Source organism: Streptomyces phaeolivaceus (genome assembly GCF_009184865.1).
Taxonomy (GTDB): Bacteria; Actinomycetota; Actinomycetes; order Streptomycetales; family Streptomycetaceae; genus Streptomyces; species Streptomyces phaeolivaceus.
Genome location: NZ_CP045096.1, coordinates 8,086,256 through 8,143,926, shown reverse-complemented (window position 1 = coordinate 8,143,926; position 57,671 = coordinate 8,086,256). Strand labels below are relative to the sequence as shown.

The window sequence follows — 57,671 nt, the reverse complement described above, 5'->3', positions numbered from 1 at the left end:
CCGGACGAGGAGCATGTGGTCCTCGCCGACCCCGAGGGCAACGAGTTCTGTGTGATCGAGCCGGGCAACAACTTCCTCGCCGACTGCGGATTCATCGGCGCGCTCGCGAGCGACGGTTCACAGGCGGCCGGGTACTTCTGGAGTCGGGCGCTGGGCTGGCCGCTGGTCTGGGACCAGGACGAGGAGACCGCGATCCGCTCGCCGCACGGCGGCCCGAAGATCACCTGGGGCGGTCCGCCGGTGGCCCCGAAGACCGGGAAGAACCGGCTGCACTTCGACCTCGCACCACCCGCCGACGGCGACCGGCGCGCGGAGATCGACCGCCTCGTCTCCCTCGGCGCGACCCGTGTCGACATCGGCCAGGCCGAGTCCGACCCGGGCAAGTCCGGCCAGGGCGAGGGCGACTGGGCGGTGATGGCCGATCCCGACGGCAACGAGTTCTGCGTACTGCCGTCGCGCTGACGCGACCGGCTCCTCCGGGCCCGGGGAGCCAATTCCCGGCCCGGAAACCGCGGTTGCCGACGCCCGACAGGGATGCGAACCGCCGAGCGGGGTACCCGGCGTACATCGGGAAGGAGGCAGACATGCCGCTCACGTTCCGCAAGAGTTTCCGCATCCTGCCGGGTGTGCGACTAAACATCAACAAGCGCTCCTGGTCCCTCACCACCGGCGCCCGCAACGGCCCGCGCCACACCCACAGCAGCACCGGACGCCGTACGACCTCGATGGACCTGCCCGGCCCCTTCGGCTGGCGCCGCACCCGCAACGCCAAGCGCCACTGAGCACGCACCGAGCAGGAACCGAGCACGCACCCGGCACGACTGACACCCCGTCACCCGAACGGCCCCGTGCCGCCACTCCAACAGACCCTCCAAGAGGTGCCATCTCATATCTGAGATAACCTCGCCCCCATGGCAGACGACTACCTCGAACGCATCGGCAAGCTCATCCGTGACGCAAGGCAGCACCGTGGCTGGACACAATCACAGTTGGCGGAGGCGCTTGGCACGAGTCAGAGCGCGGTGAATCGTATCGAGCGCGGTAATCAAAACATCAGCCTTGAGATGATCGCTCGAATCGGTGAAGCCCTGGACAGTGAGATCGTCTCGCTCGGCTACGCGGGTCCGATGCATCTGCGGGTGGTCGGCGGACGCCGGCTGTCCGGTGCGATCGATGTGAAGACCAGCAAGAACGCGTGTGTCGCGCTGCTGTGCGCCACCTTGCTGAACAAGGGGCGCACAGTGCTGCGCCGGGTGGCCCGCATCGAGGAGGTGTACCGCCTTCTGGAGGTGCTCGGCTCCATCGGCGTACGCACCCGCTGGATCAACGGCGGGGTCGACCTGGAGATCGTGCCGCCTGCCCAACTGGACCTCGACGCGATCGACGCGGAGGCGGCCCGCCGCACCCGCTCGATCATCATGTTCCTCGGCCCGCTGCTGCACCGCATGGACCACTTCAAGCTGCCGTACGCGGGCGGTTGCGACCTCGGGACGCGGACGATCGAGCCGCACATGATCGCGCTGCGCCGGTTCGGCCTCGACATCACGGCCACCGAGGGGCTGTACCACGCCGAGGTGGACCGGTCCGTGACCCCCGGCCGCCCGATCGTGCTGACCGAGCGCGGCGACACGGTGACCGAGAACGCGCTGCTGGCCGCCGCCCGCCACGACGGTGTGACCGTCATCCGCAACGCCTCGTCCAACTACATGGTCCAGGACCTCTGCTTCTTCCTGGAGGCGCTCGGCGTACGGGTGGAGGGCATCGGCACCACCACGCTCACCGTGCACGGGGTGCCCCGCCTCGATGTCGACGTCGACTACTCGCCCTCCGAGGACCCGGTCGAGGCGATGAGCCTGCTCGCCGCCGCGGTCGTCACCGAGTCCGAACTGACCGTGCGCCGGGTGCCGATCGAGTTCCTGGAGATCGAACTGGCGGTCCTGGAGGAGATGGGCCTCGACCACGACCGCTCGGCGGAGTACTTCGCCGACAACGGCCGTACCCGCCTGGTGGACCTCACCGTCCGCCCCTCCAAGCTCCAGGCCCCGATCGACAAGATCCACCCGATGCCGTTCCCCGGCCTGAACATCGACAACGTCCCGTTCTTCGCGGCCATCGCCGCCGCCGCGCAGGGCCAGACCCTCATCCACGACTGGGTCTACGACAACCGCGCGATCTACCTCACCGACCTCAACCGCCTCGGCGGCCGTCTCCAGCTCCTCGACCCCCACCGGGTCCTGGTCGAGGGCCCGACCCGCTGGCGCGCCGCCGAGATGATGTGCCCACCCGCCCTGCGCCCCGCCGTAGTCGTCCTCCTGGCGATGATGGCCGCCGACGGCACGTCCGTCCTGCGCAACGTCTATGTCATCAACCGCGGTTACGAGGACCTCGCGGAACGCCTCAACACGGTGGGGGCGCAGATCGAGATCTTCCGGGACATCTGAGGGTCCTCAGAAAAGGCGCCGTCACACCCCTACTGACCTGCATAAATGCGATGCGGGAGGGGAGGTGGCGGCACCTCTGGGACTTTTCTGGGACTTTTGGTCGGGACCGAGAACTTCCGGTTGCTGCGCACTCGGCACGAGGCGTCATCGGAAAGATGTCAGCCTGAACGAGTCACGTAAAAGACCAGGTCAGGACCTGCATCTCGGCTCGCTGCCCCGCGTGCCACGACCAGTCCCCCTCCACGAGCCCGCTCCCAGCTCACTCCGGACGCAGGCTCGCACATCATGGCCCTCACCACTGCTGGGACCGCCATAATGGAGTCATGCCCTCCAGCACACAGCATCCCGCACCCACGCCGAGCGACGTCTCGGGCGCGGTCGCCGAGGACCTGGCGCTGTACCGGGAGAAGTTCCGGCGGCGTCTGCCGGAGTCGCTGGACGAGTTGCACGGCCCGACCCAGGGGATCGTGGAGCTGCCGCTACACATGGCTTGGTCGGGAATGACCTCGTACGACATGAGCAAGCCGCGCCAGCGCATGGGCCTGTACCGCACCGTCCTGCACGAGGGCCTGCGTGATGACCTGCCCCACTATCTCAACCGGGATCTGCTCCTCCAGCTGTGGCCAGTGCTGCGCACGCTCGTCGGTCGCACCGTGCGCTCCGTATGGGAAGACGCCTTCCCCCAGCTCGCCTCCCGCAACCGGGCAGCCGCGTGACGGACATGCCGGATCTGCACACGCGGCTCCTGGCGGATGTGCTCGCGCTCGGCTCCCCGTATCCCTTGGTTCTCACCGGCGGGTATGCCGTGCGGGCGCACCGCCTCGTGAACCGCCCCAGCCAGGATCTCGATGTCGCCACCGAGAACCCGGCGCCCATGGCCGACATCGCCGCCACGCTCCGCGTCGGCCTGGAGGCCCGCGGCTGGGAGGTGCACGCGCTGGAGACCGCCCCGCTGTCCGCCCGCTTCACCGTGACTGACCCAGCCACAGGGCAGGACTGCGAAGTCGACATCCTCAAGGAGATCTTCTGGCGGCCTGTCACCCAGAGCCCGTACGGGCCGGTCCTCGCGGAAGAGGACGTGATTGGGACCAAGGTCCGTGCCCTGGCCGACCGTGGAGCACCACGCGACCTCATCGACGTGTTCGCAGCATCCCGCCGCTGGACCAATGCCGAGCTTGAGGAGTTCGGCCGCCGCCATGCCCGTGGCCGCTTCGAGCGCGAGGATCTGCAGTCAAACCTCACGGGCGCCGAGTGGACCGACGACGAAGCCTTCGCGGCCTATGGGCTCGAGGACGCCACGATCACCGCTCTCCGCGCCTGGGCCGTGAAATGGGCCGATGACCTCGCCATCCGGCTCCTCGAAGAGGCCGGTGATCCGGACATCGGCTGAGCGCGTCCGGATGCGAGCACAGCTGCAAACAATTTGAGCAAGAGTCAAGAATGATCAGGTAGGAAAAGAGTCGGTCGCGAGCTTGTCGCGCCAAGCGCGCCAGGCAAGCTGCCGCCCCCTCGGCGCGGGTGATCAGCTGGGGGTCGTCCCTCGTGTGTCCCTATGAGCCTGGACTCCAGGACCTCGACCGTAGGCAAGTAGGCGTGAACAGGGCAGCGCGCCGGCGGATATGTGCAACCTCTCTGGTCGCTATCGGCAAAGTGAACGTGAAAGGCCACCGGCCGCCCGGACATGCGGGCGGCCGGACCGGTGTCGCGCACTGTCACACGCGGAGCGCCACGCACTGGCGCAACAGCGGTTCCAAGCGCAATTGGATGTCCTCGCGATCGAATACCTGAAGACAGTCGAGGCAGTTGACGATCCACCGCGCCTCCTCCTCGTCCTCGATCTTGAGCGCAACAGCGGTCACCGCGCCCTCCATGTCGAACGGACCATCCTTGAACTCGTCGTCGAGGGCCCGGTAGCCAGCGGCAAGCAGCGAGTCCGCGTACACTCCGGTCGCCTCGGCGAAGACGCCGGCCTCGGCTCGGTCCGCGCGGAGGCCTGCCAGGTGGCGCAACACCTTGTCGGGGTCGTCCAGTTCGCCGTGCAGGCGATGTGCTCGGCCGACCAGGAGCGGCCAGCCACCGGTCAGCTCGTGGAGACGGTCCAAGCGGTCCTCCGTGTGGAACATGTTGACACGCTGAGCCCAGTTGCGCAGGCTGCGACGGTCATGGCGGCGCAGCACCACCGGGGCGGCCGAGGTGGGTTCGAATCCCGTCAGCAGGGTGCGCCACAGGGCCAGCTGAGTGGTGTCGGTGACGAGGACCACCGCGCGGGTGACCCCCGGAGTGGTGGGCAGCAGCGTCTCGGCCAGGTCGACGGCCTCCCGGCAGGTCTCAGGCCGCACCGGGTCCCGGTAGTTGACGAAGTCACTGATGACGACACGTCGTTCACGAGGGCGTCCGCCGATGAGCTCCTGCTTGTAAACGCTGGGCTTACCGACGGGCGGCAGCGTCCAGCCGTCGATCGGTCCGGCGATAGTACGCAAGGTCCGGGCGACGTCGGTAACTCCGGTGGCGGATGTACCAAGGACGATCCTGGTTCGGCTGGACCGCTCGCCCAGAAGGTCGTCGAGCTGGGTGTTGGTCAGCGGAGCCGGCTGGCCGTCGGGCAGCTCGGGGCGGCCCTCCTGCACGATGCTCTCCTGGAGTTCACAGTCCTGCTCGGCCCTGAGCAGGCGGGCCTCCACCTCGTGGGAGGTACCAATCATGCGCAGGGCGTTGGGGCCGCGCAGATGCCAGCCCAGGCCGTCGTGGTTGGGCGCGAGGATACCGAGGCCGACCATCTCGGAGAGGTAGGCGCGGAAACCCTCGGTGTCGAGCTGCGCGAACCCCTTGCGCCAGTACGTCTCGCACTCCTCGCGCAGCTCGGTGTCGCTCAGCCGCACCTCCAGGCCGCGATGGCGGGCGTGGTACGCCAGCACGTTGGCAATCACGTCGTATCGGTGGTCGAGGCTCAGCGTGTCCTTGAAGGCCGCCGAGATGCCATCTCTGAGCGCGGCGTCCGTCTCCACGACCTCGATGTCGGTCACCTCCACCTCATAAGGGGGTCCCTCGGCTCCACGCCGCGCCCGCTTGCGGTGCATCAGCTCGACCAGCCGGTGCCCGAACATTTGGAGCAGGAAGGGCTGGTAGGAGCAGTAGCCCAGCACCCGGTTGACGAGATCCAGGTCCTTGAACTCGAACCCAAGCGCCCTCATCGGCTCGACCAACAGCTCGGCCGCGGACTGGGGAGCCAGCGGACCGATCACCTTCGGGGTCTGCGCGAGGTGGCCGAACGGTCCGTTGCTCGCGAGCTTGGAGAAACGCTGCACGGAGTGCAGTCCGGCGAAGACGACCTTGGCACGGTCCTTGGTGTCGGACCCGAGACCCTTGAGCTTCTTGGTCTGGTCGAAGCGCGGGGCGTCCGCCTCGAAGAACTGGTCGCACTCGTCGAGCAGGATCAGAAGACGGCGGCGTGAGTCCCCGTCCAGCCAGGTCCGGATGCCGACACGCACCCGCTCGGAGATCTCCTGCCGTTTCCTGCGTCCCTGCGGCCGGTCGTCGAGTACCTGCGCCTCCGTCAGCTCCCGCTCCAGGACGCTCCACAACGTCTCCGGCCCGAACGAGCTGCCCTTGCCGATGTTTTCCTGGTCGAGGTTGACGTACACCACCTGGTGGTAGCCAGGGCGTTGCTCCGTGAAACGTTCCCCGGCGTCGGCGAGCAATGCCGACTTGCCGAGTCCCCTGCCACCATAGATGACCTGGGTGCCGCGCGGGTCGAGAATGCTCTTGCGCTCGGCGTCACGGCCGTAGAACATCTCGCCGCCGATCCGGCCGCGCTTCTCCCTGATGTACGGGTTGACGCCGGAGAAGGGCAGCAGTGTCTGCGTGGCGGTGCTGACCTGGCGATTGCCGCAGGCAGCGAGATAGGCGAGGGCGGCGTCGTCCACGACCAGCAGCGGCTGCAACCGGCCGGAGCCGACGGCGAGTTCGACACGGGCCTCACGGCTCAGCGTGCCGAAGTAGACGACGAGGAGGCTCGCATCGCTGGTGTCGCGCTCTGCCCAGCTCATGACGACCTTGGCGGGCGGTCTGCCCCAGACCATCATCACCCGCAGGTTACCGCCCTGCTCCCTGATCTGCGAGCCAAACGCGGGCGCCTTCGCCCTGCCGTTGATCTCCACCCCGGTTGCTTCGAAGAGACGGTATTCCCGCCGGTGCTGGGACCGGTCGTCGAGCGGCCTGGCGCTTTTGGCGTCATAGCCGAGGAGCTTGAGGAGCGGAGGCACCTGTCTCGTCGGAGCCACTTGGAGCCGGTCCTTCCGCTCGGTGGCAGCCAGCGCGCGCCACTCGTCGAGGGCGTCGGCCGCGAGTGCCGCCTCGTCGGTGGAGAGGCCCCCGTAGTCCAGGACGGGAAGCATCGGATGCTTGCCGCCGGACCGGACCAGGTCGACGAGGTCGTGGCCGATGCCTCCCGGCAGGCCGTCGGGCACGGCTGGGAAGAAGTCGGGCAGGTGGGACTCGCCTCCTTCGATCTCCGGGACGGGCTCGCCGATCTCCAGGAAGTAGACGAGGTCGGCGGCGGTGGCCAGGTCGTTCGTCTCCAGGCGCCGCAGGACCTGGGTCCGCTCCTCCGCCGTGGGGTCCAGGGCGTCGAGCCGGGCGCGGATGCGGTCGGCCGCCTGCTGCCGGAATGCGGGCAGGTCACTCCGTACCGTGTCGAGCGCCCGACGCACATTCAGCAAGTCGTGCCGGTCGGGGCCTTCGAGGCGGTCATGGGCGTCGGCCAGCAGCTCCTGAAGACCCAGGTCCTGGTCCTCGGTCACTGCACCATCCGCCTGCGCACGGTGCAGCTCGGCGACGAGTTCGCCGTGTGCCTTGCGCAGCTGCTTGCGCCGAACGGCCTCCCGTTCGTCGATCTCAGTGTCCGTGGGCGGGACGAACTCCCCAGTTCGGGCGGGAAGCAGCCCTCGTCCGGCCAGTTCGACGATGGTACGGGCCGCGGTGAAGGCATCGTGGGAGAGCCGCTCGTCGAAGGCGTCCCGCCAGCTCCGGTCGACCGCGATGAGAAGCTCGTCGAGCGACGGCCGCTCGTCAGGGGCGTCGCACACCTTCAGCAGTTCCGCGTTCAGCACGAGTTCCGGGTCGACCGGACCGCCGGGACGCGTGGTCACGGTGTCACCGGCCAGCAGAGCGAACAGGCCCTCCATCGAAGCGCGTGCCGCCCAGGCCATCGCGGACGAGACGGCGTCCGAGCGCTGGGCCAGCTGCTCCAGATCGCCCAGCGCGGCCTCCCTGCCGTCCAGCAGAGACTGGCGCAGGGAGGAGATCTCCTTGGCCGCACGGTTGCCGTCGGAACGGTCCCCGCGGCGGGTGCCGTCGACCGCCAGGCACCACTCCTTGACGAGGCCGACGGCTCGCTCCACGAGATGCACCAGATCCTGCCGCCCGGAGCCTTGCAGCGGCTTGCCGCTGGACGAGCGATGCTTGCGGTCCATGCGGTCGATCTCGCTGTTGACCTCGGCCAGTTTCGACAGCCGCTCGGCCTGCTCGCGCACCTGCTGCATCGCGTCGCGGTTGTCGCCGACGACGGTCATGAGCAGCGATCCGAGCATCCCGTCGTCGGGGGTCAGCCAGCGCTTGGCGATCTCCGTCGCCCGCGCGAACCGCAGCCTCTGCGGCGCGAGCAGAGCACGGCTCTGCTCGCGCAACTCCCGCAACCGGATCTCGCTTTCGGAGGCGTCGGCAACCAGCGGGGAAGCGATCATCAGGGCACCGCTGAGAGCACGGTCGGCGACGTTGGTCGCCGCCTCCCCGAGCCGGTCCGGGAGCCGGGGCACCAGCGCCTTGAGCTGAGCGCCTGCGGAGTGGTCGCCCGTGATCAGTGCAGTACGCAACAAGGCAGGTAGCAGCAGGAGTTCGCTGACCTCGGTGTCCCGGCCCACGTATCCGCCGTACTCCCGGAGCAGGTCCGCCGTCAGGCGGGCGCCCTGGCTGTCACCGGAGGTGAGCAGCGCGGCAGCACCTGCCAGGCGGAACGCCGACACCTGGGGCTCGGAGTGGCCTGCAGCCCTCGCCAGATGGTGGGCAAGTCCGAAGCGCCGGTCAACGACCAACTGTGCCAAGGCCCGCTCGGCTGCGGCCTCGTCGATGTCGTTACCTGCCGACGGGACTGATTCTCGGACGGGTGCGTCCTCGGTGGGACGGATCGTGGGTGCGGCGGGCACCTGGACAGGCACGTCCGGGCCCGTGCGGGGTGCCGGGGCGCTGTCGGCAGGGGCCGCGGCCTGTGCGTCGGTGGCGCGGACCGGCTCGGGGACCGTCGTCAGCGCGGGCTCGGCGACTTCCGGTTCGGAGGCAGGGTGAGGCGCGGCCTCCTCTGTCCGGTCGGCTGGTTGTAAGACCCCGTACTCCACGGTCGTCTCGGCAGCGGCAGGCTCGGCGATGCCGTCCGCCTCGGCCCCAGCGGGTTCGCGGCCAGCGTCCTCCGGCTGGGCCAACGTCAGTTCAGGGGCCATGACCACGGCCATGGCACACGTGGGCAGTACCCGCACGACTTGCTCCTGCAGAGCCAGGATCTCCGCCGCGGCATCCGCCTGCCGCCCCAGCCTGATGAGCCGGGCCAAGGCGGCCAGCGCGGCGCTCTCCTCTCGTTGCTGCTCCTCCCACACCGGTGTGTCCAGCAGGCGGCGGGCCACGCCGCGCACGGCCTCGACGGCGATGCCGGCAGTGGCGGAGCTGTTTGGACGGGAGGCGACATCCAGCAGCTCCCGCAGCGACTCCCGTGCCTGGTGCTCACGTTCTTGCGCCGCACGGTGCGCGCGTGCGGCGCGCGTCAAGTCCTCAAGGCGGCTGGGCACCCCCTCGATCCCCGCGGCGCGGAGCACCGCGTCGACGCTGTCGAAGACGGCACCCAGCGCGGCCAGCGGAGCCAGGTCCTCGTCCTGCGGAGGGCAGCCCTCCGCGACCGCGCTGGTCACCTTCTCCGCGGCTTGCCGGGCTTGCGCGAGGGCCGACTCCAGCTGTCGGCAGGTCGCCTCCGGATCCGTCCCCTTGTCGGTTCGGGCACTGTCGGAAGCCGTAGCGGTCATCTCGTAGGAGGTGTCGGGGTCGGGTACCACGGTCTCGGGGGCGGGGGTATTCGTGCCCGGCCGGTCGGCGACGGCAGCACGCACAGGCTTTCCGTCGCCCGCGAGCGGCGACTTGTCGTCTTCCACCGCTCCGGGGGCGAAGTCCGGGTTCGCCTCCACGATGGAGCACGCCGCGGCACCGACAGCGGCGAGCTGAGCCGTCTCCATGTCGTCGGCCGTCGCTACGAACCAGTCTTGGTCCGCCGCCCAGGCAAGGATGTGGGCGTCGGTGACGGAGGCATTGCACCACGCGAACACCGTGGCCCGGACGAGCGTCGCGCCCCACCGAGTAACGGGGTCGGGAACCGTCTCGCCGTCCTGCGTAAAGACGTGCCTCTCGACCTGGTTCATCACGCTGACCGTAAGTCTCTTCATCCCGCATGTGCAGGTGTGCTGCAGCGCCTCACGCCGCAACCTCGCGAGAACATCCCGGCACAGGGCACTGCTCACCCGTCGAGGGGCCGCCATACGGATGCCCAGGCTACCGAGCAGCTCCTGCCGGTCCTTTGGCCGCAGGGAGTTGAAGGCCAGTTCCACCATGTCGACCGTTAGGTCGTTCAGGGCGGCGACGGCCGGGTGCTCCAAAGCGTTGAGCGCGGCGGCCAGGCTTTCGAGGTCCTGGGCCGAGACGCTTGACGGGGACCACGGCGGCCCCGTGACGACGCGGTAGCGGTCCTGCATGTACGCGTACTCCGTTTCTGTGGGCACCAAGAAGAAGGGAGGGGCTGGCGCCGGACCCATGAACACGAAAGTGCCGTGACGGATCAGCGACCGCGCGTGTGCTCGGTGACGAACGTGTATCCGTAGGGCAGTTCCCAGCCGTCCGCCTTGCCGAGCCTGCGGCAGTACTCCCGAAAGGCCACGCGCTGAACGTCGCTGGGCGAGCAACCCGGCCGCAGGCGGCGCAGATGACCGGGGACGAACTGGACGGCTTGCAGCCCATCACTACCCGGTTCGATGCCGCCCCAAGGACGTATCACCCGCGGCCGGGCGGGGCGGTAGCCGATGAGAGGAATGGTCCGCTCTCCGTCGTGCGGCGGGAAATGCGGCTGGTCCCAGGCGTCTCGGCTGCCGAGGGCGGGTTCCAGGAGCCGTTCCGCGAGTAGTTCCGCGACGGCCAATTCCAGGGCGGTGACCTGTGACCGGGTCGGTCGACGCCCGTAGACCGCGCTCGGCAGGACTGAACGGTCCATCAGGGCATGGCCGTCGAGGGTGAGCAGACCGCAACGGCGCACGGTGCGTAGCACCAGCTGCCGGGGACCGAGCCCGACCGCGCTGTCACCGTGGCGGTCACTTCCCGGGGCGTCCTCCCTGGTAAGCACACGAGGGTCGTAACAGTGCCCGGTCTCACGGTCGCCGACCTGCACCCGTTCCTTGAGCCGCGTCGTGGCCAGGCGAATCACCGAACCGCCGCGGAGGCAGCGCAGCTCAAGCATGAGGCCGGGGAAGAAGTCGCGGGGCCAGGCGATCCCGGTCAACCGGCCAGAGTCGTGCCCGAGTTCGGCGGTGACGACGTCCTGCACCGCTTCCTTCTCGTCCAATAACTCGCCGGCGTGGTCGAGTTCGAGCCGAACCGTTGGGCACGCACCGTGAGACCTGCGGAGTTCCTCGACGATGTACGGGTGCAGAGGGAACCAGCCGTCGATGAGCTGGGCCAGCCTCAGGGGTGCCCGCCAAACGATCTCCTGCGCATCGCTCCGCAGGAGTTCGCCGGTGCCGAGAGAGGCGTCGTCGGCCAGGGCCAGATCGACCGGGTCCAACTCTGTTGCCGACTCCGGCTCCGCTGGTGCCGGCAACGTGGACGTCCAGCCGCGTCCGGCCGGGGCCAGGGGATCTCCGGGCGCTTCTGCGTCACCGGGATGATGGGACCGCCACACGCCTCCACCCTCGAAGGCGTCGTCGAGCGTGATCCGGGAGCCGTTCTCGAACAGGCCGTGGTCACTGTCCCCTTGGACGACGTCGGTGAGCGCCACGTTCGCCCGGCACACCGCTGCGGCGTACCCCACTCCCCTGAGCAGTTCCGCCGCGCCCGGGAACCCGCGAAGCCGCGGTCCGACCGCCGTGTACACGGTGACCGGCATGGTGAGACCGTAGCGCCGTCTCCCCGGGGTGGCCGCGCGTTCGACCGCCGCGGCGAGCGACCTGAGGTCATCGCCACCCAGCGGTCCGGTGTCCCGCCAGCAGTCTGCGAGGGAGGTCCGGGTCATGGCGTAGTCACCCCATGTACGCAAGGCGGCACTGGAGTTGAGCACACCCCGCACCGTGTCGAGGAGACCGAGCAACCCTGCCCGCAGGTCGTCGTCGTGCGTGCCGCCCACCAGTGCGGCGAGGGACACGGGGACGAAGGGGCTGAGCAACTGCTCCCGTGCCGTCGTCAGGAGATGGTCCGCATAGGCCGTCAGGTCGTCGCGCCGGGCCGCCTCCGGAGACGGATAACGGACGTCGACGACGACATGTCCGTCCTCGTTGATCCAGCGTCGGCGCGTGCGTAAGCGGTGGAGCTGAGCCGATGACAGGCTCAGAGCCGGGCCGAAGGCATGGAGATCCGGGACCAGGAGCTCTCTTCGCCGTGGCGCGGCGACGTCTCCCGGCCGCCCCGGGCCGTCGGCGCCTGCGGGCGCCCCCGACACCCAGGCTGGTATGTCACCAAGGGCACCCACCTCTGGGTGGGCACCCTCCCGGTAGACGATCTCGGCGTACAACGGGTCCGACCCGGTGGCGACACACACCATTGCACCGACGGGGAGCACAGGGACGCACTCGCCGAAGGTGATCACAGGGAAGTCGTCGAGGCGGAGTGGGCTGCCGCCGTAGCCGTCGCCGCCGAGGTTGTACCCGAAGTACACCGCGTTGAAGGCGACGGTGGTGTGCACGGGCGCCGGGCGGGCCGCGACAACCGCTTCGAGATAGCGCTGTAACCGATCCCGTTCTTCGTCGGGTACGGCGTCGTAGCCGTTCGTCATGGCAGAGGTCAGCAGGGCCCGGTCACCGTAGGGATCAGGCACCTGCGCTCTGTCGCCAGGCATCGATGACGCCTCCGGCCCCCCACATTCGTCAACCGTTGCTGATACATACGGGTCCCCACCCATGACACCTCCGCCGCGCTTCAGGCCGTTGCGGTCTGACGTGCGGTAATCTCCGCAGGGTATGTCGACTCGGAACATTCCGGAAGCACTTTCGTCACTTTGCGATGGCCAGCAGTGACTCTTATCGAACACACTCGCGCGCCGAGATCGGACCGAGCTCACATCGCGGGACCATGCGCACGAGCCCGGCCTCGCCACAGCGCGCCGCGGTGGACGAACTGTCCCGCCGCCTCGGACTCACCGGGACGTGACGCGCTTCGGCCGAGCGCCGGTCGCTCGGCATCCTGGTTCTCTGGCCTTCGTCGACAACGGGGCGTTCAAGGAGCCCGTGCTGCTGGCCGATCAGGGCGGACCACCGATGCACACGATCCAGCTCACACCGCGCCACGTCACCCTGAATCAAGCCGGAAAGGCGTCCGTCAGCGGTGAGAGCTCTCTGGGACTCTTCTGGGACTTCCAGCTGCATTGACGGGCACGAGCGTGAAACAGCCGAAAGGCCATTCTTGCTGGTCAGCGCGCCGTGACGGCCCATCGGTGCAGGTCACAGCGCTGGCGCGTCCCTTCCGGGACATCTGATCGGCGAGGTGCCGTGCCCCTTGGAGGCAAGGGGCACGGCACCTCGAAATGCCTGCTGACCTGTGGATACTCATCTTCACGACCCTCCAGTGATCACTGTTGTTTTTCAACACCTTGTGCAACACACGTGCAAGATGATCTTGAATGGCTGACGGCACGTCAGCGGTACCTGAGTACCTGTCAGCCTTCACGGAGGGTTGCCCCCGAAGCAGCCTCGCAACGTCCGATGTCGGTCGCGTCACGCCGACCGCGTCTGGCCGACGCCCACCCGGCTCGCGCCCACTTCCCGGGGATCACCCGGCTATAGGACGCGCAGCTTCCGGCAGCACCTGTCCGCAGGCCGCCGGGCCGGGGAGGGCCTCCCCAGTTCCCGCTGTCACCGTCGCAACGTTCCATGCCCCATACGCCGGGGAGTCCCTCACGGCTGCATCTCCAGGATCTTCGCCGCTTCCATGGCCTTCGCCCTGATTTCGGGGGCTCGGCACTCCCTGTCCCCGCCTCAAAAGGGCGGGCCGCTAGTACTGCAACCGCATCTGCGGGTTGTGGCCTCGGCGTTTGTAGTGGGAGCGGCGGGCACGGGCCTGGCTGCGTCGTCGGAAGCGTGACCAGTGCAGATGATGGTCGTTGCTGTGGTGGCGGGGCGTGACGATGATGTGGCCGATCAGTCGGCGGATCTCCGGGACGCTGAGGGGTATGAGGTCTTGCTCGTCGTCCGCTCCGCCCCTTTTGCGGCTTCTGCGGCGCGGACGGCGGTCAGGTAGGCGAGGGCGGCCATGGCCAGGGTGATGTGGCGGTACCAGGCCCGGTAGAGCCTCACCTGGTAGTGGTCCAGGCCGCACTCGCCCTTGGCGGTCTGGAAGCACTCCTCCACCGCCCACCTCGCGGCGGCTACCTTGACCAGGTCTTTCAGCCGGGAGGCCACCGATCCGTAGCAGACGTAGTAGGCGATCTCGGTGGGGTCGCTGATGCTGCGGCGGGCCAGAACCCAGTGCCCGAAGCCGTTCTCCCAGTACGGGCGGATGGCGACGCGGGCCCAGTCGTAGATCCGTTCGCCGTGCGCGCCCTGGCCCCCGGAAACCCGCTTCCACGCTTGCCTGGGCAGGGCGGCGACCAACTGGTCCACCCTGGCGTCGCCGCCGTCCGCCGTGGTCACGGTGTCGTTGACCTTGGTGGCCAGTACGTGCGCGATCCTGCGTTCCTCCAGCCATACCCGCAGGTGCTTGACCTGCCCGTATGCCTCGTCAGCGGTGACCCACGCGAACGGGATGCCTGCGTCGACGGCACGTTGCAGCATCCACTTGCAGTGCTCATTCTTGGTCGCGAAGGGGATCTCGTCGTCGATCCCGGCTGCGCGGCAGCGCTCACGGTCATCCGTCCAGGAAACGGGGATGTAGAGCTCACGGTCGATCAATGCCCGCCCCCTGGCGGAGGCGTAGGCCAGGAAGGTCCCGATCTGGCAGTTCTCCGTGCGGCCGGCGGTACCTGTGTACTGCCGCTGGACTCCGGCGGACTTGGTGCCCTTCTTCAGGAAACCGGTGTCGTCGCAGATCAGGACCGCGTTCTTGGCTCCGATGGTCTCCACGACGAAGTCGCGCACATCGTCGCGGACCGCGTTCTCGTCCCAGTCGGAGTGGTTGAGCAGGCGCTGGACGCCGTCCGGGCGGAGCTGCCCGACCTGCTCGGACAGCGTCCACCCGTTCTTCTTCTCCAGCGGCGCGACGAGTCCGTTCAGGTAGTCCAGCGCCCGCTCGCGGGGCTCCGACCTGCCGAAACGGTGGGCGAACCGGGCATGGAGCCCGGCCACCCCCTCGGACCACGACTCGACCTGCTCAACCGTCAGCGCATCAGCACACAGTCATACCAACGAGACCGCCGACCATCCGTCACGCCAGATGCGGTTGCAGTACTAACGACGCCGCAGACTTCGCGTGATGCTACGGACCGCTGCTTTGCTCCCCCTTGCAGGGCTTTCGACACTGGGCTTCGACGCCGGGCGTTTCCTCCCGACGCCGCCAGTCTGCTACCGGGCCTCCTGGCAGCTACCCGGACCGGACTCCCACCGGCAGGCGACAACGAGCTTACGACTCAAGATCAGCTACATCACGAAGACCTCCGAGTCTGCTGGGCGTGCGAACGATCGAGGTTAGCCGGTGGTTGGTGGCGGCGTTTCGGTGCGGGAGCGATGTGCCCGAACGTCCACGGGGCGTCCATCGGGATCACCAGCTGTCATCGTCCACTGCGTGGGCAGCGTCTCGATCTGCCCGACCGGCCACCCGGCATCCAGGATCTGTTCGCGAACCTCACACAGTTGCTTATATGTTCCCACGCGCAATTCCCATCCCGCCCGCCTCAGGGGGTCGAGATCAGCGGTGGGGGTGGTAGCGGTTTCGACGATCATCAGGTGGTCGTCCCCGCCGACATCGATGATTGCAATTCGAGGATCAGAAGGGGTTGCAGCGCGCTCGAATGCGAGCACCGCTCCGAGTAACTCCGTGTAGTACGTCACGAGCCGGTCGAGGTCGGTCGTGGAAAGCGTCAGATGGTTGATTCCCAGGAGATCAGGCATAGTCGACCAACTGTAGTGCAGCCTACGGACGAGGCCTGGGTTTTGTCTGAAATTCACAGTGCCTGGCGTATCAAGGCGAGTTGGACGTTGGCTTCGTAGCGGACGACAAGTTCTCGTAACGCGTCGCGACGCCCCGGACCTCTGCAAGGAGCCCGATCCGGCACTCGACCTTGTGCCTGGCCTTGTATCGGTCACGGAGCTTTTTCAGCGGTACTACTCCAGGGCGAGGAGGGCCTTGGCGATTGACGTCATTCGATTCGGACTGCTTCGTGATCTTCGGAAGCTGCGCCGGGTCTTGAGCCGTGCCATCCCGCGTTCGACGAATGCCCGGGCCTGGGCCAGGGCTCGGTCGCGGTGCGCTTGCAAAGCACGCCACCTGATCCCGTAGTAGCCCTGCGGGGGCGTGTACTGCGGCTGGTTGGCGTACGTCGAGGCAGCGGGCGCCTGCGGCTCGCGCCGATCGGACGCGACGAGGAGCCCCACGCCGACCAGCGAGATCGTGATGCCGGTGTTCTCTACGCCGTTGGACCAAGTGTAGTTGGCCGGGCCCCAGGTCTGGCAGCGCTGCTTGGTCGTCGAGCCGCCGGAGTCGGGGCCGCAGACCCATTCCAGGTTGTGTTCCTTGCGCGCCGGCTCGCCGTCCTCCTCAATGAAGCCGTACAGGAAAAGGCCCAACCCGACCACCACGAAATGGACTTGAAAGGGTTCTCGCAACTGGACGCATGAAGTGCACTCGCCTCATCGGGGCCGTTCACGGACAGGGCGAGGTCGCCGCGCCCGGCGGCGAGCTTGCCCCGGCTGGTGATGCCCAGGCGTGGATAGATCCGGTACAGGTGTGCTCCGACGGTGCGGTGCGAGATGAACAGGCGCCTGCCGATCTCCCGGTTGCTCAGCCCCTGTGACGCCAGTACGGCTATCTGCATCTCCTGGGCCGACAACTGCTCGGCGGTGTTCGCGTGCCGCCGCCGGCTCGACCCACCGGCGGCACGCAGTTGTTCGCGGGCCGGCTCGGCCCAGGGCTGGGCGCCGATCTGGTCGAACGCGTCGCGGGCCGCGCGCAACGGGTTCCGGGCGTCCACGTTGCGGCGCCGACGGCGCAGCCGGCGGCCGTGGTGCAGCCGCAGCCGGGCCCGCGACAGCGTCCAGCCGACGGGCAGCGCGGCGAGTGCGGCGGCGTAGCGCTCCTCCGCCGTGTCGTCCGGGGCCAGTACGGCGTCGGTGTAGGCGTGCGCGACCACCATCATCTCCGAGGGCAGTCGGCGGGCCAGTGCCGGAAGTTCCGCGAACAGCTCCCGGGCCTCCGGGACGGCGTCGGCGGCCACCGCGGCGTCCGCCAGGTCCGGTGCGAGCAGCCAGCGGCTCACCGAGTGGTAGTGCGGGTCGGCCGGATCGAACGCGCGCGCGAGAAGGTCGTACGCCTCGGTCGTGCGGCCGTCGAAGAGGGCGAGCAGGCCGTCGACCTGTTGTGCCATCACCGTGGCGAACGGCATGCCGGGGAACAGCGGGTGGGCGCGCAGTTCGCGGATCGTGCGCGCCGCGGCCTCGGTCTCGCCGCGCAGCGCCGCCACCAGTCCCCCGGTCGCCTTCAGGCCCAGCCAGACGATCCGTTCCCCGGTCTCCTCGGCCAGGGCGAGCCCTTCGCCGGACTCCTCGCGAGCCCGGTCGAGCTGACCGAGGTAGGCCCGTGGCCAGCTGCCGGCCAGTGAGCGTGCCAGCAGTCCGAGCCTGCCCTGCGACCGCCGCACACCGGCCGCCGCCGACAGGTGGCGGACGGCGCGGCCGGTGTCGCCCAGGACCATCGCGCCGCTGCCGAGGAAGTGCAGGATCCGGCCGTCCCTGGCGTCCGGTTCGATGGCGTCGAGCCGGGCGAGCACCTCGGCACCCTGTCGGTACGGTTCGGTGTACGCCCGTACCGTCAGCACATGCGGGTCGTCCGGATCGGGGTTCCAACGAGCCAGTTCGGCCGCGGTCTCGGCGCGCACGGTCGCGTCGCCGTCCTGGAAGAAGCATCGTGCGGCCGCCCACCACAGCAGGCTCTCGGCGGTGTCCGCGCCTCCCGCGTCGAACGCCCCGGCCGCCGTGGTGACCATCTCCCGGATACGTCGATGCGGTTCGCCCGGGTCGAACGCGGCCTTGTCGGACACGACCATGAGGCGGGCCCGCTCCAGGGGGCCCAGCTCGCGCGGGTCGGCGCGGTCCAGCAGCAGCTGGGTGTGGACGCGGTCGTTGATCTCGCTGGCCAGCTCCACCGCCCGGATCAGGATGCCGGTCCTGCGCTGTGTGTCGTGGACGAGATCGGCCGCCCGGCGCAGGGCCGGGACGGCGGCGGCCACCTTGCCCCGGGCCTGCGACACATCGGCGAAACGCTCCAGCCGGGCGGCCAGTTCCTCGTCCGGGCCGAGCGTGGCGGCGGCCGGATGAACGAGCTGACGCTCGGGCATGTCGTCCATCACCTCCGCGAGGGCCCGGTGCACGCCCAGGCGATCGGCCACGGTGGCGCGGGTGTGGATCGCCGAGCGCATCAGCGGATGCCGGAATTCGAGGGTTCGGCCGATCAGGGTCACCAGGCCCGCGTCGACCGCCTCCTGCAAGGTGTCCACGGAAGCCGTCGAGCCGGAGAGGCGACTCGACGCCCTCAGCAGCCGGTCCAGCGGGGCGTTCGGCTCGGCGGCCAGAGCCAGGAGGAACGTACGGCACTGCCTGCTCACCGTGTCGGTGCGCGCGGCGAACGCCTCCTCCAGCCGCTGCGGCAGCGGCAGATCGTCCGGCTCCATGGGCAGGCCCTTCACCGCCTTGGGCAGCTCGACGAGGGCCAGGGGGTTGCCCGCCGCGCGCTCCAGGACGAGTGCCCGTACCGGCGCCGGCAGTCCGGGGGCGCCGAGGTCGAGCAGTTCGGCGGCGGCCGTCCGGCCGAGCGGTTCCAGAAGGAGGTCCGGGTACGCGCTCAGGCTGTTCGACTCGGGGTAGTGGATCCGGGAGGCGACGATGATCGCTATCGGAAGGTCGCGGGGGCGCCGGGCGACGAACCTGAGCACGTCCCGGCTGGAGGAATCGGCCCACTGCACATCGTCGACGAGCAGCAGAAGCGGCTGCCGGTCGGCCGCGTCGGCGAGCAGTTCGAGTACGGCCATGCCGACCCGGAACAGCTGGGGCTCGGTCTCCGTGGCGCTCAACGCGTCGCTCAGCGTCAGCCGGTGGGGGTCCGGCAGGTTCTCGATACCGTCGGCGGCCGGTTGCAGCAGCAGTTGGAGTGCGGCGAACGGCAGCCACAGCTCGGACTCCACGCCGGACGCGCTCAGCACCCGGAAGCCGCTGCCTTCGGCTTCGGCGCCGATCGTGCGCAGCAGGGCCGACTTGCCGACGCCCGCAGTGCCGTGGACCAGCAGCGCGCCGCCGTGCCCGGCCGTCGCGTCCGCCAACACCCGGCGGAGGGTGCGCAGTTCCTCGTCCCGGCCGATCATCGCGCGCGTGCCGGTGCTGCCGCCCTGCCCCGCGAGTGGGTTGCCGTAGTGGTGGCGAAGCGATTCCACGGTGAGCTCCGTGTCATGGTGGCGGATTCCCCCATACGGACCGGGGCGCCCGGCGATACGTGACAGGCAGCCGGTGTGACATCCGTCTCGGCGCTCGGGCCCACGGGGCTCCCCACGACGCCGTACGGCCGGCACCGGGCCGGGGCCGGCTCGTCCACGACACGGGAACGGCCGCCGCGGGAGTCCGCGGCGGCCGTGTGCGGGAGGCGGGGATCAGCACTCACCACGCCAGGTGGCCTGCTTGAACACGACCCCGGCCACGAAGTTCCACTTGTAGTCGCCGGGGCCCGGGTTGTAGTGCAGGCAGTCGCTGTACGTGCCCCCGTTGTAGGTCCAGGTGAGCTGGATGTGGTCGCCGCCGGGGAAGCTCGTGCCGTTGTTGAAGACGGACCGGCCGCTGACGCTGCCGGACCAGTTGCCCTGGCGCTCCACGAGCAGCGAACCGGTCTGGTCCGGGCCGGAGTAGATACAGAAGGCTCCCCGGTCGCAGCCGGGCGGGTTCGGTTCGGCGGAGGCGTTGGGTGCCGCGATGGCCACGACAGCCAGGGCGGTGGACGCGGACAGAGCCGCGACGGTGCGCTTGCGCATCGGTTCTTCCCCCTTGTTCCTTGTTCGGGTCCTGTTCCTTCGTTTCCTCGTTGCCCTCTCACTGTGGGAGACGGTGGTACAGCCCGAGCGCAGTGCCGGTTCAGTCCTGGTTCAGCTCATCTGCCGGGCACCGCGCTCGGGTCCGTCTCCTCGACGGCCCGCAGTTCGGCGTACTCCCGGGTGCCGTAGCGACGGAACGTCAGCAGCGCCTCCTGGCGCAGCGCGCGGGCGCCGGGCCGGTCGCCGAGGAGTTCGTGGAGCCGGGACAGGTCACGCAGGGTGCGGGCGCGGAACAGCGGATGCCTCAGCCGTGTCCAGAGGTCCAGCGCCTGCCGGAGACAGGCCGACGCGTGGTCCACCCGCCCCTGGGCGAGGTGCAGTTCGCCGAGGGTGCGCAGCAGCAGTGCCTCACCGAACACGTCGTCCAGTTCCCGGCACACCCGTAGCGCGCCGAGCAGCGCGGGCAGTTCCGTGTCGTCGGGCCGCAGCCGGAAGCGGACCTTGGCCAACGCCTGTACGGCGTAAGCCTCCATCAGCCGGTCACCGACCGAGCGCAGCAGGTCGAGGGCGCGCGCGCACTGTTCCTCGGCGCGCGCCAGGTCGCCGTCCGCGCGGTGCACCAGGCCGATCGCGCGCAGGACCAGCCCCTCACCGCGCCGGCTGCCGATCGACCGGTGGATCGCGAGTGCCTTCCGCAGCTGGGCCGTCGCCTCCTCGGAGTTGCCCTTCTCCCGCAGGATCGCCCCGAGGTCGTAGAGTGCGCCGGCCGCCCCCGCGGCGTCCCCGAGTGCCTCGAAGGCGGACAGGGCCTGTTCCAGACAGGCCGTCGCCTCGGTGAAGTTGCCCCGCTCCTTGCCGACGACGGCGATCCCCGCCAGAGCCGTGGCCTGCCCGCCGATGTCGCCCAGCCGTACGAACCCGGCCAGCGCCTCGCGGAAGTAGCGGTCGGCCTCGTCGAACCGGTCCTGCTCGTAGCGGAGTTGCCCGAGGCCGGTGAGCAGTACGGCCTCGCCGCGCGGGTTCGCCGCCCGGCGGACGGCGGCGAGGGCGGCGTCGTGCGTGCGCTGCCACTCGTCGAACTGGTTGTTCACCCGGAACGACGCCTGGACGAGCACCGAGGCCAGGTCGCACGCCTCCTCGAGGAGATCGAGGCGCGCGGCCAGCACCACCCCGGCCACCAGCGAACCGTGCTCGGCCTGGAGCCACGCGCGCGGATCGGCCAGCAGCCGTTCGCCGAGTGCCGTGTCGGCCTCCCCGGCGGCCCGCCGGGGTACGAGGTGTGCCAGCCCGGTGGGTTCGAGGTCCCCGGCCCGGCGGCTGAGCGCCAGCCAGGTACGCAGCAGCCGGGACAGTGCCGAGGAGCGGTCCCGCCGGGTGTCCTCCAGGTCGGCCCGTTCCCTGGCGTACAGCCGGACCAGGTCGTGGAAGCGGTACCGTACGCGGCCCGTGTGGTCGGCGCCCAGCGGCTCCAGCAGATGGGCGTCGGCGAGCCGGTCGACCAGGCGCTCCGCGTCGGACATGTCGATGTCGGCGAGCGGTGCGGCCACCCAGGGCGCGAGATCGGGTGATTCGAGCATGCCGAGCCTGCGGAAGACCAGGCGTTCCGGCTCCGGCAGCGCGCGGTAGCTGACCTCGATCCCCGCGCGTACGTCCAGGTCGCCGGAGGCCATCTCGTCCAGCCGGGCGTGTTCGTCGCGGAGCCGTTCGGCCAGGGCGCCGAGCGGCCAGGCGCTGCGGGTCCGGAGCCGGGATCCCGCGATCCGCAGCGCCAGCGGGAGCCCTCCGGACAGCTGGGCGATCTCGGCCGCCGCCTCGGGCTCCGCCGTCGTCCTGTCGGAGCCCGCGAGCCGCGCCAGAAGCCGCACGGCGTGGGCGGGGTCGAGTACCTCCAGGCCCACCCGCTCGACCGAGTCCAGGCCGTGCAGGGCCTTGCGGCTGCTGATCAGCACGGCGCTCCTGCTGCTCGCGCCCGGCAGCAGGGACCGCACCTGCTCCTCACCGGCGGCGTCGTCGAGCACCACGAGCGCCTTCAGACCGGCCAGCACCGTACGGAACGCGGCGGCCCGTTCGGGCAGCGACGAGGGGATCTGGCCCGGTCCGATGCCCAGCGCGCGCAGGAAACCCGCGAGGATCTCGGCGGGGTCGGCCGGCCGGGTCGGGTCCCCGCCGCCCAGTACGGCATGGAGCTGTCCGTCCGGGAAGGCCGTCGCGACCCGGTGCGCGACATACAGCGTCAGCGCGGTCTTGCCCACGCCCGCCATGCCGTGCACGACGCAGATCCGGCTGTGCTCCCCGCCGTCTCGCAGCGCGCCCTCCAGGCGGGCCGTCTCCGTCTCGCGGCCGGTCAGCCACTTCGGCGCGGCGGGCAGCTGCACGGGCGCCGGCGCCGCGCGCGGCGCGGGCCGGCGCACCTCCCACCGTGCGCGCTCCTCCCCGGCGGCTCCGCCCCGGCCGGGCCGGCCCGGCCGGTCGGGCACCAGCAGGCGGGCGTTCACTTCCCGGAGTTCCGGGCCGGGTTCGATGCCCAGCTCGGTGTGCAGCCGACGGCGGCCGTCGCGGTACGCGGCCAGGGCGTCCGCCCGGCGTCCGCAGCGGTCCAGGGCGGTGATGAGCTGCACCCGCAATCGTTCCCTCAGCGGATGTTCGGCCACCAGCCCGGTGAGGTCGCCGATCAGTTCCGCTCCGCCGCCCAGGTCCAGGCGCGCGTCGAGCAGGCGCTCCACGGTGGCCAGCCGGATCTCCTCCAGCCGTGTCGCCTCGGCCCGCAGCAGCGGGGTCGTGGGAGCGCCCAGCGCGGGGCCGCGCCAGAGCCCCAGCGCCTTCTCGAAGAGGTCGGCCGCGCCGCCGTGTTCGCCCCGTGCCGCCGCCCTGTGCGCGCGTTCCAGCAGCGCCTGGAACAGCTGAAGGTCCAGCTGTCCCTCCTCGGGCTCGAACACATAGCCACGGGGCCGGGTCGTGATCACTTCGCGGGTGTCCTTGCCGTGGAGCACCTGTCTCAGCCGGAGGACGTACCCCTGCACCAGCTTGGCCGCCGACGCCGGTGGCCGGTCCCCCCACACGGCGTCGACCAGCCGGTCGACCGACACCAGCTTTCCCGCCTCCATCAGCCCGGCGGTGAGCAGCGCGGTCGGCTTGCGCGGGAACGGCGGCAGCCGCTGCCCGTGGAGCCAGACCTCGACCGGCCCCAGCACCCGGAACTCCACCTGTCCCCCAAGGCTCTTGCTCACCGAGGCCCACCGGTCATGTGTGTGCCGCCACTCGAAGCCCTAGGGGTCCACGATGCTCGGGCTCCTCACCCGACGCCAGACCCCCACCGGCCAGTGGCTCGGAATGGCCGAACCCCAACGACCACGGCGCCGCCACCCGGGCCGGGGCGAGGCCGGGGCCCGGGGCCGTCAGGGAGTCGTCTCCGTGGAACTCAGGGGTCTCGTGGGCCAGTCGAGGAGGCGGGCGCCGAGGACCGCGGTCTGGAGGGTGTAGCGGTCGGTGGGGTCGGCCGGGTCGACACCGGTGAGGGTGTGGACGCGGGCCAGGCGGTAGGTGAGGGCGCGCACGCTGAGGGAGAGCCGCCGGGCGGTCGAGGCGGCCACACAGCCCGTGTCGAAGTACGCGGTGAGGGTGTCGAGCAGGGGCTGTGCCCCGCCGCGTGCCTGCTCCAGTGGGCCGAGCGTGCTGCTCACCAGGTCGACGAGTGCCTGCCGGTCCCGGGCCAGTACGGGGAAGACCAGCAGGTCGGCGGCGCGCAGCAGTGGTTCGTCGAAGCCCATGCGCTGGGCCACGTCCAGGGCGTTGAGGGCCTCCTCGTAGCTGTGGCCGATGCCGACCGTGCCGGGCCGGGAGCGGCCGATGGCGACCTGGGCGCGGCCGGTGGCGGCGTAGGAGTGTTTGGCGAAGTGGGTGAGGACGTCGTCCTGGTCGCCGGGGGCGACGCACACCATGCGGCCGTCCTGGTGGTGAACAGGATGCGGCGGTTCTCGAAGCGGGCGAAGAGTTCGCCGGCCACCTGCCGGGGTACGGGGTCGGTCTCGTCGTACTTCTCCGGGCCCTCGGCCACGGCGACCGCGTGCGCGCGGGACAGGCGCAGCCCGAACCGTTCGGAGCGTGCGGCCAGTTGGCCCTGGTCGCCGCGGCCGTGGAGGAGGTCGTCGATGAACTCCCGGCGGGCGGCCTCCTCCTTGCGGACCACCAGCCGCTGGGCGCGCTCGTAGCCGTCGGCGAACGCGTCCACGGCCTGCTCGATGACGGCGAGGACGCTGTCCGGGTCGGCCGCCCTCGGCCAGTTGTCCCGTCCGGCCACGAGATGCGCCCGCACCAGCGACCGCCAGCCGTGCCCGGCCTCGGCGGCGCGCGCCCCGAGCGCCCGACGCGACTCGATCTCGTCCCGCGTCAGTCGACGACCGGTGGGCGCGGCGTCCGCGAGCACCTGCTCGAACCCGTCGAGGAAGCCCTCGGCCGGGGTGGGATGTGCAGGGGTGGGGGTGGTGGGCGCGACCGACGAGGGGCCGGCTGCTGCGCTGGGGGTGACGGGGACGGGGACGGGGACGGGGAGGGGTGCGCCGGGGGTGACCGGGACGGGGACACGTGCGCCGGGGGTGGCGGCGCGAGGCCCAGTCGGCTCATGGGCGGCTGGAGCGGGGACGGGTGCACGGGCGTCGGCGGCGACTCGGCCGACCGCACCGGGGCCGGCTGACTCACGGGCGACCGGCGCCAGGCCGAGTGCGCCGGGGTCGACCGGTCCCCGGCCGAACGCACCGGAGCCGACCGAGCCTGAGCCACCCGCCCTGGCGCCGACCGGAACTCCGCCCGTGGCACCGGGGCCGGCCGCGCGGGCCCCGGACGGCTTTCGGGTGGTCGGAGCGTGGTCGGCGGCGGGCGAGCCGTCCGTGCCACCGCCGGTCACGCGCCGCTCGGCACGGGCACGGCCGACACCGCCTTCACCGGCCACCGTCTCCGTCTCCCACCTGCCCGCACCCTGACCGACCCCGGCCCGCGTGCCCGCGCCCGAACTCACCGCGCCCGAACCGACCGCGCGCACACCGATCGCACGCGCACCACCACCGTCGCCGCTCCGGGCACCCCCGCTCACACCCCCCGTCACGCTCCTGGCATCCGCGCCCGGACGGGGCGCGGGCGGTGCCGGTGTCGTCCGGGCGGTCGCGCCCGCGCCTCCCACGTTCCGGCGGCCCGGGTCGTTGCCGCCTCCGCGGTCTCCGCCGCTTCTGCCACTTCCGCCGTTCCTGTGCTGGGTGTTCATGTCCTCCCCGTTCGGTTCGTGGGCGATCGGGTGATGGCGGGGGCGGCGGGCTCCGCGATGGTCGACCGCGTCACCGGCCTCCCGCCCCCGTCACAGTCCCCACCCCGTCACGCGTTCGCGTGGACGGCCGGCTCCGTGGGCTCCGGGTCCGGCTCGGGCCGGGTCGGCGCTGTCTCCCGGGGCGGGGCCGGGGCGCGGCGGGTGAGTCGGGTGGCCAGGGGTTCGGTCCAGCGGGCGGTGAGGGGGCCGAGGACGACCAGGATGAGGACGTAGGCCGTGGCGAGGGGGCCGATGCGGGGCTCGACGCCGACCGCGAGCCCGGCGATGACGATGGAGAACTCGCCGCGCGCGACCAGCGTTCCGCCCGCCCGCCAGCGGCCCTTGACGGAGATTCCGGCCCGCCGGGCCGCCCAGTAGCCGGTGGCGATCTTCGTGAGGGTGGTGACGGCGGCCAGCGCGAGGGCCGGCAGGAGGACGGGCGGGATGTCGGCGGGGTCGGTGTGCAGGCCGAAGAAGACGAAGAAGACGGCGGCGAACAGGTCCCGCAGCGGCGTCAGGATGCTGCTGGCCCCCTCGGCGACCTCACCGGACAGCGCGATGCCGACCAGGAACGCGCCCACGGCGGCCGAGACCTGGAGGTGCTGGGCGATTCCGGCGACGACGAGCGTGAGACCGAGGACGACGAGGAGGAGCATCTCGGCGTTGTCGGAGGAGACGGCGCGGCTGATCAGCCGGCCGTGTCGCAGGGCCGCGTAGAGGACGGTGATCACGGTGCCGAGCGCGATCAGCAGGGTGAGCGTGCCGCCCGCCAGACTCACCCCGGCGAGCAGGGCGGTGAGGATCGGCAGGTAGACCGCCATGGAGAGGTCCTCCAGGACCAGGATGCTCAGCACCACCGGGGTCTCACGGTTGCCGAGGCGGCGCAGATCGCCGAGGACCTTGGCGATGACGCCGGAGGAGGAGATCCAGGTGACACCGGCCAGGGCGACGGCGGCGACCGGCCCCCAGCCGAGCAGCAGCGCCATCGCGGCGCCGGGGGCGGCGTTGAGGACGAAGTCGACCGCGCCGGAGGGGTATTGGGTCTTGAGGTTGGTGACGAGTTCGGAGGCGCTGTACTCCAGGCCGAGCAGGAGCAGCAGCAGGATGACGCCGATCTCGGCACCGGTGGCGACGAACTCCTCGCTGGCCCGCAACGGGAGGATGCCGCCGTGGCCGAAGGCGAGTCCGGCGAGCAGATAGAGGGGTATGGGTGAGAATCCCACCCGTCCGGCGAGGCGGCCCAGCAGCCCCAGGGCGAGGATGATCGCCCCGAGTTCGATGAGCATGGCGGTGGTGTTGTGCACGGGCGTCTGTCCTCCGTTGACAAGTGCGGTGACGGCGTCTGTGCCTGTGGTGCGCGTGCGGATGCGCATGGGTGTGCAAGGCATACGGGCGCAGGGGTGCGGGTGCGCCGATCGCGTACGGCCGGTGGCGCGGATGTCGGTGGCCCGCCCGGCCCCCGTACACCGACGGGGCGGGGCCGTGGGAGTCGTACGGGCGCGCGGATTCCCCGCGGGGACGGGTCGGCCGCCCGAGCGCGTCGGGCGGCCGACGGACGTCCGCTACGGCGGTGAGGGGGTCAGTGCGCGGGGCGTTCGCTCGGACGCGCGGCGCGGCCGGTATCGGGTACGGCGTCGCGAGCGGCGTTCACGACGCGCACGCGGATTACTCGACCCATGTCACGCCCCCCAACACGCCGTCGGCTGGACCGCCGACCACCACTCGAACGAATGAGCAAATAAGCGCTCACCAGAGCGTTAGCGCTTGGTAAAGGATTCTAGCGCAATCCGAAAGGGTAAAATCACACAATAGGTAAAGCGCTACCCATTTCCCTTTACCTCAGACTCATTCTGTCACTCGCCGATCTCGACCCTGCCGTTGTCACCGGCACGCACCGCGCGCTCCCCCTCGGCCCCCCGGCCACCGCCCGGACCACTGCCGTCACCACTCCTGGCACCACCGCCGCCACCGCGCTGAACGCCCTTCAGAAGTTCCGCGAGGTCGATCCCCGTGGTGGAACCGAGGAGTTCGATCCCCTGGGCGACGTTCTCGGCGACCACGCGGGGAATGCGCGCGGCACCGTCCGTGGAGATCACCGTCATCTTGTCCACCGCGGCCAGCGGTTCGGCCGCCTTGGCGACGACCTGCGGCAGCACCTCGACGAGCATCTGCAGCACCGCCGCGTCGCCGTACCGTCCGAACGCGTCGGCCTTCTGCCGCATCGCCTCGGCCTCGGCCGCCCCCTTCGCGCCGATCGCCGCCGCCTCCGCCTCGCCCTCCAGCCGTACCGCCTCCGCGATCGCCGACCGCCTCGCCGCGTACGGTCACCAGACCGGCCCGTATGTCGACATCGACCTCGGTGACGCCGGACACCCCGGTGACCGCCTCGGTGACGCTCGTGGCGCAGTGGCCGCAGCTCATGCCGAACACGGTGAAGTACTTCTCGGCCATGGGGTCGCTCCTGTCCTCGATCGGCCCGGTGACCGCGCCGCCGGGGCGCGGGGCCGCATGGCACGAGGTACGACGGACGACCCCATGACGTTCACGTCGGCCCGATAAGTGACCGGCAGGTAACCCGCCCGATTTCAAGGTCGACCCAGAGAGGGCAAGGTCACAGCCGCGCCCCCTGCTGCTCCTTTGTGTCTCTGGCCTAGCATCCGAGCATGACGGTCCTGCCTGACGACGGGCTTGAGCTGGCCGCCGAGTTCCCTGACGCCACCCACGAGCAGTGGCAGCGCCTCGTTGCGGGCGTGCTGCGCAAGTCGGGCAAGGACGTCGAGGGCGCTCAGGCCGAGGAAGCCCTGTCCACCGCGCTGGAGGACGGGCTGCGCACCCGTCCCCTCTACACCGCGCACGACACCGCGCCCCCTCCGGGTTTCCCCGGCTTCGCGCCCTTCGTCCGAGGAGGACGGGCCGCGGGGAACACCGTCGGCGGCTGGGACGTACGCCAGCGGCACACGGCGGCGGACAACGACGCGGTGCTCGCGGATCTGGAGAACGGCGTCACCTCCCTGTGGCTGGTGCTCGGCGAGTCCGGTATCCCCGTGTCGTCGCTCGCCCGGGTCCTCGACGGCGTCTATCTCGATCTCGCCCCGGTCGTCCTGGACGCGGGCGCCGAGGTCGAGCCCGCCGCCCGGGAGTTGCTGCGGCTGTACGCCGAACGGGGTGTCACCAAGGAGGCGGCGCGCGGCAATCTGGGCGCCGACCCCCTCGGCCACGAGGCCCGCACCGGACAGACGTACGACGTCGCACCGGTCGTCGGCCTCGCCCGGCTGTGCGCCGAGGAGTACCCGGGGCTGCGCGCCCTGACCGTGGACGCCCTGCCGTACCACGAGGCCGGCGGCTCGGCCGCACAAGAACTGGGTGCCTCGCTGGCGACCGGCGTCGCCTATCTGCGGGAGCTGACCGGGGCCGGACTCGGCGTCGAACAGGCCTGTGGACAGCTGGAGTTCCGGTACGCGGCGACCGCCGACCAGTTTCTGACGATCGCCAAGCTGCGGGCCGCGCGGCGGCTGTGGGCGCGGGTCGCCGAGGTGTGCGGGGCACCCGCCGCCGGGGCGCAGACACAGACCGCGGTGACCTCGCCGGTGATGATGACGCGCCGGGACCCCTGGGTGAACATGCTGCGCACGACCATCGCCACGCTGGCGGCCGGGGCGGGCGGCGCCGACTCCGTCACCGTGCTGCCCTTCGACCACACGCTGGGACTGCCGGACGCGTTCGCCCGGCGTATCGCCCGCAACACCTCCACCATCCTGATCGAGGAGTCCCATCTCGCCCGGGTGATCGACCCGGCGGGCGGCTCCTGGTACGTGGAGCGGCTGACCGACGAACTGGCCCACGCGGGTTGGGAGTTCTTCCAGGAGATCGAGCGCGCGGGCGGTCAGGCCGCCGCGCTGCGCTCCGGCACCGTACGGGACCGTCTCGCCGAGACCTGGGCGGCCCGCAGCGCCAAGCTGGCCAAGCGCCGCGAACCGGTCACCGGCGTCAGCGAGTTCCCGCATCTGGCCGAGAAGCCGGTGGTCCGCGAGCCCGCCCCCGGGCCGCCGTCCGGCGGGCTGCCCCGCGTCAGCCGCGACGAGGCGTTCGAGGCGCTGCGCGCCCGTTCGGACGCCCATCTGGCCGCGACCGGCTCCCGGCCCCGCGTCCATCTGGCCTCCCTCGGCCCCGCCGCCGCCCACACCGCCCGGACCACCTTCGCGGCCAACCTCTTCCAGGCGGGCGGCATCGAGCCCGTCACCGGGGGCACGTTCGAGGAGAGCGGCGCCACGGAGGCCTGTCTGTGCTCCAGTGACGCGCTGTACGAGGAGCGGGCCGCGACCGTGGCGGCCGAGCTGAAGGCCGCCGGCGCCTCGCATGTGTTCCTCGCCGGCCGTCCCGGGCAGTACACCGATGTCGACGCCTATGTCTTCGCGGGCTGCGACGCCGTGGCCGTGCTGTCCGCGACCCTCGACCGCATGGGAGTGTCCCGATGACCGTCCCCTCCGTCCCCGACTTCTCCGGGATCGAGCTGGGCTCCCCGGCCCTCGACGGCGGCGCCGACGACTGGCGCACGGCGGTCAAGAAGGCGTCCGGCGGCGACGATCTGCTGTGGGAGACCCCGGAGGGCATCCCGGTCAAGCCGCTGTACACCGGGCAGGACCTGGAGGGTCTGGACTTCCTCGGCACCTACCCGGGCGTGGCCCCGTATCTGCGCGGCCCGTACCCGACGATGTACGTCAACCAGCCCTGGACGATCCGCCAGTACGCGGGCTTCTCCACGGCCGAGGAGTCCAACGCCTTCTACCGGCGCAATCTGGCGGCCGGTCAGAAGGGCCTGTCCGTCGCCTTCGACCTGCCCACCCACCGCGGCTACGACAGCGACCACCCGCGCGTCACGGGTGACGTCGGCATGGCGGGCGTGGCGATCGACTCGATCCTCGACATGCGGCAGCTCTTCGACGGCATCCCGCTGGACAGGATGACCGTGTCGATGACGATGAACGGCGCGGTGCTGCCCGTCCTCGCGCTCTACATCGTGGCGGCCGAGGAGCAGGGCGTACCGGCGGAGAAACTCGCGGGGACCATCCAGAACGACATCCTCAAGGAGTTCATGGTCCGCAACACCTACATCTATCCGCCGAAGCCGTCGATGCGGATCATCTCCGACATCTTCGCCTTCACCTCCCAGCGGATGCCCCGCTACAACTCCATCTCCATCTCCGGCTACCACATCCAGGAGGCGGGCGCGACGGCCGACCTGGAGCTGGCGTACACGCTCGCGGACGGTGTCGAGTACATCCGCGCGGGGCGGGACGCGGGCATGGACGTGGACGCGTTCGCACCCCGGCTGTCGTTCTTCTGGGCGATCGGCATGAACTTCTTCATGGAGATCGCGAAGATGCGGGCGGCCCGGCTGCTCTGGGCCAAACTGGTCAGGCAGTTCGACCCGCAGAACGCCAAGTCCCTCTCCCTGCGCACCCATTCACAGACCTCGGGCTGGTCCCTGACCGCGCAGGACGTCTTCAACAACGTCACGCGTACCTGCGTGGAGGCGATGGCGGCCACCCAGGGCCACACCCAGTCGCTGCACACCAACGCCCTCGACGAGGCCCTCGCGCTGCCCACCGACTTCTCCGCGCGCATCGCCCGCAACACCCAGCTCCTCATCCAGCAGGAGTCCGGCACCACCCGCGCCATCGACCCGTGGGGCGGCAGCGCCTACGTCGAGAAGCTGACGTACGACCTCGCCCGCCGCGCCTGGCAGCACATCCAGGAGGTGGAGGCGGCGGGCGGCATGGCCCAGGCCATCGACGCCGGCATCCCCAAGCTGCGCGTGGAGGAGGCGGCGGCCCGCACCCAGGCCCGTATCGACTCCGGGCGGCAGCCGGTCATCGGCGTCAACAAGTACCGGGTCGGGACCGACGAGCAGATCGACGTGCTGAAGGTCGACAACTCGTCCGTCCGCACCCAGCAGATCGAGAAGCTGCGCCGGCTGCGCGCGGAACGCGACGAGCGGGCGTGCCAGGACTCGCTGGACGCGCTCACCCGGGCCGCCGGAGGCAAGGGCAACCTGCTGGAGCTGGCCGTGAACGCGGCCCGCGCCAAGGCCACCGTCGGCGAGATCTCCGACGCCCTGGAGAAGGTGTACGGGCGGCATGCGAGCCAGATCCGTACGATCTCCGGCGTGTACCGCAACGAAGCAGGCGAGTCCCCGAACGTGGAGCGCACCCGCGGCCTGGTGGACTCCTTCGCCGAGGCCGAGGGCCGCCGGCCGCGCATCCTGGTCGCCAAGATGGGTCAGGACGGACACGACCGGGGCCAGAAGGTGATCGCGACCGCCTTCGCCGACCTCGGCTTCGACGTGGACGTCGGCCCGCTGTTCCAGACCCCCGCCGAGGTGGCCCGGCAGGCCGTCGAGGCGGACGTGCACATCGTCGGGGTGTCCTCGCTGGCCGCCGGGCACCTCACCCTCGTACCGGCGCTGAAGGAGCAGCTGGCCGAGGAGGGCCGCGAGGACATCATGATCGTGGTCGGCGGGGTGATCCCCCCGCAGGACGTGCCCACCCTCCTGGAGATGGGCGCCGCGGCCGTGTTCCCGCCCGGGACGGTCATCCCGGACGCGGCGTACGACCTGGTGCGGCGGCTGGCGGGCGAGCTCGGGCACGAACTGTGATCGATGTCGACGCCTATGCGAAGGGGGTGCTCGACGGGAAGCGGGCGATCGTCGCGCGCGCCATCACCCTCGTCGAGTCCGCCCGGCCCCAACACCGGGCGCTGGCGCAGGAGTTGCTGACCGAGCTGCTGCCGCACAGCGGCCGGGCGCGGCGGATCGGGGTCAGCGGGGTGCCGGGCGTCGGCAAGTCGACGTTCATCGACGCGTTCGGCACGATGCTGACCTCGCTGGGATACCGGGTGGCGGTGCTGGCCGTGGACCCGTCGTCGAGCCGTACGGGCGGCTCGATCCTCGGCGACAAGACCCGCATGGAGCGGCTGGCCGTCGACCCGGCGGCCTTCGTGCGGCCCTCCCCCACGGCCGGGACGCTCGGCGGCGTCGCCAAGGCCACCCGTGAGTCGATCGTGGTGATGGAGGCGGCCGGCTACGACGTGGTGCTGGTGGAGACGGTCGGCGTGGGCCAGTCGGAGACGGCCGTGGCGAACATGGTCGACTCCTTTCTGCTGCTGACGCTGGCCCGTACCGGCGACCAGCTGCAGGGCATCAAGAAGGGCGTCCTGGAGCTGGCCGACGTACTCGCCGTCAACAAGGCGGACGGCCCGCACGAGCGCGACGCCCGTACGGCGGCCCGTGAGCTGGCGGGCGCCCTGCGGCTGATGCACGGCAAGGACACGGCCTGGACGCCGCCGGTGCTGAGCTGCAGCGCCCGTGAGTCGACCGGTCTGGACACCGTCTGGGAGCGCCTGGAACAGCACCGCACCCTCCTCGACTCCACCGGCCGGCTCGCCGCCAAGCGCCGGGACCAGCAGGTCGACTGGACCTGGTCCATGGTCCGCGACGAGCTCCTCGGCCGGCTCCGCACCCACCCCGGTGTCCGCTCCCTGGCGCCCGGCCTCGAACAACAGGTCAGGGACGGCGAGCTGACGGCCACACGGGCGGCCGAACGGATCCTGGAGGCCTTCGGGGACTAGGGCCCCCGGTTCACCCGGCTGAGCGCCCTGAGTGGTGGTGGAGTGCGATCCGGCTGACGGTGGATCACGTCGGAGCCGGGTCACGTCAGCTGACGAAGCACCAGCTGCCCGCGCTGCGGCGGAAGGACCATCAGATGCGCATCGCCCGCATGCTGCTCGTTACCGCGGCGGCCACCGCCGTCCTCGGCGTCACCGCACCCGGCGCGTACGCCGACGGTGACGAGTGGGAGCACAAGGACAATGGCTACAGCAAGGAGCACGACAAGGACAGCAGCCACGACGGACCGCGTGGCGGGGTTCACACGGGTGGCGGAGCGCTGACCGCGCTCACCGACGCGCAGGAGTGGGACTCCGAGCGGGCCGCCAAGCCCGAGGCCGGGGGCTACGACAAGGCGGAGGAGTCCACGAAGGAGTCCCAGGAGCCCTGGAAGGGCGAGAGCGACAAGGAGTCGTGGAAGGACGACCACGACAAGGGTTCCTGGAAGGACGAGAACGACGAGGGCGCCTGGAAGGGCGACCACGACAAGCCGCGCGGCGGGGTGCACACCGGTGGCGGCGCGCTCGCCGCGCCCGCGGTGACGGCGGGCGGCATGGCCGTCCTCGCGGTGGCCGGTACCGGGATGTACGCCCTGCGCCGCAGGAAGACCGCCGGAAGCGTGGCCTGAGCCCGTGCCGGGCGAGATACCTGGCCCGATAGCCGGCCCGATAGGCACCGGGCCGTCACACCGTGTGTCGTGTGGCGGCCCGGTGGGGGGCCGGCCGCGCCCTTGGGTAACCCGGGCGCACCCCAGTTCTTCCAAGGGGCGCGGGGAACTGCGCGACCAGCCCCCACGCACCCGCACCCGACAACGCACCCAACGATCCGTCCGCTCCGCTCCACCGATTCGTCCGTTCCGCTGCCGTACCTGGTGAGGTGGTTCCGATGGCAGCCCACTCTTCTCCCCCCGGCACCGCCCCGGTGCCGCCCCGCTCCGGTGCCCGGGTGAATCTGACCGTGCTGTGCGGTGTGGTCCTGGTGATCCTGGCGGTGAGTCTGTTCGGCGGCGAGGGCCCCTCGGCCGACACCTCGCGTCCGCCGAACGCCCGGCACGCCCCGCAGGCCGCCCCCGCCTCCTCCCCCGCCGAGGAGGCCGCCCCCGCCGAACGGCCGGTGGAGCGGCGGCGGGACCCCGGGGCCAGGCCGATCCGGCTGCTCATTCCGCGGATCGGGGTGAGCGCCCCCTTCGTTCCGCTCGCCGTCGGCCGCAACGGGCAGCTCGACGCCCCGCCCGCCGACGACACCAACCTCGTCGGCTGGCACGCCGAGGGCGCCGCCCCCGGGGAGCGGGGCACCTCGATCATCGCCGGGCATGTCGACACGGCGACCGCGCCGGCCGTCTTCGCGGAGCTGAGCGAACTGGAGGAGGGGGACGTCTTCCGGGTCGCGCGGGCGGACGGCGGCAGGGTGTCCTTCGTGGTCGACGACGTGGAGACGTTCGAGAAGGACGACTTCCCCGACGAGCGGGTGTACGCCGACGCGTCCCGCCCCGAGGTCCGGCTGATCACCTGTGCGGGCGCCTACGACCGCAAGGTCATGGACTACACGGAGAACCTGGTGGTCTTCGCGCACCGGGTGTGAGGGCGTGCGGGCACCCCCTCACACCCCGGTGCGCGGTCGGTGTCGGGTCAGCCCGTGGCCTCCGCCGCCGCCTTGCCCGACTGACGGCCCGAGAAGAGACAGCCGCCGAGGAAGGTGCCCTCCAGGGAGCGGTAGCCGTGGATCCCGCCGCCGCCGAAGCCGGCCACCTCACCGGCCGCGTAGAGACCGGGGACCGGGTTGCCGGAGGCGTTCAGGACACGGCCGGAGAGGTCGGTCTGGAGGCCGCCGAGGGTCTTGCGGGTCAGGATGTTGAGGCGTACGGCGATCAGCGGGTGGGCGCTCGTGTCCATGATCTTGTGGGCGGAGGCCGTCCGACTGAGCGTGTCGCCCGGGTACCTGAGGGCGTTGCGGATGCCCATGACCTGGACGTCCTTGGTGTACTCGTTGTCGATCTCGCGGTCGCGGGCCTCGATCTGCCGGGTCAGGTCGGCGAGGTCGATCAGGTTCTTCCCCGTCAGCTTGTTCATGCCCCGGACCATTTCGGACAGGGACGAGGCGACGACGAAGTCCACGCCGTTCTTCTTGAACTTCTCGATCGGCTCCGGGGTCTGCCAGATGCGCGAGAGGAGCATCCAGATGTTCTTCTCGGTGAGGTCCGGGTTCTGCTCGGAGCCGGAGAGCGCGAACTCCTTGGCGAGGATCTTCTGCGTGGTCACGAACCAGGAGTAGTCGTACCCGGTGTCGGTGATCGTCTTGAGGGTGTGGAGGGTGTCGTAGCCCGGGATGTCGGGGGTGTTGAAGCGCTTGCCGGTGGCGGAGAACCACATGGAGGACGGGCCGGGGAGGATGCGGATGCCGTGGCCGGGCCAGATCGGGTCGTAGTTGCGCAGGCCCTCGGTGTAGTGCCACATCCGGTCGGGGTTGACGATCCGGCCGCCGGCCTTCTCTGTGATGGCGAGCATCCGGCCGTCCACATGCGCGGGCACGCCGGTGATCATGGTCTTGGGCGCGGCGCCCATACGGGCGGGCCAGTTGGCGCGGACCAGGTCGTGGTTGGCGCCGATGCCGCCGGAGGTGACGACGACCACCGGGGCCTTCAGTTCGAAGGAGCCGACGACGGTACGGGAGCTGGGCTTGCCGCGTGAGACGCTGCTCGGCTCCAGGATCGCGCCCTGGACGCCGGTGACGGTGCCGTTGGTGGTCACCAGGCCGTCGACGCGATGGCGGAACTTGAAGGTCACCTTCCCGTCCTCGACCGCGGCGCGCACCTTCTTCTCGAACGGCTCGACCACGGCCGGGCCGGTGCCCCAGGTGACGTGGAAGCGGGGCACCGAGTTGCCGTGGCCGTCGGCGAGGCCGCCGCCGCGCTCGGCCCAGCCGACGATCGGGAACCACTGCATGCCGAGGCCCGCGAGCCAGTCGTGCTTCTCCTCCGAGGCGAAGTCGACATACGCCTCGGCCCACTTGTATGCCCAGTGGTCCTGGCCGGAGGGGTCGCTGACGCCCCGGTCGAAGCCGGCCGTGCCCAGCCAGTCCTGCCAGGCCAGGTCCCTGGAGTCCTTGATGCCCATCAGCCGCTGTTCGGGGGAATTGGCGAAGAACAGTCCGCCGAAGGACCAGAAGGCCTGGCCGCCGAGGCTCGCCTCCGGTTCCTGGTCGAGCAGCAGCACCTTGCGGCCCGCCGCGGCGAGTTCGGCGGTGGCGACAAGACCGGCGAGACCGTGGCCGACGACGATCGCGTCCGCGTCGTACGACGTGGCGGCGAAGGCGGGGACCGCCTGCGCGGCGAGGGCGGCACCGGCGAGCACTCCGCCGGTCGTGGTCAGGACCCGGCGACGGCTGACCCCGTCCGGGGAGGCGGAGTTCTCCATGGAGATGGACACGGGCGTGGACCTTCCGAGGGGAGGGACGGGAAGTACGCGCGGGACGGGGGCTGTTCCTGTGACATCAGCACTGTTACCGTCGGTAGCCCTCAAGGAAACCAGGTCGACACAACCGTGGGGTAGTGGCCGGGAATCAACACATCCACCACTTCGTTGTGGCCCGGCGACAGCGCCGGGGACGGAACGGAACGGGTGGGCGAGCAAGGGGAGAAGCGCCCATGACGGTCGTCCACGAGCGCGAGCCGGTCACCGGCGTCCTGCGGGCCATGGCCGCCGACACGGACGTCTGCGAGGAACTGGTCCGCGCGGCCCGCAGCCGCTCCCCCGAACTGGCCCGGCTCGGCGAGGCGGAGACCCTCTCCCATGTCAACGCCCTGATCGGGGCCGCCGAGGCATGGCTCACCACGCTCGGCGGGGTCGAGGAGCACGACTTCGCCGCCGCGCTGCTGCTGGGCGCCGACCGCGCGGCCCAGGGCATCCCGATGACCGCCGTACTGCGCGGGGTGCAGGCCGCGCTCACCCGGGTCGTGGAGATCACCGTCGAACGCAGCCGCTCGGCCGGGGTCTCCGACGCGGCGCTGCTCACCGTCGTACTGCGGCTGAAGGAGTACGGCGACGCCGTGGAGCGGCATGTCGTCAACGGCTACCGGGCCGCCGAGTCGGGCACCCCGCGCGGGGCGGGCGAGGCCCGCGCGAGGCTGCTGCGGCGGCTGCTCACCGAGGGCGACGACAGCCCCGTACCGTCCCGTGAGGAGCTGGCGCGGGAGGGGCTGCGGGCGCACGGCCGGTACCACTGCCTGGTGGCGGACCCCGGCGATCCGGCGCACGCCCGCGCGCTCACCGCCCGGCTCTCCGTGCTGCCCGGGGTCTTCGGGGTGGTCGACGGCCGCCCGGTGGGGCTGTGTCCACGGCTGCCGGGGCAGGAGGAGCTGGCCGAGTGGGGCGGGGAAGGGGTGGCGCTCGTGGTCGCGTCGCCGGTCGCCACACCGGAGCGGCTGCGGTCGCTGTACCGGCTGTGCGTACGGGGGTTGGAGATCGGCGGGCGGCGGGGGCTGCGCGGGGTGCGTGAACTGACCGATCTGGCCGGGGAGATCGCGATGGCGGACCACACGGTGCTGGGCACGGCGCTCAGCGGACGGTATCTCGGCGGGCTCGATCCGGCGGACGACTTCCACCGTCAACTCGCGCTCACCGCGCTGGCGTTCCTCGACAGCGGACGGCGGCTCGACCGGACCGCGACGGCCCTGTTCACCCATCCCAACACCGTCCGCTACCGCCTCGGCCGGCTGCACCACCTCACCGGCACCTCGCTCACCGACGGCCCGTCAGGGACGCTGGCCACGCTGCATTGGTGGTGGGCGCTCACGACGTGGCTGGACACGGGCACGGAGAGCGCTCCCACGCCGTAAAGCGAACAGCAGGCGACCGACTGTCCAAATACCCTCCCAGAAGTGGCCAAGAATCATTCAAGGGACGGCCATGATTGATCAACGCTCGTCCATGATTGCGCAACTTGAACGTTTGAACGTTTAGGCCGGACATACGTTCCTGCCCGTGAACTCTGACGCGACACCCCTCAGAGGTGACGGCGCCGAGGCGACCGCCGCCGACGTCGACACCTCGATATCCCACGCGAAGCCGCGCGGCCGGCGCTCACTCCTGCGCGCCGCGCTGGCCGGTACGGCCGTCATCGGCGGCGGCCTCGCGGTCGGCGCCTTCCCGGCCGACGCCGAGACCGTGTCCCGCTCCACCCGCGCCACGCCCAAGCCCTCCGCCGCCACCCGCACGCGGCCGAGCACGGCGGACGAGGCGCTGAAGGAGCTGTCGAAGGGCAACCGCCGCTGGCGGACCCTCCACCAGCAGCACCCGAACGAGGGCGCCGCGGCCCGCAAGGCCGCGACGACCGGTCAGCAGCCCTTCGCCCTGATCCTCGGCTGCATCGACTCCCGGGTAGCCCCGGAGCTGGTCTTCGACCAGGGCATCGGCGATCTGATGACCGTGCGCAGCGCGGGCGAGGTGCTGGACCAGTCGGTGCTGGGCAGCGTCAAGTACGGCGTCCTCGAACTGGACATCCCGCTGGTCGTGGTGCTCGGTCACCAGTCCTGCGGCGCGGTGAAGGCGGCCGTCGCGGTGGACGAGAGCAGTGAGGAACTGCCGAGCGGCATCCAGTACATCGCCGACGAGATCGCTCCGGCCATCGACCACGGCGTGACCGGTGACGCCCGGGTCGCGGCGACCATCGACGCCAATGTCCGGCTGGTCCGCTCCAAGCTCGCCGCCGACACCGACCTGGCCGCCAAGCTGAAGGCCGGCGAGGTGGCCATCGTCGGCGCCCGCTACGACCTGACGACCCAGCGCGTGCACCTGCTGAAGTAACCAGGCCCTGGCGCCTGGCACAGGGGAAGGCGGCTCCGGTGGACCACCCACCACCGGGGCCGCCTTCGTGTCGTGGCCGGCGCCGCCCGGCTCCCGCCCGGCGGTCGGCTCAGCCCTCGACGAGGGTGATGTCCTGCTGGCGCGCCGCGTGGAACCTGGGCAGCGGCAGACCGCTGCCCGACAGCTCCATGACGGTGGCCTCCACCCGGGCCCGGCCCGGCAGGAAACGGCCCGGCACCGCCCGGTCGGTGTTGGTCCAGATGTGATCGGCGCCGTCGCAGACCGCCGTCGAGCCGCCGACGCCCTTGCGGACCTGGCTGTCGCCCTGCTGGAGCGAGGACGAGACGAACACGGGGCCGTTGCCGCCGAGACAGCGGTAGGTGCCGGACAGGGTGAGGGTGCCGTCCGGCGCGACCGTCCCGGTGGGGTCGATGGTCACCGTCTCGAACGGCTCGGGGGCGGCACCGGCGGACGCGGCGGCGGCGAGCAGGAACAGCGCGGCACCGAGGGCCGCGCCTGCGGCCCGGGGAACACGGGAACGGAACATCCGTTGACCTCCTTGAGCTGGGGTTCCAGGGGTTCCATGGGTACCGGCCGCGCTTGTCCGTTCAGCTGATCATCACCCCTTTGTCGGCGCGTCGGTTCCGCCGTCCTCACTACCGGGTGCGACCCGCGCGCCCAGGGTTATGTCCGCGTCCTGTCACAGGACGTCCGGGTGCTGTCACGTCTGCCGAAACGGTGTGGCGATGAGTTCCGGGCGCGGGCATCGTCTGTAGTGCGAGGCGGTGACTCGCCGCCGGACTCACCAGGACGCACCACAACATGGAGGCGCGCCATGTGTTCACACCAGCCCCTGTGCCCCTCGGCCGACCGCTCCGACCGCGACGCCGCGCGCGTCGTCGCCTTCCACCCCGAGCAGGGCTGGAACCTGCTGTGCAACGGGGCGATCGTCTTCGACGACACAAAGATTTGATTAGAACTCCTCTAGTGTCCCGAGTCTTAGGAAAGCTGCATTTCTAGGGTTTGGGGTTCGGTAGGCGGTTCAGGTAGCCGGCGAGGCGTTCGAAGATCTCGTCGGCGGACTTGGTCCAGCTGAACAGCTTGGGGTCTTCGTTCCAGTGGGCGATCCAGTCGCGGATGTCTTTCTCCAGTGCCTGGACGTTCTTGTGGACGCCGCGCCGGATCTGTTTGTCCGTCAGCAGGCCGAACCAGCGCTCGACCTGGTTGAGCCAGGAGGAACTGGTGGGCGTGAAGTGCATGTGGAACCGCGGGTGCGCCAGGAGCCACTTCCGGATGGCGGGGGTTTTGTGGGTGGCGTAGTTGTCGCAGATCAGGTGGACGTCGAGCTCGGCGGGGACCTCTTTGTCGAGCTTGGTGAGGAACTTCTTGAACTCGGTGGCGCGGTGGCGGCGGTGCGGTGAGCCGATGACCTCGCCCGTGGCGGTGTTGAGGGCCGCGAACAAGGTGGTGACGCCGCCGCGCAGGTAGTCGTGGGTGCGGCGCTCGGGCATGCCCGGCATCATCGGCAGCACCGGGGCCGAGCGGTCCAACGCCTGGATCTGCGACTTCTCGTCGACGCAGAGCACGATGGCGCGCTCGGGCGGGTCGAGGTAGAGGCCCACCACGTCGCGGACCTTCTCGACGAACTGCGGGTCCTTGCTCAGCTTGAACGTGTCGACCTGGTGCGGCTTGAGGCCGAAGGTGCGCCAGATCCGCGAGACCGTCGACTGGCTCAGCCCGCTCTGCTTCGCCATCTCCCGGGTGGACCAGTGCGTGGCGCCTTTCGGCGTCGTCTCCAGGGTCCGCACGATCACGTCCTCGACCTGCTCGTCCGTCACCGTGCGCGCGGGCCCCGGCCGTTTCTCGTCGGCCAGGCCCTCAAGCCGGTTGGCCGCGAACCGCTTCCGCCACGTGGCCACCGTGGTCGGATGGATGCCGAGGTTCGCGCCGACCTGGGTGTTCGACAGCCCGTCGGCACACGCGAGGACGATCCGGCACCGCAGCGCCAGAGCCTGCGAGGACGTTGCCCGCCGCGACCAGCGCAGCAACGTCTCACGCTCGTCATCCGTCAGAACCACTTCGACCGTGCTCTGCCGCACTCCGGCCGCACGGGCCACGAGCCTGGTCCCCCCGTGTTCCAGCCCTATGACCAGCCGACGCTGACGCTCGTCAAGATGCGGCAACAACGTCTCGAACTTCGCCGCCAGGACAGCCTCGGCCCTCTCCGCACTTCCCCTTCCACGACAACGATCCCCGCAACTGGAAGCCACAACTTATTTCCCGGCAACCCCTTCGCGGTGTCGGGGCCGAACTCCGCGTCGAAGGCCATGGGTTGAGCTTCAGAGCGGCTCACCGACGGTCGGAGCTGGCCCGTCAGAACCAGAATCGTTTCTTTCCTTGTGAATATGACATGCACAGAGCCTTAAGATCATCCGATATTCAACCAAGATGACTGAAGGAATCCTTGTGCACCACTCCGCGCCTATCATCCCGGTCCCGGGTCGGCGAAGATCCCGTCGGAAGCAACGGGCCCTGGCGGCAGCCCTGCTGGCCGCTCTCGTGTGCGTTCCGCTGCCGCTGCTCAACGAGCCCGCGTTCGCCGAGGATGCCGCTCCTGCCGCTGACGCCCCGGCGGCGCAGGCAGTCGATACCCGGACCGAGATAGTCTCCGAACGCACCGACTCGACCACCACCTGGGCCAACGCCGACGGAACGACCACCGTCGAGACGTACACCGGCCCGATCCGGGTCAAGCAGTCCGACGGCGGCTGGCGGTCGATAGACACCACGCTCGTGGCGGAGGACGGCGTGGTACGGCCGAAGACCGCGGCCGCTGACATCAGTTTCTCCGGCGGCGGTTCGGGCGAACCGCTGGCCGAGGTCTCCCGCGGCGGCCGTACGCTCGGCCTCGACTGGCCTGGCAAGTTGCCCGAGCCGCGCCTGGACGGCCCGACCGCCGTCTACCCGGACGCCGTTGAGGGCGGCGACCTCGTGGTGACCGCCCTGAAGGAGGGCTTCTCCCACTCCGTTGTTCTGCACGAGCGCCCCGACGGCCCGGTCAGCTACCGGCTGCCCGTCTCCGCCGAGGGCCTCACCCTGCACGAGACCGATGACGAACGGCTGCGCTGGAGCGACAGCAAGGGCCGTACGGTGGCCACCGCGCCGCTGCCGGTGATGTGGGGTTCGGGCGAGAAGCGCGCCTCCGGTGAGCCCGAGGATCTCGCGGCCATCGACGTCACGGTCGAGCGGAACGCGGACACCGGCGATCAAGTTCTGGTCCTGGAGCCCGACGAGGAGTTCCTCGCCGACCCCGACCTGGAGTACCCGGTCACCATCGACCCGACCGACTCTCTGCTCGGCCCGGTGACCGACACCTGGGTCCAGTACGACGACTACCTCACCTCGCAGCGCGGCTCGACCGAGCTGAAGGCCGGTACCTACAACGGCACCGAGAAGGCCCGCTCGTACCTCAAGTTCGACGTGGCGAAGTACGCCGACAAGCACGTCCTCGACACCGATCTGCGCCTGTACTCGTACTACTCGTCCACCTGCAGCACTGCCGGCGCCGGCAACCAGGTACGCCGTATCACCTCGTCCTGGGACCCGTCGGCCATCACCTGGGCCGAGCAGCCGACGACCACCTCGACCGGCGCCGTGACCTCCACCGCGGCCAAGGGCTACAACTCCACCTGCCCGGCCGGGCACGTCTCCTGGGACATCGACGGGATCGTCCAGGCATGGGCCGACGGCCAGCCGAACCACGGTGTGCGGATCGCGGCCGTCGATGAGACGGACCCGCTGACCTGGCGCCGCTACCACTCGGCGAACCAGACGGACGGCTCGCACAACGCCGCCTACGAGCCGTCCCTGACGGTCACCTACAACTCCAAGCCCGGTACCGCGACGGCCGTCTCCCCGCTGTCCGGCACCTACACCTCGGACACCACACCCACCCTGTCCGCGAAGGCCACCGACGCCGACGCCCAGCAGCTCACGCACACCTTCGAGGTCTGGGCGGCGAACGGCACCGCGGCCCTGAAGTCCGGCACGTCCGCCTCCGTGGCCTCCGGGGCGGTGGCGACCCACACGGTCGGCGCCCTGGCGCCGGGCGACTACAAGTGGCGGGCCAGGGCGTCCGACGGCACCGACACCGGGGCCTGGTCGGCGTGGCAGACGTTCACCGTCGACACCACCGTCCCGTCCACCCCCGCCCTCACCTCCACCAGCCACCCCTCTGCGTCGGCCTGGTACGACGCCACCACCTTCACGGGCACACTCGCCTCGACGGACGCCTCCGGCGTCAGCGGATACGCCGTCAAGCTCGACCAGAGCCCGACGACCGCCGCCGGAACCACCGTCACACAGACGGCCGCCGCCGTGAACTGGTCCGGGCGCACCGACGGCACCTGGTGGGTGCACGCGGCTGCCAAGGACAAGGCCGGACTGTGGTCGGCGACGCAGCATCGCGGCTTCAACGTCGACACCACCGCCCCGGGCGCGCCCGGCGGCCTGGTCTCCTCCACCCACCTCGTGGCGTCGAGCGCGTACGCCAACCGCACCGCCTCCTTCAGCTGGTCCGCGCCCACCGACCTGTCCGGCGCAGATGGCTACGCGGTCGCCGTGGACCGCGTCACCGACACCTTGCCGGCCACCACCGGCACCGTGCAGACATCTACGAAACTCACCACCACCGTCGATGCGGACGGAACCTGGTACCTGCATGTGCGGGCGAAGGACCAGGCGGGCAACTGGTCGTCCACCGCCGCGCATCTGCCGTTCCGCGTGGATATGACGCTGCCGCCGAGCCCGGCGATCAGCTCGACCACACACCCCGAACAGACGGACGCGTATAAGAGCGGCTCCTTCAGCGCGACCTGGACCGCGCCCTCCGGCGCCTCCGCCGGATACAGCATCGTCGTCGACTCCATCGCAGACACCGTGCCCGACAGTACGGCCGAGACGACAAGCACCTCGTACACGACGACCCGCACCGAGGGCACCTGGTACCTGCACGTGCGCGGTATCGACGGCAACGGCACGGGAGGGGCGACCTCGCACTTCCGGTTCACCGTCGACACCACCGCGCCCGGCGCCCCGGCCGTGACTTCAGCGGCCTACCCGTCGAATGCCTGGGCCGGCGGTGCGCAGACGACCGGGACGTTCACGCTGACGCCCGACGGAACCGACACCCGCAGCCTGACGTACTCGGTCGACGGCGGTACCGCCCAGACCGTCACCACCACCGGCGGCCCGGTGGCGCTGCCGATCACTCCGGCCACCGAGGGCAGCCACCAGCTCGCCGTCACCGCCACCGACCGGGCCGGCAACGTCTCGGCCGAGACCAAGCGCGCCTTCCACGTCGGACGGGCGGCGGTGACCGCGCCTGCGAACGGTGAGGTGCTCGTCGGCTCGGTCGACCTCGCGGTCAGCGCCCCGGCCTCGCTGACGGACGTCACCTTCCTGCAGCGGTCCTCGTCCGCCGATCCGTGGCAGGTCATCCCGGCCTCCCAGGTGTCCCGCGCCGACGGCTCCGCCGTCACCTGGCCGGTGCCGCTTAGCAGCGGCGAGGCGCCGAAGCTCCTGTGGGACACCTCGTCCCTGTCCGGCAGCGGCGGCCGGCAGATCGGCGCCCGCTTCGGCGGCTCGTACAGCCCGCCGGAGGCCGAACCGGTCTCCGCGATCGTGGCCCGTGTCGAGGTCATCGAGGGCGGTATGGACGACGACACGCAAGAGTCGGAACCCGCCCAGGCCTACGCCCTGGAGCAGGCCGGGGCCCGCGCCGCGGAGGACCCGGACGCCTTCGCCCCGCCCTACATCGACCCGGCGACAGGTGACCTGGTCGCGCCGGTCGTGGAGTCGTCCTCGACCGACGAGGCATCCCACCCGATCCAGGTGACGCAAGCCCCCGCCGACGAGGGCAGCGGCCTGCCCGCCGAGGACACGGAGGACGACGGCAAGCCCGACACCGAGCCCAACGAGACTGAGACTCCGTCGCCGCCCGCGGACGGATCCGTGGAGACCACCGGAGAGGAGTCGTTCGCGATGCCTGAGGACACCACGGAGACCATTCCCGCGCCTGCCGGGCCGACCGTGACCGAGCAGGTCACCCCCCGCACCGAAGTGGTGAAGCACAGCGTCACCGCGCTGGAGTCACTGCGCGACGAAGTCCTCCAACTGTCGGAGGCGGAACTGCCCGGCGCTGGCGCACTGCACGTCGCGTCCGTGGACGCTGAGGCGAACCGTGTCGTCGTGGGGACAGAGACGGCCACCCCGGACCTGGTCATCGCTCTGGGCGAGCGATACGGCACCGACACCGTGGCCGTCCAGATCATGCCCGGTGTCGACGAGCTGGAACCTCAGGCCACCCGCTACAACGACACCTCGCCCTACTACGGTGGCGCCCGCATTTACTCGCTGATGTCCGACAACAAGGCGAGTTGGTGCACGGCTGGATTTCCCTGGAGGTACAACAGCAAGTGGTACATGGTGACGGCGGGCCACTGCACCTCCGGCAACGGGGCCATCACGAACCCCAGCGGTGACGACTACATAGGCCCAGTCGTCCGGGACAACTGGAAAAACGGACACGGCTCGGTGAAGCTCTCCGGCCAGAAGTACTACTCCGGTGATCTGGCGCTGTACCGGATCAACAGCGACAGCTCAGCTTCAGCCCGGATCTACAAGGGCGGCAAGACGGGCAAGTCGTCCCGGCCTGTCAAGGACTACTGGCGGCGCTGGGCGCAAGAGGGTGACAAGGTCTGTACGGGCGGCATGATGACCGGCGAGATCTGCGGCTGGGAGGTGACCGACACCCAGGTGACCTTCGACTACTCCGGCGGTACGACGGCCAGGAACATGGTCGTCGCCAAGAAGACGTCCGGATCCTGCACGACCCACGGGGACTCCGGGGGGCCGGTGTACACCGTCGACAGCAGCGGACGCGCCTACGCCAAGGGCATCCACTCCGGCGGCGGTGGCGGCGGCAGCGACCACAGCGGCGGCCTCTTCGACCCGTGCTGGGCGTTCTTCACCGACATCGGACTGGCCAACAGCGCCTTCCCCGGCACCGTAGCGAGGTACTGACATGCGCCGCACCCTTCTCACGCCCCTGCTGGCGATGGTCCTGACCGGATGCTCGTTCCTCGGCCCGGACACACCATGCACCGAAGCCGACGCGGACTCACAGGTCTCCGCCGTGTGGCAGCCCGCCGACTTCGGCGGCCGGGATGCGGCAAGGATCCGGCTGTGCGTGGACGGCTCCTGCGAGGAGCGGGCATCGGGCAGCCCCGACGACCCGTTCGCCACACTGGCGGTCCAACTCCCCGACGACATCGGTGCGTCCACCGTGCCTGTACGGCTCACCGTGACCTCGGTGAAGAGCGGTGAGAAAGTCGTCGAGGACAGCGCCCAGGCCAAGCTGACGGAGCAGCACCCCAACGGCGCGTCCTGCTCGCCCACCGTCTGGACGGCTACGTTCCGCGCCCACCCTGACAAGGGCCTCACCTCACCCAAGGGCCTGAAGCTCCAGGACTGAGCTCTCTGCCCAAGCGCCCGTCCCCCGGCGCCATCGGAGGGACGGGCGCTTCACATTCGTCTGCCGGTCGCTTCGTCAGATGGTCCGGCACGTGCGTAGCTGGCGGTACTTCCGATTAATCCTGTGACAGATGAGGGTGGTTCGGGCAGTATCGGGCGTCATGGTTGCTCTTCGCTCCCGTCGCCTGGAAGGGCTCTTCGGAGCCCGGCTGGACGCGGTCTCGCACGCCCAGGTCGCCGCCCTGAAGACGAACGCGGTCTCCGAGTCCTACGACTTGGAGTTCAAGGGGGAGCTCTACGGCGGCAATGACAAGGCCAAGCGGGACCTGGCCGGTGACGTGGCGGCCCTGGCCAACACCGCTGGCGGAGTCCTGCTGCTCGGCGTTGCCGAGGACGACCAGGCCCGGGCGGCGGAGCTCCCCGGAGTCGCACTCAGCGACAGCGAGGTGCTGCGATACCGCAACACAAGCCGCTGCCCGCAGACTCGGCACCGCGGCGCCGGTACTGCTCGACCGCGTGCAAGTCAGCCTGGTTCCGCCAGTACCGCCGTAACGGCCGCGCCCTCGACCTCATGGCCGCCCACACGATAGGACGCGGGCCCACCTGCCCCGCGTGCGGCCACCGGCTGGCCACCGGCTACTTCACCCGCGCTGACCAGTTCTTTTGTTCCGGCCGCTGCCGCACAGCGGCCTGGAGAGAACGCGAACAGGCAGGCGCGACGGCGCCGACCGTGTGACGGCTACGCGATCCGGTGGCCCGACCCGCAGTGTCGGACAGGAGGCCCCTGGGGAACAGAAGACGGGATCACGTACATCTCCACCGTGCCACAACACGATCTTTCTGCAAGGACCCCTTATTGATCCGAAACGGTAGGTGTTCTGGGTCGTTGGTCCCCTGCGTGAGTGAACTGGTGGGGGATGCACGGCAGTTGTCGCCGTCGGCGCAGGAGGCCCTTCGGCTGCGGGCGGTGGCCGCACTGGTGGCGGGCCGGACTCGCGAGGATGTCGCGGCGGTCTTCCAGGTCTCGCTCAAGGCGGTGGACAACTGGTGGGCGAAGTGGCTGGCCGGCGGGCGCGAAGCGCTGGTGGCCCAGCCGCGTGGGCGCCGGGTCGGCGAGCATCAGGTTCTCGGTGCGGTCGAGCAGCAGGCGGTCCGGCAGGCGGTTCTGGATCACCGCCCCTGTGACCTGGGGCTGGCGGGGCAGCTGTGGACGCGGGCCGGGGTCGGGGATCTGATCGCGAAGCTGTACCGGGTGCGGCTGACCGAGCAGGGGGTGGGCAAGTATCTGCGCCGGTGGGGGCTGTCGTTCCAGCGCCCGGACAGGCGTGCCGTCGAGCAGGACGCGGAAGCGGTCCGCGTCTGGCGGGAGGAGACCTGGCCGGCGATCCGGGCCAGGGCGAAGGCCGAGGGCGGCGAGGTGCTCTTCGCCGACCAGGTCGGCATCCGTTCCGACCAGGTCACGGGACGCACCTGGGGCGCCAAAGGAAGTACCCCGGTCGTCCGCCGCACGGGCAACCGGTTCTCGGTCAACGCGATGTCCGCGATCAGCACCAGGGGCCGCATGCACTTCATGGTCTTCACCGAGACCTTCGACGCCGACGTCATGTGCCGCTTCCTGGACCGGCTCGCGGGCCACTTCGACCGCAAGGTGCACCTCGTCCTGGACCGCCACTCCGCGCACCGCTCCCGCAAGGTCCGCGCATGGCTCGCCGATCACCCGGACCGCATCGAGCTGCACTTCCTGCCGCCGTACTCGCCGGAGCTGAACCCCGACGAACTGGTCAACGCCGACCTCAAACGGAGCCTGCCCATGCACAGCCGGGCCCGCGACCAGGCCCAACTCGCGGCCGAGACCCGCCGGTTCTTCCACCGCCGCCAACGGCAGCCACACATCGTCCGCGGCTACTTCGGCGGCCCACACCTCCGCTACACCCTCGAATGGAACCGATTGAGTTTCGGATCAATAGCAGTGTCCTGACCCAATCTTCGACTCAATCTTCGACGACACCGGTGAGATCCTGCCCGACGGCAGCATCGTCGCCCCGAGCCGTCTCGCAGTCGCCGCCTGACCCCGGCCGGCAGGGGGTGTCCGACACCCCGCGGGGGCTACGGCAGCACCGCGAAGCCGTCCAGCTCCACCAACGCCCGCTCGTCCCACAGCCGTACGACGCCGACGACCGCCATCGCGGGATAGTCCCGGCCGACCAACCTCCGCCAGACACGGCCGAGTTGCCGTGCGTGGAGCCGGTAGTCGGGGACGTCCGTCGCGTAGACCGTGACGCGGGCGAGGTCGGCCGGTGTTCCCCCGGCGGCCTCCAGCGCGGTGAGCAGATTGCCGAGCGCCCGCTCGAACTGCTCCTCCAGTGTCTCCCCCACGATCTTGCCGTCCGCGTCCAGCGCGGTCTGGCCCGCCAGGAACACGACCCGGGTGCCGGTGGCGACCACGGCGTGCGAGAAGCCGGTGGGCGGTGACAGCCCGGCCGGGTTCACCCGCTCGACACTCATGCGGCCCCCTCCCGCGACTCCCTTGATTCCTGCGGCTCTTGCGGCTCCTGCGGCTCCTGCGACGCGGTCCGCCGGTACAACTCCTTCGCGATGACCGCCCGTTGCACCTCGCTCGCCCCTTCGTAGATGCGCGGCGCCCGCACCTCCCGGTAGAGGTGTTCGAGCAAGTGGCCCCGGCGCAGCGCCCGCGCCCCGTGCAGTTGTACGGCCGCGTCGACGACGTACTGCGCGGTCTCGGTGGCCAGCAGCTTGGCCATCGCGGCCCGCCGGGGGACGTCCGGGTCGCCGGAGTCGTACGCCGCTGCCGCCGCGTAGACCATCAGCCGGGCCGCCTCCGTGCGCAGCGCCATCTCGGCGACCTGGTGGGCGACCGTCTGAAGGTCGCTCAACCTGCCGCCGAACGCCTCCCGTCGGGCGGTGTGCGCGAGGGTCGCGTCGAGGGCGGCCTCGGCCATGCCGACCGCGAAGGCGCCGACGCTCGGGCGGAACAGGTTGAGGGTGGCCATGGCGACGCGGAAGCCCCGGTCGGGCGCGCCGAGGACGTCGGCGGCGGTGACGGGGACGGCGTCGAGGTCGAGGGTGCCGATGGGGTGCGGGGAGAGCATGTCGAGGGCGGTGCCGGTGAGGCCGGGGCGGTCGGCCGGGACCAGGAAGGCGGTCACACCGCGCGAGCCCGCGCCGGGGGTGGTGCGGGCGAAGACCGTGTACAGGTCGGCCTCGGGGGCGTTGGAGATCCAGCACTTCTCGCCGGTGAGCCGCCAGCGGCCGGGGCCGTCGGGCTCCGCCCGCAGGGCGAGGGCCGCCGCGTCCGAACCGGCGCCCGGCTCGCTGAGCGCGAAGGCCGCGACCGCGTCGCCGTCGCTCACCCGGGGCAGCCAGCGGGCGCGCTGGGCCGGGGTGCCGTGGGCGTGCACCGGATGGGCGCCGAGGCCCTGGAGGGCCAGCGCCGTCTCGGCCTCCGTGCAGACGTACGCCAGTGACTCGCGCATCAGACAGAGGTCGAGGGCGCCCGAGGTGAACAGCCGGGCGAGCAGGCCCAGCCGGCCCAGCTCGGCGACGAGGGGGCGGTTGACATGACCGGGCTCGCCCTTGTCGGCCAGGGGGCGCAGCCGTTCGACGGCCAGGGCGCGCAGTTCGGCACGCCAGGCGAGTTGCGCCGGTTCGAGCGAGAATGCCGTCATCGGCCGTCCCGTCCCTTCTCCCCCTCGGGGCCCTCACCGAGGTTATCGCGAACTGTTGACTGCCGTCACCAAGGCGATACGCTCGCTGGTGCCGGGCACCCACGGCATGCGAGCCCACCACCACGTGCGAGTCCACTTCGGCAAGGGCCCCTCTGATGGATCTCCGTGGGAGAAGGAGCGGCGTTCGGTGCGTGCTCTCGGCGTGCCGGGCGGAAGCCCTCGTAGCGGAGCCACTTGGGCTTTTGCCCGGTGCGGCGAGAGTGCGTGCCGGGCGTCGCGACGCCACGGAGATCCATCAGAAGGGCCCTAGACCACGAGGGACCACAGCAGGGGGCGAACGTCATGAACTCCAGGGTCACCGCCCATGTCGACACCTTCGCCCGGGACTGTCTCCCGCCGCCGGACCAGTGGCCCGAGCTGTCGTTCGACCTGCCGGAGCTGCGCTATCCGGACCGGCTCAACGCCGCCGCCGCACTGCTCGACGGCGGGGATCCCGGCCGGCCCGTCTTCCGTACGCCCGCCGGGGAGGTGTGGACGTACGGCGAACTCCGCACCCGTGTCGACCGGGTCGCCCACGCGCTCACCTCCGGCCTCGGGGTGGTCCCCGGCAACCGGGTGCTGCTGCGCGGTCCCACCACGCCCTGGCTGGCCGCGTGCTGGCTCGCGGTGCTGAAGGCGGGGGCGGTCGCGGTGACGGTGCTGGCCCAGCAGCGGCCCCACGAGCTGGCGACGATCTGCGAGCTGGCCCGGGTGTCGTACGCGCTGTGCGACGCACGGCATATGGACGACCTGGTGAAGGCGGACGTGCCGGGGCTGCGGGTCGCCGCCTTCGGCGGGGACGGGCCGGACGGCCTGCTCGGTCCGGCGTCGGCGGACGGGGCGCGGGGGCCGTACGAGGCGGTGGACACGGCGGCCGACGACGTGGCGCTGATCGCTTTCACGTCCGGGACGACCGGGCGGCCGAAGGGGTGCGCGCACTTCCACCGGGACGTACTGGCGATCGCGGACACCTTCTCCAGGCATGTGCTGCGCCCCCGCGCCGACGACGTGTTCGCCGGGTCTCCCCCGCTCGGTTTCACCTTCGGCCTCGGCGGGCTCGTCGTCTTCCCGATGCGGGCCGGCGCCAGCGCGCTGCTGCTCGAACAGGCGGGGCCGAGGCAGTTGCTGCCGGCGGTCGCCGAGCACCGGGTGTCGGTGCTGTTCACCGCGCCGACCGCGTACCGGGCGATGCTGGGCGAGCTGAACGGGTCGAACGCCTCCGACGCGTCGCACGCGTACGACATCTCGTCGCTGCGGCGGTGTGTGTCGGCGGGCGAGAACCTGCCCGAGGCGACCTGGCGGGCCTGGCACGAGCGGACCGGGCTGCGGATCATCAACGGCATCGGGGCGACCGAGCTGCTGCACATCTTCATCTCCGCGGCCGACGACGGGATCAGGCCGGGGACGACGGGGGTGCCCGTGCCGGGGTGGCGGGCGCGGGTTCAGGACGAGGACGGGAAGCCGGTGCCCGACGGGCGGCAGGGGCTGCTCGCGGTGCGCGGTCCGGTGGGGTGCCGCTATCTGGCGGACGAGCGGCAGCGGGAGTACGTACGGAACGGCTGGAACGTCACGGGCGACACGTACGTCCGTGAGCCGGACGGGTACTTCCGCTATGTCGCCCGCGCCGACGACATGATCGTCTCGGCCGGTTACAACATCGCGGGACCCGAGGTCGAGGAGGCCCTGATGCGTCATCCGGACGTGGTGGAGACGGCGGTGGTGGGGCGGCCGGACGAGGCGCGCGGCCAGGTCGTCGTCGCCTGTGTGGTGGTCGCGGCGGGTGCCCGGCGGGACGGCGAGGCGCTGCGCGCGTTCCTCAAGGCGGAGCTGGCGCCGTACAAATGTCCGCGCGAGATCGTGTTCCTGGACGCGCTGCCGCGCACGGCCACCGGCAAACTTCAGCGGTTCCGGCTGCGCACCCTAGATGACCAGCAGTGATGCCGAAGACCTAAAATGATCAACGTGTCCGAACAGCACGCACCACGTTCGCTCATCGTCACCTTCTACGGCGCGTACGGCCGTTCGGTGCCGGGCCCGGTGCCCGTCTCCGAGCTGATCCGGCTGCTCGCCGCGGTCGGGGTCGACGCGCCCTCCGTCCGCTCCTCCGTGTCCCGGCTGAAACGGCGGGGCCTGCTGCTGTCGGCCCGGACGGCGGCGGGGGCCGCCGGGTACGCGCTGTCGCAGGACGCGCGGCAGCTCCTCGACGACGGCGACCGGCGGATCTACGCGACGGCGCCCGAGCAGGACGAGGGCTGGGTTCTCGCCGTGTTCTCGGTGCCGGAGTCGGAGCGGCAGAAACGGCACGTCCTGCGCTCCCGGCTGGCCGGACTCGGCTTCGGCACGGCCGCGCCGGGCGTGTGGATCGCGCCGGCCCGGCTGTACGAGGAGACCCGGCACACCCTGGTCCGGCTGCGGCTCGGCCCGTACGTGGACCTGTTCCGGGGCGAGCATCTGGGGTTCGCGGCGACCGCCGAGGCGGTGGCGCGCTGGTGGGACCTGGCCGGGATCGCCAAGCAGCACGAGGCGTTCCTCGACCGGCACGCGCCCGTGCTGCACGGCTGGGAGCGCCGCGAGGAGACCCCGACGGAGGAGGCGTACCGGGACTATCTGCTGGCCCTGGACTCCTGGCGCCATCTGCCGTACGCCGACCCCGGGCTGCCCGCGGCGCTGCTGCCCGCGGACTGGCCGGGGGTGCGGTCGGCGGCGGTGTTCCGGGCGCTGCACGCGCGGCTGCGGGAGGCGGGCGCGAGGTTCGCGGGCACCGGATCGTAAATTCCTGTAACAGTTTCGTTCACTAAGGGAACGCTCAGGGTTCTACTTCAATCTTCTCAGAATCCTTACTTACCATCCTGACGCATGAGCCTCATGCGCAACCTGAACCGTGCACTCACCGCCACCACCGGTCTGCAAGTCCGCAGGGCGCCCGCGGCGGCGCCCGCCGCGCCCAAGGTCACGGCTCCGAAGCCGGCCGCGAAGAAGCCCACGGCGGTGTACCGATGTCCGGCTCCCGAGGACCTCGCCACGGACCGGTTGCTCAGGCAGCCGGTCTTCATCATGTCTCCCGTGCGGTCGGGCTCCACCCTGCTGCGGATGCTCATGAACGCGCACTCACGGTTGCACTCCCCGCACGAGCTGCACATACGCAGGCTGGAGGTCGGCTACGGCAGCAAGCTGTCGCAGAAGGCGATGAACGCCCTCGACCTGGAGCGCGGTGATCTGGAGCATCTGCTCTGGGACCGGGTCATGCACCGCGAACTGGTCAGGTCGGGCAAGGACTTCGTCGTCGAGAAGACCCCCAGCAACGCCTTCGTGTACGAGCGTATCCGGGACTGCTGGCCCGACGCCCGCTTCGTCTTCCTGCTGCGCCACCCGGTCTCCATCGCCCAGTCCTGGCACGAGGGCGACCCCGACAAGCGCACCTACGACGAGGCCGCCGCCGACGCGCTGCGCTACATGAAGGCCGTCGAGAAGGCCCGCAAGGGGCTCACCGGCGGACACACCGTGCGCTACGAGGACATCACCGCCGACCCCGAGAAGGAGATGCGGGGGCTCTGCGACTTCCTCGACCTCGCCTTCGAGCCGGCCATGCTCGACTACGGCAAGAAGGACGACGCCCAGGTCGTGAAGGGGCTCGGCGACTGGCGGGACAAGATCAAGACCGGTCAGGTGCAGGCCGGGCGGGCGCTGCCCACCGAGGACGACATCCCCGATCTCCTCCGGCCGATGTGCGAGGCGTGGGGCTACAGCAAGTGAGGCCGCACGCCGAGATGGGCGAGGTCTGGCCGCGCGACGGGCGCATCAGACTCGTCGGACGCATCCACGGGGTCCCGGCGGACGGCACCTGGCAGCTGCTCCTCACCCGCCGCGCGCGGGCCGGCCAGACCCTGCGCTACGACGCCGACGTCAAGGGCGACCGCTTCGAGAGCGAACTGCCCGTCGCCGACCTCACCGCGAGCGACCCCGCGCCCGTCGAGGAGTGGGACATCCACCTCACCGACGGCGAGGTCGAACTGCGCGCCGGGAGGCACCTGGACGACGTACGCGGCAAGAAGAAGATCTTCGTGTATCCGGAGCAGCGCACCGGGGACCTCCGGGTGCGCCCCTACTACACGATCAAGGACAACCTGTCTCTGGAGTGCCGCACGGGAGGCTCCGCATGACCGACCGCCGCCCGATCCCCCGGCGCCCCCACATCCGCTATCTGCTGCTGCACGCCTACGGCCGGGGCGGCACCATCCGCACGGTGATGAACCAGGCCAACTCCCTGGTCGCGGCGGGCTGGACCGTGGAGATCGTCAGCGCGCTGCGCCGCCGCGACGACATCCAGTTCCCGCTCGACCCCCGGGTGAGGGTGTCCACGGTCGTGGACCTGCGCGAGGGCACCTACACCCCGCCGTCCGGCCTCGTCGCGCGCTGGCGCGACCGCAAGCGCGGCGAACTGCTGGAGGCGCCCGCCCGGCACGTCCCGAAGGGCGAGTTCGGCTACCGCTACTTCAACCGGTACGTCGAGGACCGGCTCATCGCCTACATGCGGTCGCTGACGGACGGCGTCCTGGTCACCACCCGGCCCGCGCTGAACTTCCTGGCCGCCGAGCACGCCACGTCCGGTGTGGTCCGGATCGCCCAGGAGCACATGAACCTCGGCACCCACAAGCGGGACGTGCAACAGCGCATCCGGGAGACCTACCCGCACTTCGCGACGGTCGCCGTGCTCACCGAACGCGACCGCGACGAGTACGCCGAACTGCTGCCCGGGACCAAGGTCGTCCGCATCCCGAACGCCGTGCACTCCCTGGACCAGATCCCCGCCGACCCCAGGTCGAGGATCGCGGTGGCGGCCGGCCGACTCTTCCCGCAGAAGGGCTTCGACCTGCTGATCCCGGCCTGGGCGAAGCTCGTGGAGACATATCCCGACTGGCAGCTGAGAATTTACGGCAGCGGCGAGAAGAAGTCGGAACTCCGTCATCTCATCGAAGAACACCATCTCTACAATCACGTGTTCCTCATGGGACACACCGACCGCTTGGACGACGAACTCGCCAAGGCCTCCTTCTACGTGCTCAGTTCACGCTTCGAGGGACTGCCGATGGTGATGATCGAGGCGATGAGCCACGCCCTGCCCGTGGTGAGCTTCGACTGCCCGACCGGCCCCGCCGACGTGCTGACGCACGGCGTGGACGGGCTGCTCGTCGCCCCCGAGGACCCCGACGCGCTCGCCGACGCGATGGCCGGGCTGATGGCCGACGAGGTGCTGCGCGCCGACATGGGTGTGGCGGCGGTCCTCACGGCCGCCTCCTACGGTCCGGACTCCGTGCACCACCGCTGGGAGTCCCTCTTCACCTCCCTCCACGAACAACGGCACGGCCATGCCGCCGGCGCCGCGAAAGGAACCCACGCATGACCACCTCGTCCAGGGCGTCCCGGGCCCAGGGAGCCACGGTCTGGCTCACCGGACTGCCGAGCGCGGGCAAGACCACGATCGCCCGGGTCCTCGCCGGCCGGCTGCGGTCCGAGGGGCACCGGGTGGAGGTCCTCGACGGTGACGAGATCCGCCGCTTCCTCTCCGCCGGCCTCGGCTTCTCCCGCGAGGACCGCAACACCAATGTCCAGCGCATCGGCCTGGTCGCCGAGGTCCTCGCCCGCAACGGCGTGCTCTCCGTCGTCCCCGTCATCGCGCCGTACGCCGACAGCCGCGAGGCCGTCCGCAAGCGCCACGACGTCAGCGGCACCCCGTACTTCGAGGTGCATGTCGCCACCCCCGTCGAGGTGTGCAGCGAGCGCGATGTGAAGGGCCTGTACGCCCGTCAGGCCGCCGGGCAGCTCAAGGGGCTGACCGGTGTCGACGACCCGTACGAGCCGCCGGCCGACCCCGCGCTCTTCCTCCCGACGCAGGACCAGACGCCCGACGAGTCGGCCGCGTCGGTGTACGCGCTGCTGGCGGAGCGGGGCCTCGTATGACCGTCCCCACCCTGTCCCACCTGGACGCCCTGGAGTCCGAGGCGGTCCATGTCTTCCGTGAGGTGGCGGGCGAGTTCGAGCGGCCGGTGATCCTGTTCTCCGGCGGCAAGGACTCCATCGTCATGCTGCATCTGGCGCTGAAGGCGTTCACGCCCGCTCCGGTGCCGTTCTCGCTGCTGCACGTGGACACCGGGCACAACTTCCCCGAGGTGCTGGAGTACCGGGACCGCACGGTGGCCCGGCACAGTCTGCGGCTGCATGTGGCCTCCGTGCAGGACCACATCGACCGGGGTGTGCTGCGGGAGCGTCCGGACGGGACGCGGAATCCGCTGCAGACCGTGCCGTTGACGGAGCGGATCCAGGCGGAGAAGTTCGACGCCGTCTTCGGCGGCGGGCGCCGGGACGAGGAGAAGGCACGCGCCAAGGAGCGGGTGTTCTCGCTGCGGGACGAGTTCTCGCAGTGGGATCCGCGGCGGCAGCGGCCGGAGCTGTGGAACCTGTACAACGGGCGGCACGCTCCTGGGGAGCATGTGCGTGTCTTCCCGCTGTCCAACTGGACCGAGCTGGACGTGTGGCAGTACATCGCCCGCGAGGGCATCGAGCTGCCGGAGATCTACTTCGCCCATCACCGCGAGGTGTTCCGCCGGGCCGGGATGTGGCTGACCGCCGGTGAGTGGGGCGGGCCCAAGGACGGCGAGACGGTCGAGAAGCGGCAGGTGCGGTACCGGACGGTCGGCGACATGTCCTGCACGGGCGCGGTGGACTCGGACGCGACCACGCTGGACGCCGTGATCACCGAGATCGCGGCCTCCCGGCTGACCGAGCGGGGTGCGACGCGCGCGGACGACAAGATGTCCGAGGCCGCGATGGAGGACCGTAAGCGCGAGGGGTACTTCTAGCCATGAGCACGAGCACGAGTACGGTCGAGCGGCCCTCGGCCACCATCGACACCCTGCGCTTCGCGACGGCCGGTTCGGTCGACGACGGGAAGTCCACGCTAGTCGGTCGGCTGCTGCACGACTCCAAGTCGGTGCTGACGGACCAGATGGAGGCGGTGGAGCGGTTCTCCGCAGACCGTGGGCAGGACGCCCCGGACCTGGCGCTGCTGACGGACGGTCTGCGGGCCGAGCGGGAGCAGGGCATCACGATCGACGTGGCGTACCGCTACTTCGCCACGGCCCGCCGCCGGTTCATCCTCGCCGACACCCCCGGGCATGTGCAGTACACCCGCAACATGGTCACCGGCGCCTCCACGGCCGAGCTGGCGATCGTCCTGGTCGACGCCCGCAACGGGGTGGTCGAGCAGACGCTGCGGCACGCCGCCGTGGCGGCGCTGCTGCGGGTGCCGCACGTGGTGCTGTCCGTCAACAAGATGGACCTGGTCGGGTACGAGGAGAAGGAGTTCCGGCGGATCGTCGAGGACTTCGCGCGGCACGCCGACGAGTTGGGACTGCCCGGCTTCACCTCGATCCCGGTGTCGGCACTGGCCGGTGACAATGTCGTCGAGCGGTCGGCGCGGATGGACTGGTACGACGGTCCGGCGCTCCTGGAGTTCCTGGAGACCGTGCCGGTGGGCGTGGAGGCAGCGGACGCCCCGGCGCGCTTCCCCGTGCAGTATGTGATCCGGCACGGTGAAGTCCGGCACTACGCGGGGCAGTTGGTGTCGGGTGCGCTGCGGGTCGGTGACCGGGTGACCGTGCATCCGTCGGGTGAGACCTCCGAGATCACCGGCATCGACGTCCTCGGTGAGGCGGCGGAGGCCGCGTACGCGCCGCGGTCGATCAGTGTGCGGCTGGCGGACCAACGGG

At 70.6% G+C, this 57,671-nt stretch carries 39 protein-coding genes and 4 pseudogenes (2 of these 43 running past the window's edge); 27 read left to right on the top strand and 16 right to left on the bottom strand.

What is annotated here, in order from left to right; genetic code table 11:
- The 5 genes from F9278_RS37380 to F9278_RS37360 all read left to right on the top strand — a co-directional run.
- On the top strand, positions 1-462 hold the 3' portion of the coding sequence (locus F9278_RS37380) for a VOC family protein (protein ID WP_152172248.1). Its footprint begins 291 nt before the window's first position; 462 of the gene's 753 nt are visible here — the last part of the coding sequence; the start codon falls outside the window, past its left edge; its stop codon occupies positions 460-462.
- A gap of 122 nt (positions 463-584) precedes the next feature.
- Positions 585-782, top strand: a complete 198-nt coding sequence (locus F9278_RS37375) for a DUF4236 domain-containing protein (protein WP_152172247.1) — start codon at positions 585-587, stop codon at positions 780-782.
- Between the two features lie 129 nt (positions 783-911).
- Positions 912-2,441: a helix-turn-helix domain-containing protein gene (locus F9278_RS37370; protein ID WP_152172246.1), complete on the top strand. Its 1,530-nt coding sequence runs from the start codon at positions 912-914 to the stop codon at positions 2,439-2,441.
- A gap of 323 nt (positions 2,442-2,764) precedes the next feature.
- Positions 2,765-3,157, top strand: a complete 393-nt coding sequence (locus tag F9278_RS37365) for a hypothetical protein (protein WP_152172245.1) — start codon at positions 2,765-2,767, stop codon at positions 3,155-3,157.
- Between the two features lie 5 nt (positions 3,158-3,162).
- Complete coding sequence (locus F9278_RS37360; RefSeq protein ID WP_193241811.1) at positions 3,163-3,831, top strand: nucleotidyl transferase AbiEii/AbiGii toxin family protein; 669 nt, start codon at positions 3,163-3,165, stop codon at positions 3,829-3,831.
- Between the two features lie 322 nt (positions 3,832-4,153).
- On the opposite strand, the gene F9278_RS37355 is transcribed toward F9278_RS37360, so the two are convergent.
- Together F9278_RS37355 and F9278_RS37350 are read right to left on the bottom strand one after the other, a co-directional pair.
- Positions 4,154-10,252, bottom strand: coding sequence for a hypothetical protein (locus F9278_RS37355; protein WP_226967119.1), 6,099 nt, complete (start codon positions 10,250-10,252; stop codon positions 4,154-4,156).
- A 56-nt stretch (positions 10,253-10,308) separates the two neighbouring features.
- Positions 10,309-12,549 (bottom strand): hypothetical protein, encoded by a 2,241-nt coding sequence (locus F9278_RS37350; RefSeq protein ID WP_226967118.1) that lies wholly within the window; start codon positions 12,547-12,549, stop codon positions 10,309-10,311.
- Positions 12,550-12,877: 328 nt separating this feature from the next.
- On the opposite strand from F9278_RS37350, the gene F9278_RS47695 reads away from it, so the two are divergent.
- Positions 12,878-13,099, top strand: coding sequence for a hypothetical protein (locus tag F9278_RS47695; RefSeq protein WP_152172242.1), 222 nt, complete (start codon positions 12,878-12,880; stop codon positions 13,097-13,099).
- 768 nt (positions 13,100-13,867) lie between these two features.
- On the opposite strand, the gene F9278_RS37340 is transcribed toward F9278_RS47695, so the two are convergent.
- The 9 genes and pseudogenes from F9278_RS37340 to F9278_RS48315 all read right to left on the bottom strand — a co-directional run.
- The gene (locus F9278_RS37340; protein ID WP_152166950.1) at positions 13,868-15,046 is read right to left on the bottom strand and encodes an IS701 family transposase; all 1,179 of its coding nucleotides are present in this window, start codon (positions 15,044-15,046) and stop codon (positions 13,868-13,870) included.
- Positions 15,047-15,349: 303 nt separating this feature from the next.
- A complete protein-coding gene (locus F9278_RS37335) occupies positions 15,350-15,772 on the bottom strand; it encodes a VOC family protein (protein WP_152172241.1) in 423 nt (140 codons plus the stop codon).
- Between the two features lie 515 nt (positions 15,773-16,287).
- Entirely contained in the window at positions 16,288-19,302 is a 3,015-nt protein-coding gene (locus F9278_RS37325; RefSeq protein ID WP_226967117.1) for an ATP-binding protein, read from the bottom strand.
- 213 nt (positions 19,303-19,515) lie between these two features.
- Positions 19,516-19,890 (bottom strand): peptidase inhibitor family I36 protein, encoded by a 375-nt coding sequence (locus F9278_RS37320; protein ID WP_152172240.1) that lies wholly within the window; start codon positions 19,888-19,890, stop codon positions 19,516-19,518.
- 116 nt (positions 19,891-20,006) lie between these two features.
- Entirely contained in the window at positions 20,007-23,117 is a 3,111-nt protein-coding gene (locus F9278_RS37315; RefSeq protein WP_226967116.1) for an AfsR/SARP family transcriptional regulator, read from the bottom strand.
- Positions 23,118-23,285: 168 nt separating this feature from the next.
- Positions 23,286-24,313: pseudogene (locus F9278_RS37310) on the bottom strand (PucR family transcriptional regulator).
- Positions 24,314-25,251: 938 nt separating this feature from the next.
- Complete coding sequence (locus F9278_RS37305; RefSeq protein ID WP_152172239.1) at positions 25,252-26,487, bottom strand: cation:proton antiporter; 1,236 nt, start codon at positions 26,485-26,487, stop codon at positions 25,252-25,254.
- 549 nt (positions 26,488-27,036) lie between these two features.
- Positions 27,037-27,498 (bottom strand): annotated as a pseudogene (locus tag F9278_RS37300) (flotillin domain-containing protein); the annotation flags it as partial.
- A 52-nt stretch (positions 27,499-27,550) separates the two neighbouring features.
- A pseudogene (locus tag F9278_RS48315) lies at positions 27,551-27,604 on the bottom strand (heavy-metal-associated domain-containing protein); the annotation flags it as partial.
- Positions 27,605-27,846: 242 nt separating this feature from the next.
- On the opposite strand from F9278_RS48315, the gene F9278_RS37290 reads away from it, so the two are divergent.
- The 5 genes from F9278_RS37290 to F9278_RS37270 all read left to right on the top strand — a co-directional run bounded on the left by F9278_RS37290 (position 27,847) and on the right by F9278_RS37270 (position 34,427).
- Entirely contained in the window at positions 27,847-29,658 is a 1,812-nt protein-coding gene (locus tag F9278_RS37290; protein ID WP_152172238.1) for a methylmalonyl-CoA mutase family protein, read from the top strand.
- On the top strand, positions 29,655-31,838 hold the full coding sequence (gene scpA, locus F9278_RS37285; protein ID WP_152172237.1) for a methylmalonyl-CoA mutase: 2,184 nt from the start codon (positions 29,655-29,657) through the stop codon (positions 31,836-31,838). Before F9278_RS37290 ends, scpA begins: the two co-directional genes overlap by 4 nt.
- Positions 31,835-32,809 carry a methylmalonyl Co-A mutase-associated GTPase MeaB gene (gene meaB, locus F9278_RS37280; protein ID WP_152172236.1) on the top strand — a complete coding sequence of 325 codons (975 nt, stop codon included), beginning with the start codon at positions 31,835-31,837 and terminating at the stop codon, positions 32,807-32,809. Before scpA ends, meaB begins: the two co-directional genes overlap by 4 nt.
- Before the next feature lie 134 nt (positions 32,810-32,943).
- Complete coding sequence (locus tag F9278_RS37275; protein ID WP_193241809.1) at positions 32,944-33,474, top strand: hypothetical protein; 531 nt, start codon at positions 32,944-32,946, stop codon at positions 33,472-33,474.
- Positions 33,475-33,731: 257 nt separating this feature from the next.
- Complete coding sequence (locus F9278_RS37270) at positions 33,732-34,427, top strand: class F sortase (RefSeq protein ID WP_193241808.1); 696 nt, start codon at positions 33,732-33,734, stop codon at positions 34,425-34,427.
- A 47-nt stretch (positions 34,428-34,474) separates the two neighbouring features.
- Here the strand turns inward: F9278_RS37270 and F9278_RS37265 are convergent, their stop codons facing one another.
- Positions 34,475-36,259 (bottom strand): FAD-binding dehydrogenase, encoded by a 1,785-nt coding sequence (locus tag F9278_RS37265; RefSeq protein WP_152174352.1) that lies wholly within the window; start codon positions 36,257-36,259, stop codon positions 34,475-34,477.
- A 230-nt stretch (positions 36,260-36,489) separates the two neighbouring features.
- Here F9278_RS37265 and F9278_RS37260 point away from each other — a divergent pair, with 230 nt between their 5' ends.
- Together F9278_RS37260 and F9278_RS37255 are read left to right on the top strand one after the other, a co-directional pair.
- Positions 36,490-37,680, top strand: coding sequence for a helix-turn-helix domain-containing protein (locus F9278_RS37260; protein ID WP_152172235.1), 1,191 nt, complete (start codon positions 36,490-36,492; stop codon positions 37,678-37,680).
- A 145-nt stretch (positions 37,681-37,825) separates the two neighbouring features.
- Positions 37,826-38,647 carry a carbonic anhydrase gene (locus F9278_RS37255; RefSeq protein ID WP_152172234.1) on the top strand — a complete coding sequence of 274 codons (822 nt, stop codon included), beginning with the start codon at positions 37,826-37,828 and terminating at the stop codon, positions 38,645-38,647.
- A 109-nt stretch (positions 38,648-38,756) separates the two neighbouring features.
- Here F9278_RS37255 and F9278_RS37250 read toward each other — a convergent pair whose 3' ends face one another.
- Positions 38,757-39,194 (bottom strand): DUF6299 family protein, encoded by a 438-nt coding sequence (locus F9278_RS37250; RefSeq protein WP_152172233.1) that lies wholly within the window; start codon positions 39,192-39,194, stop codon positions 38,757-38,759.
- A gap of 288 nt (positions 39,195-39,482) precedes the next feature.
- Between F9278_RS37250 and F9278_RS46490 the strand changes: the two are divergent.
- Positions 39,483-39,611: pseudogene (locus F9278_RS46490) on the top strand (DUF5999 family protein); the annotation flags it as partial.
- Between the two features lie 52 nt (positions 39,612-39,663).
- Here the strand turns inward: F9278_RS46490 and F9278_RS37245 are convergent.
- Complete coding sequence (locus F9278_RS37245; RefSeq protein ID WP_152174351.1) at positions 39,664-40,746, bottom strand: IS630 family transposase; 1,083 nt, start codon at positions 40,744-40,746, stop codon at positions 39,664-39,666.
- Positions 40,747-41,206: 460 nt separating this feature from the next.
- Between F9278_RS37245 and F9278_RS47690 the strand changes: the two genes are divergently transcribed.
- The 5 genes from F9278_RS47690 to F9278_RS48890 all read left to right on the top strand — a co-directional run bounded on the left by F9278_RS47690 (position 41,207) and on the right by F9278_RS48890 (position 48,249).
- A complete protein-coding gene (locus tag F9278_RS47690; protein WP_226967115.1) occupies positions 41,207-45,730 on the top strand; it encodes a DNRLRE domain-containing protein in 4,524 nt (1,507 codons plus the stop codon).
- A gap of 1 nt (position 45,731) precedes the next feature.
- Positions 45,732-46,181 carry a hypothetical protein gene (locus tag F9278_RS37235; RefSeq protein WP_152172231.1) on the top strand — a complete coding sequence of 150 codons (450 nt, stop codon included), beginning with the start codon at positions 45,732-45,734 and terminating at the stop codon, positions 46,179-46,181.
- A 160-nt stretch (positions 46,182-46,341) separates the two neighbouring features.
- Positions 46,342-46,770, top strand: a complete 429-nt coding sequence (locus tag F9278_RS37230) for an AlbA family DNA-binding domain-containing protein (RefSeq protein WP_193241806.1) — start codon at positions 46,342-46,344, stop codon at positions 46,768-46,770.
- 308 nt (positions 46,771-47,078) lie between these two features.
- Positions 47,079-48,158, top strand: coding sequence for an IS630 family transposase (locus tag F9278_RS37225; protein ID WP_450373038.1), 1,080 nt, complete (start codon positions 47,079-47,081; stop codon positions 48,156-48,158).
- A gap of 4 nt (positions 48,159-48,162) precedes the next feature.
- Positions 48,163-48,249 (top strand): DUF5999 family protein, encoded by an 87-nt coding sequence (locus F9278_RS48890; protein ID WP_404819031.1) that lies wholly within the window; start codon positions 48,163-48,165, stop codon positions 48,247-48,249.
- Between the two features lie 37 nt (positions 48,250-48,286).
- On the opposite strand, the gene F9278_RS37220 is transcribed toward F9278_RS48890, so the two are convergent.
- Positions 48,287-48,685, bottom strand: coding sequence for a RidA family protein (locus tag F9278_RS37220; protein WP_152172229.1), 399 nt, complete (start codon positions 48,683-48,685; stop codon positions 48,287-48,289).
- Entirely contained in the window at positions 48,682-49,866 is a 1,185-nt protein-coding gene (locus F9278_RS37215) for an acyl-CoA dehydrogenase family protein (protein ID WP_226967114.1), read from the bottom strand. The genes F9278_RS37220 and F9278_RS37215 overlap by 4 nt, the downstream gene beginning before the upstream one ends.
- A 342-nt stretch (positions 49,867-50,208) precedes the next feature.
- Between F9278_RS37215 and F9278_RS37210 the strand changes: the two genes are divergently transcribed.
- From F9278_RS37210 to F9278_RS37175, 8 genes are all read left to right on the top strand, one after another.
- Positions 50,209-51,843 carry an AMP-binding protein gene (locus tag F9278_RS37210; protein WP_152172228.1) on the top strand — a complete coding sequence of 545 codons (1,635 nt, stop codon included), beginning with the start codon at positions 50,209-50,211 and terminating at the stop codon, positions 51,841-51,843.
- Positions 51,844-51,858: 15 nt separating this feature from the next.
- The gene (locus tag F9278_RS37205; protein WP_152172227.1) at positions 51,859-52,677 is read left to right on the top strand and encodes a PaaX family transcriptional regulator; all 819 of its coding nucleotides are present in this window, start codon (positions 51,859-51,861) and stop codon (positions 52,675-52,677) included.
- A gap of 84 nt (positions 52,678-52,761) precedes the next feature.
- Entirely contained in the window at positions 52,762-53,658 is an 897-nt protein-coding gene (locus F9278_RS37200) for a sulfotransferase family protein (RefSeq protein ID WP_152172226.1), read from the top strand.
- Complete coding sequence (locus F9278_RS37195) at positions 53,640-54,065, top strand: hypothetical protein (protein ID WP_152172225.1); 426 nt, start codon at positions 53,640-53,642, stop codon at positions 54,063-54,065. Before F9278_RS37200 ends, F9278_RS37195 begins: the two co-directional genes overlap by 19 nt.
- Positions 54,062-55,306 carry a glycosyltransferase family 4 protein gene (locus F9278_RS37190; protein ID WP_152172224.1) on the top strand — a complete coding sequence of 415 codons (1,245 nt, stop codon included), beginning with the start codon at positions 54,062-54,064 and terminating at the stop codon, positions 55,304-55,306. Before F9278_RS37195 ends, F9278_RS37190 begins: the two co-directional genes overlap by 4 nt.
- Positions 55,303-55,863, top strand: coding sequence for an adenylyl-sulfate kinase (gene cysC, locus F9278_RS37185; RefSeq protein WP_152172223.1), 561 nt, complete (start codon positions 55,303-55,305; stop codon positions 55,861-55,863). Before F9278_RS37190 ends, cysC begins: the two co-directional genes overlap by 4 nt.
- A complete protein-coding gene (gene cysD / locus F9278_RS37180; protein ID WP_152172222.1) occupies positions 55,860-56,762 on the top strand; it encodes a sulfate adenylyltransferase subunit CysD in 903 nt (300 codons plus the stop codon). The genes cysC and cysD overlap by 4 nt, the downstream gene beginning before the upstream one ends.
- A gap of 2 nt (positions 56,763-56,764) precedes the next feature.
- Positions 56,765-57,671: the 5' portion of a sulfate adenylyltransferase subunit 1 gene (locus tag F9278_RS37175; protein ID WP_152172221.1), read on the top strand. The gene runs 338 nt beyond the window's last position; the window shows 907 of its 1,245 coding nt (coding positions 1-907); it begins with the start codon at positions 56,765-56,767; its stop codon lies beyond the right edge, outside the window.

What these genes read in the sequence shown, in the direction of transcription:
- F9278_RS37370 (WP_152172246.1), top strand. Translation starts at nt 912, where the DNA reads ATGGCAGACGACTACCTCGAACGCATCGGCAAGCTCATCCGTGACGCA.
- cysC (WP_152172223.1), top strand. Translation starts at nt 55,303, where the DNA reads ATGACCACCTCGTCCAGGGCGTCCCGGGCCCAGGGAGCCACGGTCTGG.
- F9278_RS37250 (WP_152172233.1), bottom strand. Translation starts at nt 39,194, where the DNA reads ATGTTCCGTTCCCGTGTTCCCCGGGCCGCAGGCGCGGCCCTCGGTGCC.
- cysD (WP_152172222.1), top strand. Translation starts at nt 55,860, where the DNA reads ATGACCGTCCCCACCCTGTCCCACCTGGACGCCCTGGAGTCCGAGGCG.
- F9278_RS37365 (WP_152172245.1), top strand. Translation starts at nt 2,765, where the DNA reads ATGCCCTCCAGCACACAGCATCCCGCACCCACGCCGAGCGACGTCTCG.
- F9278_RS37290 (WP_152172238.1), top strand. Translation starts at nt 27,847, where the DNA reads ATGACGGTCCTGCCTGACGACGGGCTTGAGCTGGCCGCCGAGTTCCCT.
- F9278_RS37335 (WP_152172241.1), bottom strand. Translation starts at nt 15,772, where the DNA reads ATGCCTGATCTCCTGGGAATCAACCATCTGACGCTTTCCACGACCGAC.
- F9278_RS37190 (WP_152172224.1), top strand. Translation starts at nt 54,062, where the DNA reads ATGACCGACCGCCGCCCGATCCCCCGGCGCCCCCACATCCGCTATCTG.
- F9278_RS37265 (WP_152174352.1), bottom strand. Translation starts at nt 36,259, where the DNA reads ATGGAGAACTCCGCCTCCCCGGACGGGGTCAGCCGTCGCCGGGTCCTG.
- F9278_RS37210 (WP_152172228.1), top strand. Translation starts at nt 50,209, where the DNA reads ATGAACTCCAGGGTCACCGCCCATGTCGACACCTTCGCCCGGGACTGT.
- F9278_RS37270 (WP_193241808.1), top strand. Translation starts at nt 33,732, where the DNA reads ATGGCAGCCCACTCTTCTCCCCCCGGCACCGCCCCGGTGCCGCCCCGC.
- F9278_RS37215 (WP_226967114.1), bottom strand. Translation starts at nt 49,866, where the DNA reads ATGACGGCATTCTCGCTCGAACCGGCGCAACTCGCCTGGCGTGCCGAA.
- F9278_RS37375 (WP_152172247.1), top strand. Translation starts at nt 585, where the DNA reads ATGCCGCTCACGTTCCGCAAGAGTTTCCGCATCCTGCCGGGTGTGCGA.
- F9278_RS37205 (WP_152172227.1), top strand. Translation starts at nt 51,859, where the DNA reads ATGATCAACGTGTCCGAACAGCACGCACCACGTTCGCTCATCGTCACC.
- F9278_RS37235 (WP_152172231.1), top strand. Translation starts at nt 45,732, where the DNA reads ATGCGCCGCACCCTTCTCACGCCCCTGCTGGCGATGGTCCTGACCGGA.
- F9278_RS37320 (WP_152172240.1), bottom strand. Translation starts at nt 19,890, where the DNA reads ATGCGCAAGCGCACCGTCGCGGCTCTGTCCGCGTCCACCGCCCTGGCT.
- F9278_RS37360 (WP_193241811.1), top strand. Translation starts at nt 3,163, where the DNA reads ATGCCGGATCTGCACACGCGGCTCCTGGCGGATGTGCTCGCGCTCGGC.
- F9278_RS37275 (WP_193241809.1), top strand. Translation starts at nt 32,944, where the DNA reads ATGCGCATCGCCCGCATGCTGCTCGTTACCGCGGCGGCCACCGCCGTC.
- F9278_RS37230 (WP_193241806.1), top strand. Translation starts at nt 46,342, where the DNA reads ATGGTTGCTCTTCGCTCCCGTCGCCTGGAAGGGCTCTTCGGAGCCCGG.
- F9278_RS37260 (WP_152172235.1), top strand. Translation starts at nt 36,490, where the DNA reads ATGACGGTCGTCCACGAGCGCGAGCCGGTCACCGGCGTCCTGCGGGCC.
- scpA (WP_152172237.1), top strand. Translation starts at nt 29,655, where the DNA reads ATGACCGTCCCCTCCGTCCCCGACTTCTCCGGGATCGAGCTGGGCTCC.
- F9278_RS37200 (WP_152172226.1), top strand. Translation starts at nt 52,762, where the DNA reads ATGAGCCTCATGCGCAACCTGAACCGTGCACTCACCGCCACCACCGGT.
- F9278_RS37220 (WP_152172229.1), bottom strand. Translation starts at nt 48,685, where the DNA reads ATGAGTGTCGAGCGGGTGAACCCGGCCGGGCTGTCACCGCCCACCGGC.